Origin of the sequence: Pseudoalteromonas sp. MER144-MNA-CIBAN-0113 (genome assembly GCF_040308965.1) — a bacterium.
GTDB classification, from domain to species: Bacteria; Pseudomonadota; Gammaproteobacteria; order Enterobacterales; family Alteromonadaceae; genus Pseudoalteromonas; species Pseudoalteromonas tetraodonis.
On record NZ_JBEOOG010000011.1, the window covers coordinates 1 to 57,671 of the forward strand.

The window sequence follows — 57,671 nt, forward strand, 5'->3', positions numbered from 1 at the left end:
TCAGAGTTAAGCCTAAATAAGCATTTACCACCGAGGACACAGAGTTCACAGAGAAATGCTTAAAAGATATCAATCCATCTCTGTGCAGCGCAAAGCGCCTCGGGATTCTCTGTGGTGAAAAAACTGTTTTTAGCAGTAAATGTCTTTCGTAGCAGCGACTTTATATCGCGTCAGAGTTAAGCCTAAATAAGCATTTACCACCGAGGACACAGAGTTCACAGAGAAATGCTTAAAAGATATCAATCCACCTCTGTGTAGCGCAAAGCGCCTCGGAATTCTCTGTGGTGCAAAAATTGTTTTTATCAGTAAATGTATTTCGTAGCAGCGATTTCATATCGCGTATTTATGGACATTAGCATTTTACTCGCGCCTCGTAGCTCTCACTTCTCTTTGTTAAATAAGGTCTTTAAGTGATTTATGCACAAAGAGGGCGAAGAGACGCTGCGCTTTCAGAGGAAGGTATAAAACAAGGTTGTTTGGTGGTTTAGGTTACTAATTTGCTGCTCATTCACTTCTCTTTGTAGAATAAGGTTTTTAAGTGATTGATTTACAATGAGGGTGCAGAGACGCTGCGCTTTTTTAGGAGCAAGGTGTTTTTAAATATAAACTTTTTAATAATGGTAAATACGTGCGTTTAATTTACTAAATGCCAACCAACATAATTTTACCTTGTGCCATGCCCTCAAGCTGGCAGCTAAAATCAATGCGCTTTTCAGCAGGTGTTTTATACAGCAAAGTGAGTTTACGAAAAGGCGTGGTAATCACTTTGACCGTTTTGATTTGTAAACTAACGCGTGTTCGTTTGTCTAAAAAGGCAAAAGCCGTTTCCGTTAACGCTTTTTTACATGCGCTTAATGCTGTATTCGTTACAACGCCTGACAATATAGAGTTACTGATATCTTCAGCCGACAAGCTGCTATAGCCACTTGCCATTACGCAGGCAGCATAAATATCAAGTATGGCAATGGCACGTACTTTTTGACTTTTTGGATCCTCATAAACAGCCATGACGCAGGGTACTTTAGACTCATCAAATACCTGAGGTTGAATTGTGTTTACGATTAAGGACTGACTTATATGTTTATGAAACAATCGTTCTAATTGCGACAGTTTTGGTAACGCTAAATCACTGTTTAATTCAATTTCATCAGGGATGATTTCGTTATTTTCAACAAGCTGTACTAAAGGCAATAATTTATCGTGTAGTTGCGCGTCTGTGAAAGGCTTTGATAATACAAAGGATGCACCAAAGCTAATAGCTTCTTCAATTTGAGATTTTTCATCAACGGTGGTCAGCATTGCCACTATTATATTAAGTTGCCTTTGCTTTATTGCACGTAATAACGTAACTCCACACATATCAGGCATATGCCAGTCTGTAAGGACAATATCGGGGTGCCAACTACCAATCAGCGTTAACGCAGATTTAGCATTGTTGGCTTTTTCTATTAATAATTTTCGATAGCCAAACTTTTCCAACCCTCGGCGTACAATTTCAAGTGTTGCATGGCTGTCATCCACGATAAGTATTTTCACACAGGTAACTTTTTTTTAATGTTGTTGTTATTATGGCAGATTTTTTTCACAGCGCTAAACTCTAGTAAATAAACACTTAATTTAAGATAACTAAATAATGCCATATGCCGTTTTTCCGCCAGAGGTTTATCATTATATTGCTATAAATTTTGGGCTACTTATTTTAGCCGCGTGGTTTTATATTCTTTTACTGATACTCAGAGAGTTTAGGGCTTTTGCGTTGAGTATGGTTAAAAGTAACGGCACAATGGATGATGCGACGTTAGCTATGTGCAGAGAGTCTGTTGACAATGCCATGAGCTATGTTAACGATAATCGAAAAACTATCGCTGAGTTAATCAGTGTACAAATGCTGTTACAACAACAATTAACAGAGGTTACTTCATCAACCAAAGATCATGTTACCGAAAAAGAACAACAGCTAATTGATGATCTCAATAAAAAATTAAAACGCTCGCATCAGTTAATTCGCAAACTAAAAGGGGATCTCGATAAAAGTGTTGAAAAATTAAAAGTTACCCGTCAAAAGCTCTATGCACAATATGATGCAGTGACTGTGCTTCAAGAAGAAAAAGACCAGCTACAAGCAGATTATGAAGCGCTTAAAACCGCAAGCGAAAATAGTGATAAAACATCAAGCACAGATACATCCTCAACGCCCGATCAAACAAGACTACTTAACACTTTAAACGAATATAAAAGGCAAATTGCAGAGCAAGACCAACTACTACAGCAATTGCAGTTACAAACAGACGGGCCAGAAAGTAGTGAGGAGTTAGACACACTCAAGCAAGAGCTAGAAAAAACACAGTACGCACTTAAACACCTTACAAAAGAAAAAAAATTCATTGAAGGGCGCTATTTGGAAATGATGAAAAATAGCCAAAAACCAAGCTAGCCAACAATTTTTTTTCAGTCTGAGCCAGTAAACGTTATTACTGTGTTTTGTGCTTATTCACTTCTCTTTGTAGAATAAGACCTTTTAGTGAACGTAAAAAAGCCATATATTGCCCTGTAGCAGCGATCTCACATTGCGCCAGAGTTAAGCTTAAATAAGTATTTACCACCGAGGACACAGAGTTCACAGAGAAATGCTTAAAAGATATCAATCCATCTCTGTGTAGCGCAAAGCGCCTCGGGATTCTCTGTGGTGCAAAAACTGTTTTTATCAGTAAATGTCTTTTGTAGCAGCGATTTCATATCGCGTATTTATGGGCATTAGCATTTTACTCGCGCCTCGTAGCCCGAAGCCTCCCATCCACTTCTCTTTGTAGAATAAGGTCTTTTAGTGATTTATTAACAAAGAGGGCGAAGAGACGCATCGCTTTTAGAGGAAGAGATAAAACAAAGCTGTTTTTAGCTAGTCACTACCATATAGTGCAACGTTATCTTTGCTGAGTATGTAAGGTGACGATTTATAGTAAACAAAGAACCAGCCTAATATGGCTAATATTACGCCTAAACCGTACTCACTGAGAATCTGAATATACATTATCAATCTAAACACGACTGCTGAATACAATAAAAATATAGCCCAGAATAATTTTGAGCTGATAAGTTTCAATCTCAACTGACAATTGGCACATTTAAAGTAAAACGGGAATGCAGATAAAGAAAAGCTGAAAACATCTATTTTATGTTCACAGCGAGGGCATAGACTCATAAATTTCCTTGTACTTTTAACGCCTCGTTAAGAGGCAAAAATTGTTGGCTAAAATTAGCGACGAAGGAGCAAAAGCCAACTGTTTTTTGTCCTTTTAAACGACTTATTAGCCTTTTTTATACAGCTTACCACCAATTACAGAATTACTCTTTTTATGTGCAATATAGCGTTTTGCTCCTTGGTTTATACCGTGACTATCCGCCCAGTCGTCGTTCCAATCATTTACTTTCTTTAATGGATCATCGTAACTTAAAGGAAACTCTAAAAAATCAAAAATGGCAATGACAGATTTGTTAGCTAAACCACCAGATGAAGGGCTAGGTATGTTTTCATGAATATTTACAGATACACATACAGTTTTACTGCCACCTTTGATAGCAGCCTCATCAAGATTTTTTTCTGTTTCCCAATCATCGATTCCATAAAAGAATTGAGGAGGCAATGCTTGTTTATTTTTATCACCGTCTACGGTTATAGAAAAGGTACGATAAAGCTCCGTTCTAAGTCGCTCTTCTGAGACCTCGAAAGCTTGAATGATGTCATTAGTCTCAATTTTATTTTTTAAAGCTATTGCTTGTAACAATAATCGCGAAGCTCTAACCCAAATAATTCGATCATTATTTTTATCTTTTAATAAGTCGTAGACTTCATTGAAAGATTCTCTAGCGATATTAAGATAAATTTCATCGCTCTTTCTTAGACGATCATTTTTTTGATGGTGCCTATCTCTTACGAAAGCTAAAATAGCAATCATTCCTCCACAACCAATAGATATTCCAGGTAATAAAGTTAGATTATTTTGATCAATGAAAGGTAGACAACTAATAAGCCCTAGTACCGCCATAAAAGACAAAGATAATGAAATAAATACAATAATCGCTAATAAGACTAATGATATTGAGATTACTTTTTGGTTCAATTGAACTCCTAAAAGGCTAACAATTTAATAGTGCGCTCACCGCGCATATTTATACCAGCGCTGCGCTCACTTTTCTATTTTATATAGTTTTAACAAATTACCTAACATATTACTATCACTAAGTTTTCTATTGTATTTAAGCAACGCTTAGAGGAGTAATATGCGCGCTTGGCTCATTTTATTGAATATATGAGCAAACGGTAGTTTGAACACTTAGCTAGATATAACATTCAATCAATTTCTTTCAATATTCTTTAGTATATTTCATGTGCACTTTGTAACCATTAAATGCTACGTTAGATGTAACTATATTGAAGGAATAAATTATGAAACTTGAGTCTTTAGCGTTGCACCATGGTTATGAATCTGAAGCCACGACTAAGTCGGCGGCTGTGCCGATTTATAACACCTCTTCGTACACCTTTGATAATACGCAGCATGGTGCTGATTTATTTGATTTAAAAGTGTCGGGTAATATTTATACTCGCATTATGAACCCGACCAATGCGGTGCTTGAGCAGCGTATTGCGGCGATGGAAGGCGGCATTGGTGCGCTGGCGGTGGCTTCGGGTATGGCGGCGATTACCTATGCGATTCAATGTTTATGTGAAGTGGGTACTAATATTGTAAGCACCAGTCAAGTGTATGGCGGTACTTATAACTTATTTGCTCACAGCTTGCCGCGCCAAGGTATAGAAGCGCGAATGATTAAAGCCGATGATTTTGACGGCTTTGAAAACGCCATTGATAAAAACACCCGTGCGGTTTTTTGCGAATCAATTGGTAACCCAGCTGGGAATATTGTCGATATTGCTCGCCTTGCGAAAATTGCCCACAGCAAAGGGGTGCCTTTAATTGTAGATAACACCGTGGCTACACCGTATCTTTGTCGTCCATTTGAGTTAGGTGCCGACATTGTGGTGCACTCACTCACTAAATACATTAACGGCCATGGAACCGCTATTGGCGGCATGATTGTTGATTCGGGCAAGTTTGACTGGAAAGCCAATGCCACCCGTTTTGCTATGATGAATGAGCCTGATCCGTCGTACCATAATGTAGTGTATACCGATGCGTTTGCTGAGGCGGCGTTTATAGGTCGTTGCCGTGTTGTACCCCTTAGAAATACCGGTGCGGCGCTTGCGCCTAAAAACGCCTCTGATATTTTAATTGGCCTTGAAACGTTAGGGCTAAGAATGGATCGCCACTGCGAAAACGCGGAAAAAATTGCTGAATATTTAGAGAGCCATCCAAAGGTGCTTTGGGTTAATTACGCGAGATTAAAATCAAGCCCATATAACGAAATGAGCCAAAAAATTACCAACGGTAAGGCGTCAGGTATTTTAAGTTTTGGTATTGCCGGTGGCTTAGAGGCTGGTACGCGGTTTATTGATGCCCTTAATATGATTTTACGTTTAGTTAATATTGGCGATGCTAAATCGCTGGCGTGTCATCCTGCATCTACCACGCACCGCCAATTAAATGATGAAGAACTGGCCAATGCGGGCGTTAGCCGCGATTTAATTCGTTTATCGGTGGGTATTGAAAACATTGACGATATTATTGCCGATGTAAGCCAAGCGCTTGATAAGGCCTAAATTGTACAGTAAATACCTCAAACTTTTTTGAGGTATTTATTTTTGTAATCAAAAAGGAGTGCAGTTACATGAAGCTATTAATTTTTCTCGGTTCGGTTAGAAAAAGTACCCCACCTAAGCCTGCGCGTTTAGGGGAGAGAGTAGCAAAAGCATGTGAGCGTTGTTTGCTTGAGCACTACTCTGAACACGAAATAGAGCTTATTGATCCGCTCGATTATGATTTAGACCCTGTGTTTAAACCGCACTTTGCCTATACGCAGGCTGAGGTACCTAAACAACTTGATGATTTAGCAGCAAAAATTAAAGCCAGCGATGGCTTTGTTATGGTGAGCCCTGAATATAATCATTCGATGAGTCCGGCACTCGCTAATTTGCTAAACCACTTTGGTAGTTCTTTATTTGGCTATAAACCCAGCGCAATTGTGACCTATTCTGCAGGGCAGTGGGGCGGCGTGCGCGCTGCTGTTGGTATGCGCAGCTTTTTAAGTGAACTGGGCTGTTTGCCGGTATCAGCAATGATCCATGTACCAAAAGCGCAAGACGTGTTTATTGAAAGTGGTGACGCAAATAATGCGGCAGAGCAAATATCGTGGGATAGCTATTTTTCGCGCACGTTTAATCAATTAATTTGGTGGGCAGAAGGTGCTAGCAAACAACGTGAAGCGTTAGACCCTAAGCGATTAAGTAAAGACTTTAAACGTGACCCATCACAACGTAATGCGCCTTAATGGTTATAAATTTAAGCTAGTCTTTTTTGGCATCTTCACGAGGGGAGGCCAATATAGCTTGCTTTTGCTCATCGGTTAAAATAATCCAGTCGAATATTTCGTCACTTGTGCGCCCGCACCCAGTACAGTAGCCATTCATTCTATAACATTCACCGATACAGTCTGTTTTTAAATGAGTGGATTGTTTACTGGGTGTTAGGCGCATACATTATCTCGTAATTATTTAGTGGCGACGGGCTTTCCTACTTCTAACGAGGTAGACCAGGTTTTAATTTTTGATAAGGTTTTGCTGGTATAAACAGAAATAACCGGCGATTTATCATCAAGTACAAAGGTGGTGCGCAGAGAGGTTTCCGACTCTTTTTGTGTTTCTAACCAGTTGCTATTTTTTGTTAGACATTGGCGAGTGAGCTCAACGGCTTGTTGATGCATGGCAACGGCTTGTTGTTGGTCTTTGTAGTTTTCTTGACAGCGATAGGTCACGGTTTGATTGTTAAAGCTGGTTACTTGGCAGTTATTGCCAAATACGTTGTACTTTGCGCTCCACACATCTAAATAAGGTGTTTTTACTTTGGTGTCTTTTAACGCTGCAAAGCGATTGTCATAGGCGGTAATCAGCCCATCCATTTTTTCGCAGGGAGTTAGGTTATCTAGTTTAGCTTTTTATTCAGTGGTTAAACTGCTACAGCCAGATAAAATTAGGCCAGTTAATACCAGCGATATATAGGTTTTCATAATGCGCTATCCTTTTGTAATAGCTATTCCTTGAACATTAGGGTCTATTGACCTTTCAAGGTTGAATTTGCAGCAGTCTGTTTGGTATTTAGGCAAGGCAGAGCCTATGTAGTGTGGTTATTCCCCATAAATAGGTGATAACGCAGCATCAATGCCAAACAGGCGCTGCCCTTCGGGTTCTGCCTAGGGGCGATTTACTCTTTGTTGCTCGGTTTTGACTTAGCCCACTAGGTTGCAAACCTCGCGCCGCGATTAAACCGCCCCTAGTTTGAACAAATTTTAATCCGCAAAGGTCAACAGACCCTAGTTAAAGAATACCTAAGGGAGGAAGTAAATGCTATTCGCAAGGTGTAATTTAAAGTGAATTTATGGTTTTAACATACTGAGTGCGCCACAAAATGGCGCACACAGTAACAGGCGGTTTTACTTATGACGCCCTTGTAGGCAAGCAACTGCATCGGTGAGCTCTAAGCCTTGACGCTGTAGTAACACAATTAAGTGATACAACAAGTCAGCCGATTCGTTAGTAAGCTCATTGTTGTCGTGTTTCATTGCCGCAAGCGCCACTTCAACGCCTTCTTCACCTACTTTTTGGCAGCTGCGGCTTAAGTCTTCAGCAAATAAGGACGCGGTGTAGCTTTTAGCTGGATCGTCGTTTTTACGTGCAACAATCACATCTTCAAGTTGCGCTAAAAAGCTTAAGCTTGGTTTTGCAGCATCGCCAAAACAGCTTTGCGTGCCTAAATGGCACGTTGGCCCTTCTGGGTTTGCCAATACTAAAATTGAATCGTAGTCGCAATCTGTATGCACAGAGACCACGTTTAAGTAGTTTTCTGATGACTCGCCTTTGGTCCATAAACGCGATTTAGAACGCGAATAAAAAGTAACCTTATTACTTTCAAGCGTGACAGCAAGCGCTTCGCTATTCATAAAACCTTGCATTAAAATAACGCCAGAGCGTGCATCTTGAACAATCGCAGGGATCATCTCGCTTTTTGCGAAATCAACTTGAGTTAGGTTTTCTTGCGTTACTAGCATAATCTGGCTGCCACTTGGTTATCTATTAAAAATTGTTTTAGTTCGCCAATGTTAATCACGTTTTTATGAAAAACGCTGGCTGCGAGTGCACCATCTACTTTGCTTTGTTTAAATACATCAACAAAATCTTGCATTGTGCCTGCGCCCCCTGAGGCGATTAAAGGAATGTCGCATAGCTCGCGTATTTTACTCAGCTGCTCATTGTCGTAACCATTACGAACGCCATCTTGGTTCATACAGTTTAAAACAATTTCGCCAGCGCCTAAGTCTTGTACCCGCTGAACCCACTCTTGGGTTTTATAACGAGTACGGCTTGAGGCATTAGGATCGCCTGTAAGCTGATACACTAAGTATTCACCGGTTGTTTCATCGTAAAAGCTATCAATACCGACAACCACACACTGCTTGCCAAACTCATCGTGTAACTCTTTTATAAGCTCAGGACGGGCAATGGCAGGGCTGTTAATGCTGATTTTGTCAGCGCCGCGTTCAAGCACGCGCGCTGCATCGGCTACCGACTTAATGCCACCCGCTACACAAAATGGAATATCGATATGGCGGGCAATATTTTCTACCCAATTTACATCGAGTAATCGTTTTTCAACGCTTGCACTGATCTCGTAAAATACCAGTTCGTCGGCACCGGCTTCACTGTACGCTTTAGCAAGTGTTAAAACATCGCCGACTACCTCATGGCCCTTAAATTTAACGCCTTTAACGACTTGGCCGTCTTTTACGTCTAAACAAGGAATTATGCGTTTTGATAACATGCGCTTACCTCGTTTTTAAAATTCTGGATTGTAATATGGTTATTATTACGTTTGTTATTGGTATAACTCATTAGAAAACACATAGACTGCACTTGATATGTTATATTTTTAATAAAAATGAATAGTTAATTTAATGAATGAATCTAAATGCATTACTATGCAATGAATTCTTGGCTCCACTATATAATAAAACTTGCGCTATGTTAATGGTAAAAGCTAGAACTAAAAGTGATAATTCATTCCGGAAAAACGCGCAATCTTGAAACCGTATACTAAATTCATAAAATACTAAAAATTAGCGTGTTTCTTTAGAAAACCGATAGCAGTTTCGACCGGAATTTTTAGCCTCGTAAAGTGCTTGGTCTGCGTGTGTTTTTACTTCTAAGCTAGTATGAGCTTGTCCGTTTGTGATGGTAATTCCTATACTTATTCCGAGCGTGCGTTTTTGGTCAAATAAAATAAATGGTTTGCTAATATTTGTAATGATTCTTTGTGCTATCTCAGAGATCACGTCTTTATCATTTAACTGTGGCAAAATTGCTGCAAATTCATCTCCACCTATTCGAGCAATAATATCGTGCTTACGTAAACAGCTTTTTATGCGCGTTGCAACTTCTTTAAGTGCTTCATCGCCTGCACCATGGCCTAACTCATCATTTATTGGCTTGAAGTAATCTAAATCTAAATACATGAGGACTAATGGTGACTCATTGAACTGGGCTTTATTTAGTTCTTTATCAAGCTTATCTAAAAATATCCTACGGTTATAAAGTCCTGTTAAGCTATCTACAAACGCATAACTTTCTACTTTGGCCTCGTATTCTCGTCTGGCGATAGTGTGATTAGCAAAGGTGTAAATAACAAATATCATTAATAACATTACACCTAGATAGAGCAAAACAATCAATTTTTTTAAACTACTAAATTCGTTTTCAATCAGTGATAGAGGGACCTTATTTACTAACTTCCATTTGGGCCATTTCCCGTTGCTATTTCTCGGATTATCAAGTGTTGGTACTTGATCTAGTAAGGTCATGTGTTCAAAAATATAAATGTTGTTATCCTTTTCAATGATCCCATTTGTTTTAGTTTCCATCGCTTGCCATATATCTGGATGGATATCTTGAAAACGTTGCTGGGGTTTATTGGCAAACATAAAAGCCCATTGTTTTTGTACATCACCAAATAACCAGTAACTTTCTTCATTAAAGAGCATAATGTCACCTAGTGAGCTTTTAGAAATATTTTCTAATTGACTAAGTAAATGCACACCTCCGAGATTTATTATAAGTAAGCCAATCTTTTCATTGTTTTTGTCAACTAGCACTGAGCCTAAACGGATCATTGGTTTTAATGGCCTTTCAATTTGACCATTTTCAATATTTAAATCTAATGGAGATATAAAAATATCATCAGGGCTGAGCTTTATCCCGCGTTTATAGTAGTATCGATCGCTTTTATCTTGAAGCTTGTCTGGAGGTACGATAACGGTACTGTTATTTTCTCTTTGCACCCTTATTAACTCTTGGCCTTTTAAGCTAAGAATTCTTATTTGGGTGTAATAATTTTTTATGGTGATAAAATTAAAATAGTCCTGTTCTAATAGTGTTTTGTTTTCATTACTAAAAAAACGCTGTTCCTTAAAGTGGTGATTATTTTTAAGAATTAACAGATCACGAGATGCATGATTAAGTTGTTGTAAAAACGAATATTTAGCTTGTTTTAACTCATTTTTCTCTTTTTGAATAACAGAACCTATACGCGTTTGTATTTGGTTTTCGTAAAACATATACAAGGCAATATATAAAATAATTGCAGAGCAAAAATAGGTCAGTAGGCTAGTAAATATGGTTGTGTTTAGCTTTTGCGAATTTTGCTCTTGTAAGGGCAAGAAGGCAGGTTTAATAATGGAAAAGTAAATTATAGGCACACTCAGACTACTGAGTATTAAGCTATCAATTGCTATGACTTGCCATTGCTGTAAAACAAATTCGTCAAAATTAAAGGCAAACATAACTAAAGCCTCAATCGTAAAAACGATCATAGCTATTTTAAATGTTAGGAATTCGGTTCTCGATTGTTGGTTTTTTACAAAGTCACTATCATTAAATAAGTAGTGAATAGTAATAATAGCAATGAATGAGATAAGGCTGGCATCTAATATTACAGAAAACCAGATGCCTGTATATTTCGTAACAAATGATGCCAATAACATCATAATAATGGCTTCACTTAACGCCAGTGATATAAATAGAATAAGTAAGCGTTGTAATGGCATATAAAGTTTCCGAGCCAATTATTATTGAATAACAAAAGCGACTAAATTTAATATAGGGCGGACAGTAGAATTGTTATCGTTAATTTAAAAATACTGCTGTTTGATATTAATATAATAATTAGAAAGTGCGTTTATTGCCATTATGGTTGTGCGTTTATTCTGTAATTTTTGACTAAAGTAGGGTGAATCTTGATCAAAGTGTTCATAACATTTGACCAAGATTCAGTGTGATCAACAATTAACTATGTATATGTTCATCTGTTTTTACGTTCATAAATATCGCGTAGAGTACGGGGATCACAATTAAAGTCAGTAGGGTGGCAAACAGTAACCCAAACACCAGTACCACTGACATCGATTGGAAAAACGCATCAAAATACAGTGGAATAACCCCTAGTACAGTGGTGAGTGTGCCCATCATTACTGGTCTTACCCGACTATTTGCCGAATCGATAATGGCCTCATAGCGTGGTTTTCCTTGGCGTATTTCCATATCCATCTGATCCACTAATACAATGGCATTTTTAATCAATAAACCAGAGAGCGACAGTAATCCTAATATACCCATAAACTCTAATGGGATTTGTGTAGTAACCAGCCCAAAAACAACACCAATTAAGGCTAATGGCACCACAAGCCAAATAATAATAGGTTGTTTTAATGCGTTAAATAACACAATAACAATGAGTACCATGGCTAAAAAACCCAGTGGAATAGTTGAGGCCAGCATTTCGTTAGACTCTTTCGATTGACCATATTCGCCATCCCATTCTAGGCGGTAGCCTTGTGGTAGTTCAATGGCTTCTATTTTTGGTTTTACTCTATTAAATAACTCAGAAGCAAGCTCCCCTGGCAGTGGATCGGCTTGGGCTTTTATGGTCCATTCACGGTCTTCACGTTTTAATATGCCGTCGCGCCATACGGTTTTAAAGCCATTGGTGACTTGAGCAAGAGGCAGTGTTTCACCGGTGATATTGCTTTGCACTTGAATGTTACCAATGTCGTTTATGTCTACGCGTTCTTTTTGTGGCGCTCTGACGATAATAGGAATGAGCTCTTCGCCTTCACGATACTGCCCAACCACTTGCCCTGAAAAGTTTTGTTGCAGTGCTTCAGCAACAGCTTTGCGCGTTACACCTGCGCGCTGTGCATTAATGGCTGAGTACTGTGGTTCAATAACACTAATGCGTTGTCGCCAGGTGTCTTTAATTGATAACGCACCGCCATCATCAATTAATATGGCTTTTGCTTTTGCTGCCAGCTCTCTTAATACACTCGGATCGGGGCCTTTAAATGTGGCTTCTATTTTAGAGCCACCACCTGGGCCCATTACAAAGCGCCATACTTTGCCTTGCGCATCCACAAAGTTATTATCGATGTAGTTTTGTACCCTAGGTAAGAGTTGATCTAGTTTTTTATAGTCATCGACTTTAGCTAAAATTTGCCCGTAAGAACTGTTGGGTGATTCGCTGCCATAAATAAGCATGTAACGTAATCCGCCACCGCCAATAAGCGTTTGTATGCCTTCAACGCCGTTTTGTTGTTTTACAAACGCTTCCAGTTTGAGCATGTCTTTTTTGGTTTTTTCAATATCGGTGCCTTGTGGTAACCAAAAATCAACCACCATTTGCGGCGTGGTGGAAGCTGGGAAAAACCCTGATTTTACAAATTGAAAACCCCACATAGACACACTAAACATGGCAACCACAACAGTAACCGTTAACCAGCGATGATGAAGTGCTGACACTACAACCGATTGATACAGTGCCATGAGCTTATTAGGTTTTGCTGAACCGGAGGTATCGCCATCTTGTTCTTTAAACAAGCAATAACAAAACAGGGGAGTTAGGGTAATGGCAAATAACCAGCTGTATAACAAAGAGATTAAAATAACCCAAAATAAATGGCCGGTAAATTCAGCGGTATCGCCCGGTGCGAGGCCAATAGGTGCAAAGGCAACAATGCCGACTAATGTACCGCCAAGTAGTGGCCATTTAGTTTGTTTTACAACTTCACTGGCAATGTCTAACTTTTTACGCCCTTGTTGTGTGCCTACCAAAATTCCTTCTGTCACCACAATCGCATTATCAACCATCATACCGAGGGCAATAATAAGCGCACCTAAGGAAATACGGTGCATGGGTATACCGCTAAAGTCCATGGTAGCAAGTGTCGCAAAAATAGTTAGCAGTAATACGGCGCCAATAATAATCCCAGAGCGCAACCCCATAAATAGCAGTAGCGTGACCATGACAATCACCAGCGCGACTAATACATTAACCACAAAGTTATCGACTGAGTCTTGTACCACTTTTCCTTGGTGGTAAAACTCATGCACGCTGATGCCAAGCGGTCTGAGGTTTTCAGTTTGCTTTACTTTATCATCAACGCGGTCAAACACTTTTACCACATTAGCGCCTAATACACTGGCAACCCCCAGGGATATGGCAGGCTTAGAGTTGTAGCGCACTAACTTGGTTGCTGGGCTTTGAAAACCGCGGTATACATTGGCAATATCTTTTAGGTAAATTGTTTTACCTTTAGCGCTGGCACTTACCAGTAGGTTTTTAATGGTATCAACGGAGTTTAATTCGCCGGTGGGATCAATAAAAATACGTTGATCGCCAATTTGGGTATTACCTGCACTCAATACGGCGTTTTGTTCATCCAAAATACCGTAAATGTTATTGATAGATACACCTAAAGAGGCTAACTCTTCTCGAGCAATTTCTACAAATATTCCCTCTTGTTGTACGCCCGTCATGGCAACTTTCGCTACACCGTCTACTTGTAAAATGTCACTTTGTAGCGTTTTAGCATAGGCATGCAGTTCATCGGGGGAGTAACCTTCGGCAGTAATTAAATAACTTAAGCCATATACATCGCCATAATCATCAAACACTTTGGGGGTCCCTGTACCAGGAGGAAGTGTTGGGCGAGTATCGTTAATTTTGTTTCTGAGTTTAGTCCAAATAACTTGTAGCTCAGATTTGGTTGGCGAAAATTCTGATTTAATTTCTACTTTAATTTCAGATAAGCCCGTTGATGAGGTCGACGATATAGTATCGACTTCTTGTAACTCTTGAATGGCACGCTCAAGCGGCTCGGTCACTTCTTTAGCAACCTCAAGCGGGCTCGCGCCTGAATAAGAAACAAATACTTGCGCGGTGCGAATTATAAATTCGGGATCTTCAAACCGAGCCATGTTTTTGTATGACGAAAAACCAAAGCCAAGCGTTAAAATGATGAGTATAGTGCTAATTAATTTATTATTTATTGTCCACTTTGCTAAATCCATGACTGCGCTCCTATGCTTTAGTCCAAGGACGTACTTTCATACCCTCAGTCACATAGTTTGCACCTGCACCTACAATCACATCACCTGCTTTTAAGCCCTCAGTAATAATCAGTTGTTCGCCAATACCTTGCTCAATAGCAACGAGTGTTTTTGATACTTGCATTGTTTGTTGGTCAACAGTCCATACGAAATGCTGGCCGTTTTCTTCAAAAATAGCAAAGGTAGGGACAGCCAGTCGTGTTGCGTTTGAACTTGTTTGACGTTCTATTTTTAGGCTGGCATTCATGCCAGGTAATATATTAAGGTTATTGGGTACAGCAAACGAAAAGCGTACTTCATAGGTTTGACTGGCTGAGTCGGCTTCTAAATTCGCACGTCTAAATGTGGCAGGGATAGGCGCAGCCGATACATCTTGTAAAATAACAGTCGCTACATTGTTTTGTTTAGAATCTACCGTGGCCACAATAGACGCGGGAATATTTACAACCGCTTCCATTTCACCTTTACCAAATAGGGTAACTACATGTTGCCCAGCACTGATGTTTTCAAGCTGCTTTACTGGAACTTCTGCAACAATGGCATCGTAAGGCGCTATGATTTTACTGTCAGATAATGCCTTTTGCGCTGAGTCATATTGTGATTCGGCCACTTCTTTTTTAGATTTTAGTTGCTCTATATCTCGCTGTGAAATAACACCGTCTTTTGCAAGCTTTAAACCACGTTGATAATCATTGTTGGCCGTTTCAAACTGTATTTTGCTCGACTTAACCTCATTAACAAAGTTTCGTTGCTCTAATGCGGCTATTACGTCTCCTTTTTTTACGTTTTGCGCAGCAATAACGTTGAGCTTTTCAAGTTTACCACTGACCTGAAAGGCCAGTTTTGAGCTGTTTATTGTATCTATAGTGGCAGGATAGGTGAGTGTTTTTGATTGAGAGCCATCATCAATGGTTATTAACTTAACAGGGCGTGGCTTGTTTTGCTTTTGAGTGCTGACTTCGCTATCTGAACAACCGGCTAACAACAGTAGCGCAATACTAATAAAATTAAATTTAGTAAAACATGGTTTATTGATCATCTTGCTTACCTTAAATAAAAAGTGCGGTGTTAATCGTTGGCATTTTTGTGTGGTTCAAAATTATAAAATGCGTAAATGTGTTTATTTTCGAATTTACCTGTACTGCTGTTTATTAAGCTATAACTACTTACTACTTGAAAAAAGCAGTAGATAACGAGTGAGTAATAAATAATATTTTAATTTCAACAGTTTATTATTGCTGTACGGTTTTGTTTTAATTTGTGTGATTTTGTAGAACGTAATAAATCAGTACCCTAATGCTTGCTTTGTATCAACATTAGTATAATTAACAATCGGCTTTTTTAAAGCGCAGCTCATAAAGATTATATTTTTGGAATTTAAAATACTTAAAGTGCGGTTTTTATTAATTAAATTGAAATATTAATTGCTTGGGGTCGGTCTTGTGAGTGTCGTGTCGGTATAACTAAATAAAAGCTATCCGATCTAAAGCATATCTCAGTAATGGTTAGCCATTAATTTAAAGACGTAATTAAAACTATGAAAAATTCCAAACATAATCATCATGAAAATAATCATACGAGGTCTAATCCTACCATGAGTAAAAAAATCACCTTAATTGCAATAATCACTTTATTTGCACTGACGATTTTATATTTTACCGGCGCTTTTAACAGCGATGCGGTTACTGCGCAGCGTTTTGTTAATTTACAACAAGGTGATCAAGCCCATGCGGGTTTTCGTCGAGCCCATGCAAAAGGTATTTGTTTAGCGGGGTCGTTTGAGTCTACCGGTGAGCTTGCTAAATATTCGCAAGCAAAGGTATTTGATTTAGGGGCCACTCCTTTTGTTGGCCGTTTTTCTATTGCGGGCAATAACCCAACCGCGCCTGATTTAAAAGCACCGGTGCGCAGTTTAGCGTTTTCTATAACTACCGATGATAACCAAGAATGGCGCGTAGCAATGAACACGCCTCCAGTTATGGCTGTAGCGACGCCAGATGCGTTCTTTAAACAGTTACAAGCGCTATCCCCTGATCCGGTAACTAAAAAACGCAGTCCTGAAAAAATTAAAGCCTTTTTTGCCGCACACCCTGAAAGTGCCGCATTTAATAACTGGAAAGCAAGTTATAAACCAACCAGCAGTTTTGCCACTGAGCAATACCACAGTATTAATGCCTTTTATTTGGTTGATGAAAATAATAAAAAGCACGCCGTACGTTGGATAGCTAAACCACAATTAAGTGATGAAAACATTCAACCACTTAATAATGATTCAGCCGATGCATTGCAGCTACAACTTAAAGATCAAGTTGCTCAAGCCCCCGTTAAATTCGACATGCTGTTTAGCTTTGCAACCGAAGAGGATGATGAAAATAACCCAACTGTTTTATGGCCTCAATCACGTAAAACCATAAATGCCGGTACGTTAGTTATCTCAAGGCTTCAGGCGCAAGAAGGAGGCGTGTGTGCTGATATGAACTTTGATCCCTTGGTACTTCCTACAGGGATAGAGCCAAGCGCCGATCCTATATTACGTGCCCGTGGCGCGGCTTATGCTGAGTCATTTCGTCGTCGTGCTAAAGAAGTACTTTTAAATAATTAATAACAGGAAATATCGAATGAAAACAATTAATAAATACTCAGCGTCGAGTATGCTTATTCACTGGGCGATGGCGTTAATCATACTTTCTATGTTATTTCTTGGTTTGTCGATGGTACAAAGTTTAGCGGTTTGGCAAGTAGAGGCCATTGCGCTGCATAAGTCATTTGGTATTTTAGCGTTAGTGTTAGTTGCTATTAGATTAATCAATAAAGTCGTCACCACCAGTCCTGCATTACCACCGAGTGTGCCTAAGGCTCAAGCACTAGCCGCGCATTTAACCCAAGTGGGTTTATATGCATCTATGATTTTAATGCCGATTTCTGGTTGGTTAATGCAAAGCGCTGATGGCCGTCATGTGAGCTTTTTTGGTTTATTTACTTTGCCCAGCTTAGTTAGTAAAGATATTGAAACGTATGCTTTTTTCCGTGAAGCACATGGTTTAATTGCTTATGCATTTTTATTGTTTATCTTTATGCATGTTAGTGCCGCGCTTTATCATGGTTTAATAAAGCAAGATGGCGTATTAGGCTCTATGTTACCTGGTAAGCATAAATAAACTAATAGTTTTATACAAAAAAGGCACAGATGCGCTCGCACCTGTGCCTTTTTTAGAGCTATATTTTTAGCTTAATTTAAGCGCGTCTTCTACGCTAAAAGCACCATCTAATAAAGACTTGCCTAAAATTACGCCGCCAACACCAAGTTCATTTAGCTTTTTAATATCATCTAATGAACTCACACCACCCGACGCTTGTACTTTAATATCTGCATTATGATTAATTAAATCTTCATAAAGCGCAAAAGAGGGGCCGGTCATGGTGCCGTCCTTACTGATGTCCGTGCATAAAAAATCAATAATGCCCAGCTCTACATAAAAATCAATAAGTTCAAATAGCCCAAACTCAGATTCATTTAACCAACCATGGGTTGCTGGCGCCCAGCCGGACTCTGTTTTATTAACATCAAGGGCAATTACAAAGTGCTCAGCGCCAAATTGCTCAATCCAAGCTTTAACCTGTTCACGCTTTTCAACTGCCATTGAACCAATAACCACTTGGTTTGCACCGGCTTTTAACCAATCGCTCACATCTTGCTCTGAACGAATACCCCCACCCACTTGATAGGGCACATTCAGTGCTTTTGTGGCTGCTTGAATATGTTGCCATTGTTTTTTACTGGGATCGCGTGCCCCTTCTAAATCAACAAGGTGCAGTTTACCCGCGCCGCTGTCAGCGTATTCTTTCAGGCGAGCGCCAAGTTCAAAGGGGTAAAACTGTGCGGTATCATATTTACCTTGATACAAACGTACAATTTGATTTTGTAATACGTCTAATGCTGGAATAATCACTGTGTATCTCTTTTATTATTTATTAACAGTCGCTTATAACTGCCAATCTAGAAAGTTTTGTAATAAACGAGTGCCTACTTTAGCACTTCGCTCTGGGTGAAATTGCATACCGGCATAATTATCTTTAGCAACAATGGCTGAAAAAGTTTGCCCGTATTCACTACTGACTAAAGTGGCATCGTTAACGGTATGCGCAAAGCTGTGCACATAATAAACCTGATCGTCTTTATGCAGCCCTTTGGTTAGTGGGTGCGCTTGTTGTATAGATAAGTTATTCCACCCCATATGCGGTGACGTTAAACTACCTACATCCAGTGCTTTTACTTGGCCGGGTATTTTACCTAAGCATTGCACGTTACCTTCTTCGGTGCTTTCGCACAGCAGTTGCATCCCCAGGCAAATTCCCATTAGCGGGCGCTGATATTCGTTAATGGCTTGCTGCCAACCATTATCGACTAGGCGCTTCATAGCCACAGATGCATGGCCAACACCAGGCAAAATAGCGCGCTCATAGCCTGCTAATTGTTCTGGCGAGGTAATAACGGTAGGGGTTTTACCTAAACGCTCAAATGCAAAGCGTACCGAGTTGATATTGGCACAACCGGTATTAATTATCGCTATCATAAACACCCCTTAGAGCTGGCTGTTTGTTGACTAGTATCTTGTGCAATTGCCATACGCAGAGCACGAGAAAATGCTTTAAACAAGCCCTCTACTTGGTGATGACAGTTACCGTCACTTACCGACAAAATAAGGCTAATTGCAGCGTTATCACTTAAGCTTTTGAAAAAATGCTCTACCATTTGTACGTCTAAATCACCGGCTTTTTCGCGGCTAAAGTTTGCGTTTAACACAAATGAAGCACGTCCAGATAAGTCAATTTGAGCTTCGGCTTTACATTCATCCATAGGCAATGCAAAACCATAACGCGCAATTTGAGATTTTGTGCCAAGTGCTTGTTTAAGAGCAACCCCTAAGGCAATACCAATGTCTTCAACAAGGTGATGCTCGTCTATGTGTAAATCGCCTTTGGCTTTAATGTTTAAGCCAATGTTTGCGTGGGTGCGTATTTGATCCAGCATGTGATCAAAAAAGCCAAGGCCGGTGTCTATGCTACCGTTTTTAGTTTGATCAAGATTAACCGCTACATCAATTTGTGTTTCTTTGGTATTGCGTGTAACACGGCCTTCACGGTTTGCCGTTGTAAGCTTAGTAACAATAGCAGGCCAGCTACCATCGTATAAAATACCTTCACAACATAAGTTTTGCGCAAGACCAATATCTGTTTGGCGGTCGCCAATTACAAAAGAGCGCGCTAAATCTACGTTGCCAGAGCGCATAAGCTCGGTCAGTAAGCCTGTTTTTGGCTTACGGCAATCGCAGTTTTGTTCATCAAAGTGTGGGCAAATGAGTACATCTTCAAAGTTAATCCCTTGGCTGTTGAGTATGTCCATCATTTTGTCTTGGGCTATGTCAAAATCCGCAGTAGGGAAACTGTCAGTGCCTAAACCATCTTGATTAGATACCATCACTAAGCGATAGCCTGCTGCTTGCAGTTGCAATAATGCCGGAATAACACCAGGTAAAAAAGCCAACTTTTCAAGGCTATCTACCTGTTTGTCGGTGATTGGCTCTTCAATAATGGTGCCGTCACGGTCTATAAATAAATAGGGATTACTCATGATACTTCCTGTTGTGATAGGGCTGTTGGGGTGGTTAAACCATCGAGCCAAATTTTTACTTGTTCTAATTCTTGTTCGCTACCAATTGAAATGCGTAGCCAGTCGTCTTCACCGTATAAGGTAAATGCTCGCATGACTAAGCCTTGTTCAAGGGCAACTTTAAAGCTGTTTTTATCGGCCAATTTTAAGGTAACAAAGTTGCCTTCACCAGTGAGAATTTTTAATACAGCAGGGGAGGCGTTTAACCACTCTATTAGCTTTAATTTTAAGCTGTTTAAAATGCTCACTTGGCGACGCATAGAGGTAATGGCATCAGGGGCAATGGCTTGCGCTGCAATACTCGCTACCACGCTCGATACCGGATACGGTGCAATGACTTTACGAATGGGCGCAAGTACACTGGCTTGAGCGAGGGTAAACCCGGTTCGCAGGCCTGCCAACGCAAACGCTTTTGACAGTGTACGTAGCACTACAATATTACTAAACTCGTTTATAAGTTGTGTTGCACTTTGCTCTGGGCAAAACTCAATATAGGCTTCATCAACAATCACCAATGCTTTACCTGCAAGCGCAGTGGCAATGGCTTTTACTTTATCTAGCGGCGTTAAACTACCTGTTGGGTTATTTGGATTACAAATAAACACCAGTTTTGAGCTACCGACCGCAGTGACAATATCATCAACATTGGCTGTTAATAATAACTCTTGAGTAAGCGCGTTAATAGCCACATTGTGCGTATCAGCAGTGACTTTATACATACCGTAGGTAGGCAAAAACAGCGCAATACTGTCCTTAGCTGGCTGGCAATACGTGCGTACTAAAAGCTCAATGCCTTCATCTGCACCTCGCGTCATAAGGACATTGTCGCTTTTAAGCTCGGTATAAGCTGCATAGCGATCAATAACCAATTGTGGCTGAGGGTCGGGGTAGCGATTTAAATCTTCAATACTCAACTCAAGGTTTTTAGCATATGGGCTTTCGTTGGCATTGAGCCACGTTGTGCCTGTTAACTTTTCACTTTTAGCCGAGCTGTAAGCAGCAAGCGCTTTAATATTCTCGGGTAATAAGCTGGTTGCTTGGGCGCTCTCATTGCTCATTGTTTATTGCCTCTAAACGAATTGAAACCGCATTAGCGTGGGCATCAAGGCCTTCTGCGTCTGCCAGTGGTAAAATAGCTTTTGAAAGCTCTGTTAAGCCACTTTTACTAATAGTTTGTACTGTGTATGTGCGGAAAAAATCAAGCAAGTTTAAGCTTGAGTATGTCGCGCTATAACCGTAAGTAGGTAATACGTGGTTAGTACCCGATGCATAATCGCCAGCCGATTCTGGTGTGTAGTCGCCAACAAATACTGAACCTGCATTTTTAACCGCATCAAGGTACGGGCTTGCATCTGCCAGCTGTAAAATTAAGTGCTCTGGCCCATATTGCGCTGATACATCAAATGCTTGCGCTATTGAATCCACTAAAATAAGTGACGAATTGGCCAACGCTTGTTCAGCGGTGTCTTTTCGGCTTAAGTTAGCTAATTGACGAGTAAGCGCGTCTTGTGTTTGTTTAATAATAGTTTCGCTGTTACACAATAAAATAACTTGCGAGTCGGCGCCATGCTCTGCTTGTGAGAGTAAATCGGCCGCAATAAACTCTGGATTTGCTCGTTCATCTGCTATCACTAATACTTCAGATGGACCTGCTGGCATATCAATCGCCATTCCTGGAATTGTTTGTGCAACTAACTGCTTTGCCATAGTCACAAAGCTATTACCTGGGCCAAAAATTTTATTCACTTTAGGTACTGATTCAGTGCCGTAGGCCATTGCAGCAATCGCGCCTGCACCACCGCTTTCAATAATAGTGGTGATACCACATAATTTAGCAGCATATAAAATAGCAGGATTTATTGCTTTATCGCCTTGTACTGGGGTAGTGAGTACCACGGTTTTTGCACCGCTTAACTGCGCCAATACACCTTGCATTATAACTGACGATGGCAATGGGGCACTGCCCCCAGGGACATAAATACCGACCGCTTCGATGGCTTGATATTTCAGTTCACATTCAACGCCCGGTTGAGTCGATAACTTAATATCTTTAGGCAGTTGCGCTTGGTGAAAACATTTTACATTTGCATAAGCGGTATCAATTGCATACTTAAGCTCAGGGCTTAGCATTTTCTCAGCGGCATTAATTTCATCAAGTGGAACACGTAAACGCGGCTCAGCTCGGTTATCAAACTCTTTTGCTAACGCCAGTAATGCAGCATCGCCTTGCGCATTTACTTTTGCCAAAATAGTTTGGCAAATACTTTCTACTTTTTCACTCGCTGATACAGCAGGGCGCATCAGCGCCGCTGCTTGAACCTGTGATGATTCTTCATTCCAACGAAGCATGGCTGTTACTCCATCATTTTTTCAATTGGCATAACTAAAATAGAATTCGCGCCGAGTGCTTTAAGTTGCTCCATGGTTTCCCAAAATAACGTTTCGCTACTTACCATGTGCAATGCTACATATTCGTCAGATCCTGCTAGTGCAAGTAATGTAGGTTGACCAGAACCAGGCAGGATTTCACAAATTTCATCCAGCTTGTCTTTTGGTGCGTGTAGCATGATGTATTTGCTTTCTTTGGCTTGCTTAACACCACGCAAACGCGGCATCAATTTATTGATAAGCGCGAGTTTGTCAGCATCTTGCAGTTGGGTGTTTTGAATTAAACAAGCGTTTGACTCTAAAATTGTATCACCCTGCATTAAGCCATTAGCTTCAAGGGTTGCACCTGTTGAGACCAAATCACAAATGGCATCAGCAAGACCAGCACGCGGCGCCACTTCAACAGAGCCTGTGAGCATAACAGTGCTGGCGTTGATGCCTTCACGTTTTAAATATTGGCTTAAAATTTCAGGGTAGGTGGTTGCAATACGTTTGCCTTCAAACCAGCTTTTGTCTTGCTTACCTAGTTCTTGTGGCCATGCAAGTGCAAGACGACAGTAACCAAAATCTAATTTTGATAATTTAGTTACTTCGCTTGGAACGCCTTGGCGCTCTCTTTCTGCTTGTACTTCAACTAAAACGTTTTCGCCAACAATACCTAAGTCACATACACCGTCCATAACTAAACCTGGAATATCGTCATCGCGTACACGTAAAACGTCAATTGGCATGTTGGTTGAGTGTGCTATAAGGCGCTGCTCGCGAAGGTTGAGTTTTACACCCAGTTGCTTAAGCAGATCTTGACAATCTTTAGATAGGCGGCCGCCTTTTTGGATGGCGATACGAAGACGATTACTATTATTCATTACTCATTTTCCTTTAATTTTAAAACTAAAACCCCGAGGGAAACCTCAGGGCGAAAATGAATCTTGGTATGTTGATTCGCCAGAGGTTTCCTTTTAGGAACAACCTCTCAGCGAAAGACCTGACAGGTTATTCCGATGAATGATGGTGGTGATGTACTGCTGTCAGAGTGTTGCGCATTTTTTATCCTGTTTAGCTATTCGTTATTATGTTAACGCTTAGCTGTTGCTTGTTTAATAAATTTCGCATTTATAAAAACACATAAACCAATAGCATGGCAAGAAAAATTTTCTTAAATTAAAGAATACCTTATAACTGTCGATAATAACTAAAGGTTTGCTTTATTTATCAACAGTTTTATAGTGATTAAATTACATTCAATTCAATGGAGGCACGCATGGATATAATGATCCCTTATTTAGGGCCTATTACGCGTTTAACGCTTGAATCTAAAGGAGCTTTTCATATTGCTGGGGTTCAACAAAGTGCCAGTGCCAAAAAAGTCGAGTTAGAAGAGCGTAAAAAAAGAGAAGTAGAAAAGCAACATAAGCTGACGTTTGACGAAAATAAATCGCGCAATAAAACCGCTGAAGAAGATGACGACAAACCCCATTTAGATACATGGGCTTAGTACAAGTGATTGGCGATACCGTTATTGCCTCAAGTTAAAATCGCCCTCAATAAAAGCAAATTTTTTTAAACATAGCAAATAGTGGTGCATGGCTATGAACTGCGTGTTTTTAAAACTACTCCCTACCCATTTAAAATAGATTACCCCTCTTTTAAAGCTCAACAGGTAAAGTATTTTCCTTTGCAACTACATGCTCATTGAGCAGTCGATTAGTGATTAACAATAAAGCGTGTGATTTTAAAATCTAATGCTTTTTGCCGGCTGTTTTATGTAAATATATGTATACGAAATGTTATTTCTGGCCTTCATTAGTTAAAACAGTAGTTTTTAAATCATTGTAAAATAATAGATTAATTTTCGAGCTAATACTTTAATTGTAAATTAAATGTTTAATTTTCGTTATTTAAGTTTGTGACCTACTCTGATCCTTAATCGGGTACAAGGTGTGCCGATTAATACAAATATATTAAAAACTTAAACTTTAACGGAGCGTAAACGTGAATTTATCTAAAATCACAATAGCAACTTTTGCTGCTTTAACTTTGGTTCAAGCAACAAATGCAGTAGCTGCGAATAAGAAATACCTAAATCAACAACCGACAATTAATAATATGGTGCAATCAAACTCTGCTTCCTTGTTATCAGTAAGTCCAAATCAGTTGATTGGGTTGAGTGTAGGGAACGAATTAGTTGTATTAAAAGAATTTACTAGCAATAACGGAGAAGTAACCCGCCGCTATCAACAAACGTATCAGGGCATTCCTGTCATTGGTGATACGGTCAGCTTAACATTTAATAATGGGATGCTTAAAAAAGCCCATGGTGCAGCTGTTTATAATATTGATGAAGATTTATCTGATGTATCGGCTAAATTGACAAAAAAAGATGCGATTTTAAAAGGGTCTAAAACGGGTATAGCTGCAAAATCAGTAGGCTTAAAAAAACATAATGAGCAATCCAGACTTGCTATCTGGGTTGACGATCAAAATAAGGCGCATTTAGTTTATGAAGTGTCTTATGTTACTTATGGCAAGTCACCATCAAGGCCATACCTGATCATTGATGCTAATACCGGTGAGGTCTTGCTTAGTTACGATAACCTGCAACATGCCAATGCAACAGGCCCTGGCGGTAATCTAAAAACAGGCAAGTATTTATATGGAACTGATTTTGACAGCCTAGATGTTAGTCAATCAGGTAATACTTGTAGCATGAATAACGCAAATGTTCGCACTATTAATTTAAATGGCGGAACAAGTGGCTCTTCTGCGTATTCATTTACATGTCCTGAAAATACATTCAAAGAAATAAACGGTGCTTATTCACCGCTAAACGATGCTCATTTTTTTGGTAACGTTATTTTTAATATGTATAACGATTGGTTAGGGACTGCGCCTTTGAGTTTTCAGTTACAAATGCGGGTTCATTACTCAAGTAACTATGAAAATGCGTTTTGGGATGGCAGCGCAATGACCTTTGGTGATGGGCAAAATACGTTTTATCCATTGGTGAGTTTAGATGTATCTGCACATGAAGTCAGCCATGGCTTTACTGAGCAAAATTCAGGCTTGATTTACAATGGTAAACCAGGCGGATTAAACGAAGCCTTTTCGGATATGGCTGGTGAAGCCGCTGAATTTTATATGAAAGGCAGCAACGATTGGCTAGTTGGAAAGGATATTTTTAAAGGTAATGGTGCACTGCGTTACATGAATAACCCTACCCAAGATGGCCGTTCCATAGATAACCAAAGTAACTATTATTCAGGTATGGACGTGCATTATAGTTCAGGTGTTTATAACAAGGCATTTTATAATTTAGCAACCACGCCGGGTTGGGATACGCAAAAAGCCTTTATCGTAATGGCACGTGCTAACCAACTATATTGGAGTGCGGGTGTAGGCTGGGATTTAGCCGGTAACGGTGTGATGGATGCTGCGTGTGATTTAAATTATGACCCTAATGATGTAAAAGCCGCTTTGGCTGCGGTAGGTGTTAATTCAAATCTTAGTTCAGGTAGTGATTGTGCTACACCACCACCGACTGACGATGAAGTGTTAACCAATGGGGTAACCCGTACGGGTATTAGCGGCGCAGAAAAAGAGCAACTATTCTTTACTTTGGAAGTCCCTGACGGTGCAACAAATCTTCAATTTAATACAATGGGTGGCTCAGGTGATGCAGACCTATATGTTAAATTTGCTAGTAGACCAAGCTTAAATAACTATGATTGCAATAGCACAACATCTACCAGTACAGAAAGCTGCAACATAAGTAATGCACAAGCAGGAACTTACTATGTAATGGTTGAAGCATGGAGTGCGATATCTGGTGTATCGCTAACGGGAAGCTACTCTGATGGGAATGGTGGTGTGACGCCAATTAATAGAACTGAGTCTAATATTAATGTGACTACTAATAACTGGAGCCGCTTTACTCAAGATTTATCAGCAGGGTATAGCACTTTAAATATTAGTATTGCCGGTGGTAATGGTGATGCTGATCTTTATGTAAACTTTGGCTCGCCTTCAAGTACGTCTTCATACTTATGTAGACCCTACAAAAATGGTAATAATGAAGAATGTACATTTGATAACCCACAAGCAGGTACTTGGTACATTGATTTAAGAGGTTACAGCTTAGCAAGTGGCGTAACACTCAACGTAACGGCTAATTAGGCATACATATAAAAAGGGGCTTTGCCCCTTTTTTAATGCTTAAAATAAAAGTAACAAGATAAGGAATATTTATGAACTACTTTAAACAGTTAGCAGTTATTACTACTTTAACCTTAAGTTTTAATTGCTTAGCAAATGAAAATCCAGACAATATTTGGGTCACCATTGACTCAACTTCAGCCCAGCATTATCAACATGAACAAGGTACATTTTTGCAAAAAATGCAATTTGCGCATAGAAAATCAAGTATTTTACCTGACGTTGATTTACTCAGTGTACCGCGTGACGCAGTGAACAATTTAAGTGAGTTTATGCACCAGAACTATAACCGTTGTGGTGGGTTTGTTGCGCATAGTTCGTTCGAAGAAGCGATTGATTACGCAAAAAAATTAGCTGTTGTTCAAAATAGCCAAGCTACATCAGCCTTTAATTATTCAATTGATAATGCGCAAACAGTACAAAGTTTAATTAGTGCACAAAGCCCAATTAATTTACAAAGCACTGTAAATTCACTCACTAGTTTTAATAATCGTTATTATACTTCGCAAACCGGCGTTGATGCCTCACAGTGGCTGCAAAGTTATTGGCAACAAATTGCCAGCGTTCGAAGTGATATAACCATTGAGAGTTATCAGCATAGCTGGGCGCAATCATCAGTGATTGTAACCATTGCAGGTGCTGAAAATGCAGATGAAATTGTTATTATTGGGGGGCATTTAGACTCGATTAATCAAGCAAATCCAGCACAAGGGCGCTCTCCTGGCGCGGATGATAATGCATCGGGTATTGCAGTGTTAACGGAAGCGTTAAGAGCAATTGTTGATACAAATTATAAACCGCAAAAAACTATTCAAATAATGGCGTTTGCAGCAGAGGAGGTGGGGTTAAAAGGGTCTAAAGCTATAGCCAGTAGCTATCGTTCGCAGGGTAAGAATGTAGTTGGCATGGTGCAATTTGACATGACTGGTAATAACGGCAGTATCGAAGATATTATTATGATGACGGATTACACCACCAATGCTCAAAACCAATTTTTAGCCCAGCTGATAGACACCTATTTACCACAAATTAGTTATGGCTTTGATCAATGTGGTTATGGTTGCTCCGATCATGCTTCGTGGTATCAACAAGGGTTTGCGGCCTCTATGCCATTCGAATCAAAAATGAATGACATTAACCCACTGATACATACACAAAACGACAGTAATTTTGACGCTGATCATGCAATTAAATTTGCTAACTTAGCCGTTAGCTTTGTTGCAGAATTGGCAAAAAATGCCGGTGATGTTACTCCGCCAAATAATAATGAGTTAGTCAATGGTGAACCAATTTCTGGTATCAATGCCACTGCTAAAGAGCAGCTTATCTATACATTGAATGTACCAAAAGGAGCGCAAAACTTAAGCTTTGAAACCTCAGGTGATAATGGCGATGCCGATTTATACGTTAAATATAATCAGGCGCCCACGTTAACTGATTACGACTGTAAAAGTACCTCTGCCACAAGTAATGAGCGTTGCGACATTCCAACCAGTAATGAAGGCACTTACTATGTCATGGTTGAGGCATACAGCGCAATTAATAATGTCTCTTTGACAGGCATTTTTGAGCCAGCAGGCGCTTTAGAGCCCATTAATCGCGTAGAAGATAACATTAGCGTAAATACAGGCGCTTGGCAGCGTTTTGAACAACGTTTAGCCGCGGGTTATGCCTCCCTGAACGTTGCTATTTCAGGCGGAAGCGGCGATGCTGATTTGTATTTAAATTTCGGTGCGCCATCTTCAAATACACAATTTGTGTGTAGGCCATATAAAAACGGCAACACAGAAAGTTGCACTATTTCTGCACCCCAGGCAGGCGTATGGCACATAGATGTTAAAGGCTATCGTAATGCAAGTGGCATTATGTTAACTATAATTGCACAGTAATTAACAGGGGCATAAGCCCCTTTAAAGGCCAAATTCTCACGCTATTTGGCTTGCCCTTCATCAATAGCTTACGTAGAATCCCGCTATTATTTTTTATAAAGTGATTGGTATTATCAAACAGCTGTTTAGTGCAACCGGGCCTTTGGCTTTATCAATAGATGGATACTCACCACGCCAACCTCAAATTGATATGGCCGTGGCTGTTGAGGATGCATTAAAAACAAGTTCCCAGCTTGTTGTTGAGGCCGGTACTGGCACAGGTAAAACCTTTGCTTATTTAGCGCCAGCCCTTAAATCTAAAGGCAAAACAATAATTTCAACCGGTTCTAAAGCACTGCAAGAACAGCTGTATCATCGTGATTTACCGGTGTTAGTAAAAGCCTTAGGCGCGGCTAAAAAAACGGCATTGTTAAAAGGGCGTGCCAATTATTTATGCACTTATCGGCTTACCCAACATGTTGCACACGTACCCACAGACGACCCTGATGTAATGCATCAGCTCGCTATGGTTGCTAAATTTGCCAGTGAAACGCATACGGGCGATTTAGCCGACTGTATTGGTATTGAAGAAGATGCCAAAGTGTTGCCGTATGTCAGCTCGACTGCAGATAACTGTTTAGGTAAAGAGTGCCCTGACTTTCAAGAGTGCTACATTCGTAAAGCGCGTTTAAAAGCAGGGGATGCCGACGTTGTCGTAATTAACCATCATCTATTTTTTGCCGATATGGCGGTTAAAGAGTCTGGCTTTGCAGAGCTAATGCCCAACGCAGATGCTTATATTTTTGATGAAGCCCACCAGTTAAGTGAAATTGCCAGCGACTATTTTGGCGAAACCATGAGTACTAAAAAGCTGGTGGATTTAATTAATGATTTACGCGCTATTTACCGCGCTGAAATTCCTGACATGCTGCAATTAGGAAAAAGTTTGAATAAATTGGAAACCAGTGTCGCCGATTTAAGATTGCAGTTTGGTGTGGACGGTAGCCGCGGGGATTGGCGTGAAAAGCTCAGTAATAAGCTTATTTGCTCTGCATTACATCGTGTTATTAGTGATTTAGAATTTGTGTATCAGGTTTTAAAACATTGCTTAGAACGAAGTGATAAAATTGAACACCCATTTGAGCGGGTGTTGGCATTTAAAGGCCAGTTAGAGCGCGTATTTGATACCGCCCAAACAGGCTTTAGTTATTGGTACGAAACCACGCGGCGCTATTTAACCATTAATATAACGCCACTGAATGTATCGGCTAAATTTGCTTTGATGATGAAAGAGTCTGGCGCAGGGTTTGTGTTTACCTCGGCCACGTTATCGGTCGACAACGAACTCACTCACTTTAATGCCAGCCTTGGGTTAAAACCAAAGCAAAGTATGATGGTAGATAGCCCGTTTGATTATGAAAATCAGGCGCTATTGTGCTTACCGCGCTATTTACCTGAAACCCACGCAGATAATATGCCGCATGCGATTGTAAAGTTAACTCTCGAACTCATAAAATCAGCAAAAGGGCGTTGTTTTGTGCTATTTACTAGTTACCGGATGATGCATTTGGTGGCTGAGGGCTTAACCACACAAATGGACTATCCGGTTTACATGCAAGGGCAAATGTCTAAACGCATTATATTAGAAAAATTTACCCGTCATGGTAATGCCGTGTTGCTCGGTACAGCGTCCTTTTGGGAAGGGGTTGATGTAAGAGGCAGTACTTTAAGCTGTGTTATTATCGACAAACTGCCGTTTGCAGCGCCCGATGATCCGCTTTTGCAGGCTAGAATGCAAGATTGCCAAATGCAAGGAAAAGATCCCTTTGCGCATATTCAGTTACCACAAGCGGTTATTGCCTTAAAGCAGGGGGTAGGTCGCTTAATTCGTGATAACAAAGATAAAGGTGTGTTAGTAATTTGCGATAATCGTTTAGTTACACGCCAATATGGACAAGTATTTTTAAAGAGTTTACCGCCAATGCGCCGTACACGTAGCTTAGAAGATGCAAATACATTTTTAAAACATATTAATTGAGTACAAAAATGATCAAAAGTAACATTCTCGCCCTAGACGCTTCTACTGAGGCTTTATCGCTTGTTTTGCATTATCAGGGTAAAACATTTCATCATTTTGAAGAGTGTCCGCAGCAGCATAGCCAAAAAATTCTGCCACTTATTGATGAGCTGCTTAATAAAGCCAATTGTAAATTAAAAGATTTAGATGTTATTGGCTTTGGCCAAGGTCCAGGCAGCTTTACGGGTGTGCGTATTAGTGTGGCCATTGCACAAGGGCTTGGGTATTCAACGAATTTACCGCTAGTGGGGGTTTCTACCTTAGCGGTTATGGCGCAACAAGCGTTTGAACAATTTGGCGATGAAGTGGTTTATTCAAGCATTGATGCGCGTATGGGGGAAATATACTTTGCTCAATACCAAGTTAATAATAATTTGATGACACTTCAAGGTGAAGAACGTGTTTTTAAGCCAGAACTGCTTGATGCTTCATTGATAGACACAAACAAAACAGCAACCGGCGTGGGGACTGGATTTAAAAGCTACCCCGATGCATTAACTACATTTACAAATGTGAGTGTACACCCTGAAATTACGCTACCCGATGCACAATACATGTTAGCGTTAGTGGATGCACAGTACCTTGCAGGTAATGGCGTAAAAGCAAGTGATGCTCAGCCTAAGTATGTGCGTGACACAGTGACATGGAAAAAATTACCAGGCCGCGAGTAACGCTAAGTTGTATTGTTTGCATATTGAGCTATTTTAAATCATAATTTAAGCATGTTGTTGGTTGGAGAAGCGTAATGTCGCTGCCTATAAGCTCTGGTTTTTTTACTGGTGATATCCCTGCTAAGGTGCGTTCTACTGCTGTTGTTACGGCAAAGCCTGAACGACTATCAGAGCAGCCAATATCACAGAAAACCAATACAGATTATGTTAAGAGCAGTCCTGAAGGGCTTGAACTCGCAAAAGAGTTTGTAAAAGCGAACACCAAAGAGGCCCAATATAGCCAAACTATTTACGATCAACCGAGTGCGCAAGTCAGTAAGGCAATTTCTACTTACACTGAGTTTGCTAATTTAGAGCGAAGAGCTGAAGTTCAAAGCTTAATTGGTGTTGATATATACGCTTAATTATAAAATTAATAGCCAAATAAAAAGCCCGAATAAATTATTCGGGCTTTTTATTTTCATAACAGCGATTACTGTTCTATGTAACTAATCAGTTTTTTAGCTATGTCAGTATTGTTTTGTGAACCAATAAAGTCATCGCTATTTTTACCATAGGCAAATACTTGCACATCAGAAGCGGTATGTCCGCCCGTTGTCCAACCAGTGAAACTTAAATCATTGATAATGCTTTTAACCGCTAAATTAAGGGTTTTTTCACCCATGGCTTTAGCTTGCTTAAGTTTAATTTCGTTTTCAGTTGTAAACTCAATACGGGTATTGGCCTGCCATACCGTTTTAAGGTTATCTGATCCCATTAATAATTTGGTTAATGTACCCGCAGTGGCTTTAACACCTTTGATGATGTCGGTTTCCCATTTATATTGGCCATGCGCGCCAATGGTTAAACCGCCTGTAGAGTGATCAGCCGTGATCACTAAAATAGTGTCTGGGTTGTTATCTACATACGCTTTTGCCGTTTCGATTGATTTTGCAAAGTCGTCCATTTCAGCCATTGCGCAAGCAATGTCATTTGCGTGACCACACCAGTCAATTTGGCTGCCTTCAATCATCACAAAAAAGCCTTTATCGTTTTGCCCATCAAGCAAATCAAACGCTTTAGAGGTTAACTGTTTTAATCTCGTTGGGTTTTCATCTAGCGCAAAAGGTAATCCCTTAGGTGCGTATAGACCAATGGCAGGGATTTGTGTGATTTGACCTAGGTTTTTAATATTGTCGCCGTATTGATAACCTGCTTTTTTAAATTCGTCGACTAAGTTTCTGTCATCACGAATAAAATATTGAGTACCACCGCCTAACATTAAATCAACCGGTAATTTACCAGCAATTTTATTGTCAATGTAGTCGTTTGCGATGTCATCATAATTTCTTCTTGATTCATTATGTGCGGCAAAGCTTGCAGGTGTTGCATGATTAATTTGTGAGGTAGCCACTAACGCTGTTGTCATTCCTTGCTCTTTTGCAATTTCTAGCATGGTTTTAACCGGTTTTTTGGCCGTATCGACAGCGATTGCGCCATTATAACTTTTATGGCCGCTGCTAAGTGCAGTTGCACCTGCGGCACTGTCTGTTACATAAGTATGGTCATCAGGATAAGTGTGCGCCATGCCTTTTAACATAGTGTCGAAAACGGTTGTTTCTATTTCTTTTGTTGTAGGGTCATCTTTGTAATATCGATAAGCGGTAGTGAAAGCGGGACCCATGCCATCACCAATCATATAAATAACATTTTTAGGCGCTGTTTGAGCGAATGCTCCTGTTGTACATAAAAGCGCTAATAAGCCGAACTGTTTTTTCATTGTGTGTACCCTTTAAGTGTACTTATTTTAATAGCGACTATTATTGTATACCGATAGCAAGATAAATAAATGAATATGTTATGAAATCTCGAAATTTAAGTGTGTGTTCTGTGAGTTCAGTTCTATTAATTGTGTATTAACTCTTGTATGTTATAGCCATAACCAAATAAAAAAGTTGAGGTTTGCGTTGCAACCATTTTCGGTAAAAGCTAATGACCTAGATATACGCGGTATTAAATTTGGAGACGGTGAAGACGTCGTTATCGCTCTGCATGGCTGGCTAGATAATAGTGCTAGCTTTGTGCCTATGCTGAGTCGAGCTGCACCTTCGCAAACATGGTATTGCATTGATTTTCCAGGGCATGGGCTGTCATCTTGGCGAAGCCCTCAGGCACATTACTACTTTATTGACTATGTGGATGATGTGTATGCATTAATCACAGCGCTTAAGTTAAAGAAGGTACACTTAGTTGGTCATTCTATGGGGGCTATGGTTGCAGGACTATTTGCTAGTTGTTTTAGTGAGTATGTAAAATCTGTTTCTTTTATTGAAGGTATAGGTTGTGTCACTACCGATAGCGATGAAGTGTGTTCTCAGCTAAGAAATGCCATACTAAACCGAGCAAGGCTTAGTACAAAAAAATCACGGGTATACACATCAAAACAACAAATTTATCAAGCACGTGCAAAAACAACTGATTTAAATAATGAACAAATTGCATTGCTGATGGACAGAAACATAAAACAAATGCACAGTGGTTTTGAGCTAACTTGCGATCCTAAGCTTAAAAATCACTCAGGTTTTCGATTTGATGAAGCGCAATGTATTGGTGCAATAAAAGAATTAATTGCACCATGCCAATTAATATTAGGTGATAAAGGTTATCCATTTGTAAAACAAAATCTAGACAAGTATAGTAAATATTACAATAACTTGAGTGTAATAGATGTGCCTGGTGGGCATCATTGCCATATGCAAAGTAGTGGACTATGTTTTGAACACATTCACGCATTTATGGTGCAAAGTAGTGCATGTTAATTGTATATTACCGATAAATGTGGGATTATCTCTAGATTAGAGTATTTGCTCAATTGTGAAAGTGCCTTACTTAGATTAAGGTTAATAAAAATATAATTATAAACAGGGGCTAAGAGTGGAAAAAATCTGGCTTAAGCGCTACCCAGAAGGTATGCCTGAAACAATCGATCCTGAGCACTACAACTCGTTACTCGAAGTGTTTGAAAAAAGTTTTAATGATTACAAAGATTTACCTGCATTTACTAATATGGGTAAAACATTGTCATATAACGAAATTGACGCGGCAACAAAACGTGTTGCGGCTTATATTCAAAACGATTTAGGATTAAAAAAGGGCGATAAAGTCGCTGTTATGATGCCTAACTTGTTGCAAACCCCAATTGCTATATTAGGTATTTTACGCGCAGGGTGTGTGGTGGTTAACGTTAATCCGCTATATACCGTTCGTGAGCTAGAGCACCAATTAAAAGATTCTGAAACATCAGCAATATTTATTCTTGCTAACTTCGCTGTCACGCTTGAAAAAGCACTGCCTAATACTGACGTTAAACACATTGTGGTTACGCAGGTTGGTGACATGATGGGTGGTCTTAAAAAGCATTTAGTCAATTTTGTTGTTAAGCATTTCAAAAAAATGGTACCAAGCTATACGTTGCCTAACACGATTAACTTTTGTGATTTATTAAAAGCTGATCTGAATGGCTATAAGCGCCCAGAGGTTAACTTAAGCGATTTAGCATTTTTACAATACACCGGTGGTACAACCGGTGTGTCTAAAGGGGCAATGTTGAGCCACGGTAATTTGGTGGGTAACCTTGAGCAAGTATCTGGTTGTTTAGATAACGTGCTTGAGCGTGGTAGAGAAGTGGTTATTACCGCGCTACCGCTCTATCATATATTTGCATTAACAGCGAACTGTTTAGCATTTATGAAATACGGCGGCTTAAACGTTTTAATTACAAATCCACGTGATATGCCTGGATTTGTAAAAGAGCTTAGTCAGCATAAATTTACTGCTATTACAGGGGTGAACACTTTATTTAATGGCTTATTAAATACCCCTGGTTTCTCTGAGCTTGATTTTAGTCACCTTAAAATGTCATTAGGCGGCGGCATGGCAGTACAACGCCCTGTTGCAGAAAAATGGCAAAAGGTCACTAACAGCAAACTAATGGAAGGCTATGGCCTGACAGAATGTTCTCCTTTAGTCACAATTAGCCCGTATGATTTAGAAGCTTATAATGGTTCTATCGGTCTACCTGCGCCAAGTACTGACATTAAATTAATGCTCGATAACGGTGAAGAAGCTGCTAAAGGTGAGCCGGGTGAACTGTGGGTAAAAGGTCCGCAAGTAATGCTTGGTTACTATAATCGCCCTGATGCAACGGCTGAATGTTTAAAAGATGGCTGGTTTGCAACTGGTGATATTGCCACTTACGATGACGAAGGTTTTTTCTACATTGTTGATCGTAAAAAAGACATGATTATTGTTTCAGGCTTTAATGTTTTCCCAAATGAAATAGAAGAAGTGGTTGCCATGCATGAAGGCGTGCTAGAAGTGGCCGCGGTTGGTATCCCTCATGACATTAGTGGTGAACAAGTTAAAGTTTTTGTTGTGAAAAAAGACCCTTCTTTAACTGAAAAAGATATAATAAAACATTGTCGTGATAATTTAACTAATTACAAGGTTCCTAAACTCGTTGAGTTTAAGGATGAGTTACCCAAAACTAACGTGGGTAAAATTCTCAGAAGAGCCTTAAAAGATTAGCAACTATAAAAAAGCCGACATCAGTCGGCTTTTTTATTGTAGGAGACTCAGTGCACTACCAATTGATCCAAACCCAAAATGAGCTTAATACGTTTGTAGAACAAATTAAAAACAAACCCATTCTTGCTATTGATACCGAGTTTATGCGCCGCCGTACTTTGTATCCAGAAGTTGCACTTATTCAAGTTTATGATGGCGAACATTTAGCGCTTATTGACCCGCTTGCCGAGCTTTCCTTGTTTGATTTTTGGCAAATACTTAAAGATCCTAAAGTGCTAAAAGTACTCCATTCACCCTCAGAAGATATTGAAGTTTTTCAAAAGTACGCAGGATTTGTTCCTTATCCTTTATTCGATACCCAGTTTGCACTTCAGCTATTAGGTGAGGGAAACTGTATGGGCTTTGCCTTAATGGTGAAAACATTATTGAATATTGAGATTGATAAAAGCGAATCGCGCACTAATTGGTTACAACGCCCCCTTACCCAAAAGCAACTTGAATACGCTGCTGCTGATACGTATCACCTGCTGCCTTGTTTTGAGTTAATTATAGATAGCATTAAAGCCGCTGATTTATTTGATATTGTGATCAATGAAAGTGAATTAGTTGCCAATAAACGTGCTTTTCAAATCCCGGATGAGCTACTTTACAAAGAAATTAAAAATGCATGGCAACTTAAGCCGCATGAACTAGCGGTACTTAAAGAGTTAGCAGTATGGCGTCGAAATAAAGCTATTCGTAAAAATCTAGCGCTTAATTTTGTGCTTAAAGAGCACAATATGACCGAAATTGCCAAACGAGGCCCTTCAAGTTTAAATGCTCTGAGACAAATTCCTGGGGTAGAACCCATTGAAGTGAATCGTTCTGGGGTTGAAATTTTAAAGTGTATTGAGCAGGCCAAAGCCATTCCAGCTGAGCAACACCCACAAGTATTAAAGCGGTTAATTGATTTTCCTACCTATAAAAAAGTAGCGAAGGAGATCAAACAAAAAATTACTAAAGTTGCTAAAGAGCATAACATTCCAGAAGACGTTATGGCCTCTAAAAAGCAAATAAATCAGCTAATTAGTTGGAACTGGAAGTTAACTGCTCAGCAAAAAGAAAAACACATAAAACCAGATTTACTCAGCTCATGGCGATATGATTTTGTTAAAGATGCGCTAAAAGAGTGGGATAATTAGAGTATTAAATAGCTTGATGTAAAAAATAAAAAGGGCGCTTAGCGCCCTTTTTTATTATTTCTTTTCTTCGTCAGGTAATGTGACATTGAGCTCGAGTACCGCTAAATCGTCTTCATTTTGATCAAACTGAACTTGAACCGCATCGGCGCCTACATTAACGTACTTACGAATGACATCAAGAATATCTTGCTTTAATTGTGGCAAGTAATCTGGTGTTCCACGCTGAGAACGCTCGTGCGCGACAATGATCTGCAATCGCTCTTTTGCTAATGACGCACTGTTTTTCTTTTCTGAGCGGAAGTAGTCAAGTAAAGACACATTAACCTCCAAATATCCGTTTGAATAAACCCTTTTTCTCTACATCTAAAAATCTAAATTCAACCGTTTCGCCTAATAAACGACTGATCGCATCAGCATAAGCTTGACCTGCGTCTGATTCGCTATCAAGAATTACCGGTTGTCCAGAGTTTGATGCACTAAGCACTGCTTGAGATTCAGGAATGACACCTAGTAAGTCTATGGCTAGGATGTCCTGGATATCTTCAACAGATAGCATTTCACCTTTTGATACACGATCTGGATTATAGCGTGTTATTAGCAAATGCTCTTTAATGTTTTCTAATCCTTCTTCGGCACGTTTCGATTTACTGTGTAAAATGCCTAGAATACGATCCGAATCTCGTACTGACGAGACTTCAGGGTTGGTTGTAACTATTGCTTCATCAGCGAAGTACATCGCCATCATAGCTCCGGCTTCAATACCTGCAGGAGAATCACAAACAATATAGTCAAAGTCTTCTTTTAACTCGTTCAATACGCGTTCAACACCATCACGGGTGAGTGCGTCTTTATCGCGAGTTTGTGAAGCAGGAAGTAAAAATAACTTTTCTACACGTTTGTCTTTTATGAGTGCTTGATTAAGGTTAGCTTCGCCATTGATCACATTAACAAAGTCATACACTACGCGACGTTCACAACCCATGATGAGGTCTAAATTACGTAAACCGATATCAAAATCGATGATAACAGTTTTGTAGCCTTTTAATGCTAAGCCTGTACCAATTGCTGCGCTTGATGTTGTTTTACCAACACCCCCTTTACCCGAGGTAACGACAATTATTTTTGCCATGAGATTTATCCTTTAACCAAAGCTGAAATTTCTAAAGATTCATTTTTTTGTTGTATTTGAACTGCGTTACCCCAGTGTTCACCTTGCAGTGAGTCACTGATCCAGTAATTACCATTGATTGAAACGAGTTCTGCTTCTAATTTATTACAAAATATGTATGCGTTTTCGAGCCCTTTTGCGCCGGCAATTGCACGCCCTCGTAGGGTTCCGTAAATATGTACATTGCCATCGGCAATTACTTCTGCACCATGGCTTACCGCGCCTAACACCACCAAGTCGCGGTCTTTGGCGTAAACTTGTTGGCCTGAGCGCACCGCACCATTAATAATTTGCGCTGGTAAATACACGGTTTTTTCTACAACCGAAGTATTTGACTCTACTCTTGCGGGTTCACTCTTAACGTCTTGTGAATAGTTTAAAACAGATAACCCTGCGGCTTTTGCCTGTTTATGCTGTTCATCCGAACCATTACATACACCTACAGCATTAAAGCTCATGCGTTCAATAAGCGATTTTAAGTGAACAAAGTCGATTGCGCTGTTTTTTACTTCAATTAAATTGACGACAATGGGGGCACCCTCAAAGAACTTTGGGGCTTGGGCAATTTTTACATACAGTTGTTCTGCTAAAAGGTTAATATCAGTACTATAAAGATGTAAAACTGATAACGTAAAAAGGTTGCCTTTTAGCTCAAAAATTTGGTCCGACATAGATGCTCAACTGGATTGTCTAGTTAGCATGTAACTTTATATAAACCTAGGCTGAACAAGGCTTTTATTACAGTTTCCACACTAATTTTTATAACTTATTATTATTGCCATGTTATAGTGTGTAGCACTGTTAAGCAAGATTTTATAGGGCCATAATGCTAACTGCGGTATATAAAAGTAAGAAAAAAGCAGATACTTTCTTATTTATTGAAAAAAGAGACGATTTTAGTAAAGTTCCGGAACCTTTAATGGCCATGTTTGGTCAACCTCAGTACGTGATGATCATTAACTTAGCGAAGCGGACTCAATTAGGCGTAGCGGATTTAGACACTTTAAAACAGTCGCTTAGCGACCAAGGCTATTATTTACAAATTCCGCCACCAGAGGAAAACTTGCTAAGTCAATTAAGAAAACAAAATGGAGCAGATAGTGATTAAAAAATTAGCGGTTGTATTGTGTGGTGTGTGTTTAAGCTCATCGGTGATGGCAAAAACACAAGCTGAGTTTCAACAATATCTTACTAATTTAAAGCAAGAGGCAATAGCAAAAGGCTACGATACTCAGTTAATTGAGCAAGCATTTGCCACTGCATCTTATAAAGAAAAAGTCATTTCAGCAGACAAAAACCAGCCAGAAGTAAAAGAAACGCTGGAAACGTATTTACCAAAACGAGTACCGCAATGGAAAATAGATCGTGCGCGTAAATTGTATAAAGAAAACCAAGAAGTCTTAGAAAAAGTAGCAAAAGACTTTGGTGTTCAAGCGCGTTTTATTGTGGCTATTTGGGGTTTAGAAAGTAATTTTGGCGCTATTCAAGGCGGCCACAATGTTATTTCATCCTTAGTAACTTTAGCATTTGATGGACGTCGTGAAGCGTTATACAAACGCCAATTGTGGGCAGCACTGGATATATTAAAGTCGGGACATATCACGCTTGATAAATTTAAAGGCTCGTGGGCGGGTGCAATGGGGCAAACCCAGTTTATGCCAACCTCATTTAATGCTTACGCCGTTGATTACAATAACGATGGCCGCAAAGATATTTGGACAACCAAAGAAGACGCGTTTGCTTCAATTGCAAATTACTTAAAGCAAGAGGGTTGGAATGATAATTTAACCTGGGGTCGCCAGGTACAATTGCCCGCTGATTTTGATAAGCAGTATATATTAAAGCGCGGTACTAAAACCCGAAAGCAATGGCTAGAGTACTGGGATAAATCAGAGCGCTCTTTAGCAGATTGGCAAGCATTAGGTGTTCGTCGTGTTGATGGCAGTGATTTACCTACGGTTGCTGTAGATGCAGCACTGGTGATGCCGGATGATATAAATGGACGCATGTATTTAGCATACGATAACTACAAAGTATTTATGCACTGGAATCGTTCATATTACTTTGCAACCAGCGTAGGTTATTTGTCAGATAGAATTGCTTACCCAAAAATTTAAGCTTAAGCGAATAACTAAAAAGCCGCTCATTGCGGCTTTTTAATGGTTTACTGCTCTTTTTTGAATATTTTATCTTTAAGGTCAATGACTTTGCCAATGCCTGAACCTAGCTTCATTAGTTTGTTTAGCTGCTCAGGGGTTAAGCGTTGTAACTCTGACGACCATTTAGTCACTGTTTCAAGTAAGTTATGAATTTCGCCCATTTGTTTTTGTGCATAAATTTCATCGTCGTTACTTGCTTCATCTAATAAGTTATCTCTGAGTAAGCTAAGTGTAGGTTCTACTTCACGCTTTTTACGTTCTTCAAACACGCGATTAGCCATATCCCAAATGTCACCCGCAGGTGCATAGTATTCTTTTCTATCTCCTGGGATATGCATTACCTTGATCAGCTGCCAAGATTGTAATTCTTTAATTCCCATACTCACGTTACCGCGTGAAATACTCAGCGCATCTGCGATTTGGTTTGCCGTCATTGGATCTTTGGTAATAATAAGTAACCCGCACATTTGGCCGATTGTACGATTAAATCCCCAGCGGCTGCCCATCTCGCCACAATGCATTACAAAGGCAAAGTTTTTTTCTGATAATGTCATTGTTACAAGTTTCAAAAATAAATGAAATCTATGCTAGCACGCTGGTTAAGTATGGCAAGCGTTTAGCTTGGATAAAAAACCACGTTTTACGACTAATGATTGATATAGATTAATATTTAAGCATTTATAGTGGGTTATGTTGCGGGTATGCAACATAACATTGTTGTTTAACGCCTTTGTTAAATAGCATAATTTTTTATAAACGATGGAATGACTATGAAAGCAGCAATAAATACAGAATATAAAGGCAAGTTAGAAATCACCGATTTACCAATCCCAGAGGTAGGTCCTAACGATGTGCTGGTAAAAATAGCCGCTTGTGGTGTATGTCACACCGATTTACATGCGTGTCATGGTGATTGGCCGGTAAAACCAAAAATGCCATTGGTACCAGGTCACGAAGGCGTGGGTGTAATAGAAAAACTAGGCAGTAATATTAAACATTTAGAAGTGGGCGACCGAGTGGGTGTACCTTGGTTGTATAGCGCCTGTGGCCATTGTGAATTTTGTTTAGATGGACGTGAAACCCTGTGTTTATCGCAACATAATACCGGTTACTCAATTGACGGTGGTTATGCAGAATATTGTTTAGCACATGGTGATTACATCATCAAAATACCGGAAGGATTAGGCTTTGCTGAAGCTGCCCCGTTATTCTGTGCCGGCGTAACAACGTATAAAGCATTAAAAGTATCAGATGCAAAGCCGGGTCAATGGGTTGCTATTGTTGGTGTGGGCGGTTTAGGTCACTTAGCGGTGCAATATGCAAAAGCAATGGGCTTTAATGTTATTGCTGTAGATACAGGCAAAGAAAAAATGGCCCTAGCTAAAGAGTTAGGCGCTGATATTACGCTTGATTTTAAAGACGTGGTGCCAAGTGAGGCTATTTTTGAGCAAGTAGGTGGGGCGCACGCTGTTGTTTGTACCGCAGTATCAAAACCTGGGTTTGAACAAGCGTATAAAAGTGTTCGCCGTGGGGGCAAATGCGTATTAGTTGGCTTACCACCAGAAGATATGCCATTGCCAATTTTTGATACTGTGCTAAATGGTGTTTCAGTAGTAGGTTCTATTGTAGGTACACGTAAAGACCTTCAAGAATGCCTTGAATTTGCCGCACAAGGTAAAGTAAAAGCTATCATTGAAGAGAAAAAACTCGAAGATATTAATGAAATTTTCGATGACATGCTCAAAGGTGAAATTAACGGCCGTATAGTTGTTACAATCTAACTATACCAAAATATAGTGCGCACAAACCAACCTGGCTTGTGCGCATTGTATGCTATAGCGTATAACTAAAGCTTAACTTTGCATTTCTTTCCTCACCTGGCATACCGCCTAAAAACATGGCTTTAGAATAGTATTTTTTATTAAACAGGTTATTAATGTTTAATTGCATTTGCCAGTTGTCTGCTTTATAGCTAACTGCAGCATCATACACGGTATAAGCAGGGACGTAGCCGTTATCAATACCGAACGAGCTTGAGTTAGTACTGCGCTTATCAACAAACGTTAAGCCTGCGCTTAAATCTACTGCGTGAGGTAATTCAAATAACGCAGCAGAGTAAGTTACCCATGAGCTAGCAGTTACATAAGGCACGCCTTTTTGGCGAGTATCAAAGCTTGTGCTGTTTGGGTTAGTTTTATCTCTAGCATCTTGATAAACACCGTTGATGTTAACTTTCCATTGATCGTTCAAATACGCATTTAAGTCAATTTCTACACCTTTGGTTTGTTCTTCACCATCAAAGAAGCTCTCCACTACGTTTGGTGCAGACACGCCTGCTTCATAAAGTGGGTTGGCGTACTCTAGGTTTGTACGTGCACTTTCAAATACTACAATTGAAGCCAGTAATTGGTCATCAAACGCTTTAAAACGAAATCCTAAATCGTTACTAACAGATTCTGAGTCTTCTCTATCGGCTTCATTACCAGCAACAGAGCCAAGTACACTGTAGGCAGTACGACCTTTTGAGTGATTTAAAAATAAAGCCATGTCAGCGCTTAATTGATAAGTAGCCCCTAAATTGTACGTTAAACCGCTATCTGAGGTGTTTGCCTCTGGCGTTGGATTTGCGCGGCTTTGACTATAACGTGGGTCAACACCAAAATGCTCGTAACTTTGTTTTATACGATTATGAGCAATCCCAATACGGGTGGTGATTTTATCGTTAATGTAGGCAACATGCTGAAGGCCTAAACCCCATGCCTGTACTTTTTTATTATAATCGCTGGTTTTAAGCGGATCGTAATCATTAAATTCACCCGTAGGCCAATTTGGCTGACGCATATCAAAAATATACGGTAGTGCGCCTTGGTAAATAACTTCACCGGCTTTGTTTTTAATGACCTTATCGGCATCGTAAATAGAATATTGTTTAAAACGAATATCACGATCTTCATAGTTGGCGTTAACCAGTAATTCGTTTTCTATGTTACCGAGCATAAAGTCATAACGTAAATCTAAAAAGTATTGCCATGATTTTTCATCCGCTTCTACTTGGCGGTACTCTTGGCGTCTGGCTGCAAAAGGGTATAACACGTCATCAACAACTAGCGGTGCGCGTGGGTCTTGATTGATCACGCCGTTACGTTTCCAGTAAACGTAGTTGTAAGCACCTGTTTGGCGGGCAAAACTTGAGGTGTTATTACGGTACTGTAGTTGTTGATTAACAAATAAATCATCACTAATGTAATAATTATGGGCTAATTTAAAACGCAGCTCTTCACCTTCGTTATCCTTTGCCATCGGTGATATTATGCCATTGGTGCCAAAGTTAAAGGGTGTTAAACCATCATTGCTTGCCAAAGAGTTAGCTAGTTCATTTCGTTGTGCTTCACTCAATTGTAAGCCACTTGCTGTAGGGTCATTCACTAAATCGGCGCCTGATACTTCACCTGCAGTTAAACCGTTGACCGATTCACTGTTAAAAATACGAATAGGATGGCCGATAGAATCCACAGCAATGGCGTCCTTGATATAGGCTCCCGATAACACAAACGCATGTTGATCATTTAGTACATATTTTAAAGACGAATAAATTTCATCACGTTGTTCTTTTAAATCACGAAAGCCATCGCTAGAGGCGGTTTTTGCCATGACTCGATAAGCTAAGTCGTCTGTTATTGCATTGGTGCTATCGAGTGCCAGAGAATAACTATCCCACTGACCAATATCCATTTCTAAGGTATGTTGTTCGTTAAACTGTGGCTTTTTTTCAATCAGGTTAATCACACCACCAGCACTGCCCATGCCGTATAAACCAGTTGCTGGGCCTTTTAATACTTCAATTGATTCAACATTGGTTAAAGAACGCGTTGGATTAAAGGTATTGCCTAATCCTGCACCACCGTACATGCCATCATAGGTATAATTAGCACCTAAACCACGAATTACTAAATTATCACCAATGCCATAGTTGTTACCGGCTTGCGTTAAACCACTTACATTTCGGATCACATCTTGTAAACTATCAATACCTTGCGATGCAATTAGCGCTTTATCAACAATGACCACGGGTGCAGGGGTTTCCATTAGTGACATATCAGATTTAGTGGCCAAACCTGAGCTCATTACCACTCGGTTTTGTTGCTCGTAAACACTAATACGTTCAATATCGGAATTAACTTGTGACTCGTTTGCCAATGCCAAGTGCGCGTTTAAGCACGCGAGTGTGAGTAGTGAGTATTGAAACCTTTTCATAGAGTGATAACCATTCGCATTTGTTAATTTTCGTGAATGATAATGGTTATCATTTTAAAATAAAATAAAAAGTTCAAACTTTTTTACTTTAATGGGTGTGTTTGCTTGATAGTTATACAATGTGATTTAAAAACAATCACATTTAAAAATATTAACGGGGTATTGCAGTCGCTAGTTGGCTTTACCAAGAGAGAATTTAAATAAAGTATTGATGATTAAATGGGCAGTTTAGCTACATTAGCTAAAAAATTGTTAAGGTTGAGCTAAGCTCAACCTTATAAAGATGTATTGGGTTTACTGCTTGTAAACGACACCGGCTTTCATTACAAAAGGAATACGCTCTAGTGTAGAAATATTTTTAAGTGGGTTAGCACTCACCGCTATAATATCAGCAGCAAAACCAGTTTTAATTTGCCCCAGTTGTGAATCTGCCTTTAGTAATTTAGCACTATTAATGGTCGCGGCTTGAATAGCTTGTAATTCACTCATACCAAATTCAACCATTCGCGAGAACTGTTTCGCATTATCACCATGTGGATAAATAGCCGCATCTGTACCAAATACCATGTTAACCCCAGCTTCAACGGCGCGTTTAAAGCTGTCTCTTTGCTTTTTAGAAACAAGGCGTTCTTTATTTAGGTTCTCTTCATCTACCCCATTTTGCTCACCAAAGCTCAGTGTATATTCAGTATTGTAAATATCCATAGAGAGCCAAGTACCGTGCTTTATAGCAAGCTCAATCGCTTCATCGTCTAAAAAGCTAGCATGCTCTACGCTGTCTACACCGGCTTTAATGGCTGTTTTAATGCCGTTAGTGCCGTGTGCGTGAGCCGCAACAGGTAATTCTCGCATGTGCGCTTCATCCACAATGGCTTTCATTTCTTCAAATGCGTATTGTTGTATGCCCACCTTTGTGCCTTTAGAAAATACCCCACCAGTTGCACATAATTTAATTGCATTAGCGCCATATTTAATATTTTCACGTACTTTAATGCGAACAGCCCATGGGCCATCAGCAACCCCCGAGGCGGTATATTTCATTTCTGGAGGCAAACGATTATTGTCACAGTGTCCGCCAGTAATCCCCAAAGAAGGGCCTGCAGCCCAGATGCGAGGGCCAATAATATCACCTGCATTAATGCCGTCGCGAACCGCAATAACACTAAAGCCTTCTGCACCTAGGTTACGCACTGTGGTAAAGCCGGCTTCTAATGTTTTTTTAGCAAAGTAACTGGCTTTAATAGCCATACGCGGTACTGATTGGCCTATACGTTCACTGCGCGAAACGGTTGGATCGCTGGTTAAATGCACATGCATATCCATCAACCCCGGCATTACGGTGAGTTCAGGTAGGTTAATCAGTTCATCATTACTGGTAAGCGTTGGCTGTTTATTAAATTGGATTTGGCTTATTACACCCTCGTCAATCGCGATTAACGGATTAGCTTTTAGATCTCCAGTTTTTACATCAAGCAAAGCTTTGGCCGATATATAGGTGGTTGCCAGTGTACTTGCGCTGGTTAAGCTCAGTAATGCGATTGATGTAGTTAGTAAATGTTTTTTTATTTTGATCATTTTTATTATTTAATTATTTAAATTTACCTGAATGTAGCAATCATTAGGTATTGAGTAAATTATTTAGCGACAAATCCCACTCACCGTAATTGCTTTATTTAAGGCATTTAAAACCGCATAATTGGCGGGTAAAAACTAACAAGGATCTTTATGAAAGTTATTAAAATAGCACTGGTTGCCAGTAGCGTTATGTTTGCCTTAAGTGGTTGTATGAGCACCAGCTCACAATTAAACACAAATCAGCCAGTCGCGCCTGTAATAAGCGAATTATCAGCACAGCAGCAATTAGATGTGCTCGTTGCCCAGTACTACGATGAGTCATTAACCTTTAATCCCTTAAGCGCCACTTATAACGGTCGCCATGAATTCGATGATCAATTCTTGCCGGTGATATCGCAGGCTAATCGTGATAAAAAAACTGCTTTTTATAAAAAATATCAACAACGTTTAACGCTAATCGATGAATCACAATTAACAGGGCAGGCGCTACTTAACTTTGAAGTGTTATCGCGAGATTTAGCCCTGAAGCTTGAGGGCATGCAATATAAAGATTATTTGTTACCGATTAACCAAATGTCGGGAGCACATAATACCTTTGCTGGATTTGGTTCAGGGCAAAGTGCACAGCCCTTTAATACTGTTGCCGACTATGAGCAATTTATTAAACGTGCTGATGGTTTTGTGAAATGGTTAGCCAGTGTTGAACAATCAATGGCGCAAGGTGTTAAACAAGGCGTGGTATTGCCTATGCCATTGGCTAAAAAATTATTGCCTCAGTTTAAAGTGCACGTAGTAACTAACGCAGAAGATTCATTATTTTATTCACCAATAAAGGCCATGCCCGACTCATTTTCTAATGCACAAAAACAGCAACTCACTGAGCAGTATAAAACGCTTATTTTAGATAAATTAGTGCCCGCTTATCAGCGTATGAGTGAGTTTTTACTCAACGACTATATTCCTCATGCTCGTGATTCTGTTGGTTATGCTGATTTACCTAATGGTAAAGCGTGGTACGAATATCAAATCAAGAAAAACACCACGTTGAGTTTATCAGCAGATGAAATTCATGACATTGGCTTAAGTGAAGTGGCTCGAATTTTAAGTGAAATGAAAACGGTTAAAAATACCGTGGGATTTAAAGGTGATTTAGCATCGTTTTTTGATCATTTACGTGACTCAGATGAGTTTTATTATAAAACAGCTGATGAGTTAATTGCCGCCTATGAAGATATTAAACTAAAAATAGATGCGCGCTTACCGCGATTATTTAATATTGAGCCTAAAGCCCCTTACATTGTTAAAGCAGTAGAAGCGTATCGTGCGCAATCGGCAGCGGGGGCATCTTATGCAGGGCCTGCACCAGATGGTTCTCGTCCGGGTATCTTTTACATTAATGCTTACAACTTAAAAGCGCAGCCTAAATTTTTACTTGAAACGCTATCTATTCATGAAGCAGCACCTGGTCATCACTTTCAAATTGCACTGCAACAAGAAGTAGAAAGCCTGCCCGATTTTCGTAAATTTGGCGGCTACACGGTGTTTGCTGAGGGCTGGGCATTATACGCGGAGAGTCTTGGCAAAGAGCTTGGCTTATTTACCGACCCGTATATGTGGTATGGGCGTCTTAACGATGAGCAGCTAAGAGCTATGCGTTTAGTGCTTGATACAGGCTTTCATGCCAAAGGGTGGACACGTCAACAAGGCATTGACTACATGTTAGCTAACTCTTCAATGGCAAAAAGCGATGTAATTGCTGAAGTGGAACGTTATATTGCATGGCCTGGGCAAGCATTATCGTACAAATTGGGTGAGTTTAAAATTAAAGAGCTTAGAGATTACGCCCACCAGCAGTTAGGCGAGCAATTTGATATTAAAGCCTTTCATACGCAAATATTAATAGATGGCGCATTGCCTATGCCTATCTTAGAGCAAAAAATTAAACGTTGGGTTAAATCTCAGCAGTAACATAATCGCGCAAAGTCATTATTTGAACAGGGATTGGCTTTGCGCGCTTTGCTGCAATACGTTAGAATGCGCGCTCTTAAAAGGCGCGAGAACACCATGTTTGATCAACAATTAGCAAAAACCCAATTTTGGCTTAGCAAAAGTCTCAATGAAATGAACCAGCAAGAATGGGAAGCCATTTGTGACGGATGCGGAAAGTGTTGTTTAAACACCTTTATTGACAGCGAAGACGAAGATGACTTTACCGCCACTGATCAGCTAAGAGAAGGTGAGCAACTTATATTTACCAATATTGTTTGCCAATACCTTGATAACGCAACCTGTGGCTGTAGTGAATACGAAAACCGCCAAACCTTAGTGCCTTCTTGCGTTAAGCTTACCAAAGAAAACCTCAAAGACATTTTCTTTATGCCGCAAAGCTGCAGTTATCGCCGACTTCACGAAGGACGTGGATTAGCAACGTGGCATCCGTTACTTAATAACGGCGATAAAACTAAAATGCACGAGCTAAACATTTCTGTTAAAGATAAAACCGTAAAAGACTGTGACGTAAAGCTAGAAGATTTTGATTTGTATATAGCCGAGTGGCCAACCAAGGATTGCAATTAATGAGTAAATTACAAGCAAGTATTGGCTTAATTAATCCTAAAAGCCCGACCAACGTGGGGGGCGTATTACGCGCCGCAGGTTGTTATGACGCACAGCAGGTTTTTTTTACTGGCAACCGTTATTTAAACGCACAGAAATTTCATACCGATACTAAAAATGTAGTGCAACGTATTCCATTAACCGCTACCGATAATTTAGCATCAAGTAAACCACAAGGCGCTAAAGTGGTGGTGATAGAGCTAATAGAAGGGGCCACTCCCTTGCCTGAGTTTACCCACCCTGAGAACGCATTTTATGTGTTCGGCCCAGAGGATGGTTCAGTGCCAAAAGACGTTTTAAAATGGTGCGATGAAGTTGTTTATATTCCAACCATAGGGTGTATGAATTTAGCAGCAACCTGTAATGTTGTTCTTTATGACCGGCTCGCCAAGCTTGGCGGTATTCAAAGTAGTGATGAAACCATTATCACTTCACGCGATACCAATAATAAAATGAAATGGCAAAAACAACCTTAAATATATTAGCTGTTTAAGGTTTATCCCTTGCTAAATGTAAAATAAAGTAACTAGTTAACTTAAAAAATAAGCAATTCGTCTTTTTTAAACACTATAAATGTAAAACTATGTAATTATATTAAAAAATTATAATTATAAGAGCTTATTATTTATGTTGTTCTTGCACCATGTGATTAGGTGTTACTTGGTTGTTACATTGATATATATACTCAGTGCCTGCACCAGCAAACCTGCAAAATTAGATCCCCTCGTTGCTAATACTGGTCAACCATTATCTAGCGTGGCTCAATCAACCGATGTTATTTTCTATGATCTTAAGTTAGCCGTTTTTCCAGAAGAAAAGCAGATAGCCGGCACAGGGAAAACAGTATTTCGGGTCGTTAAAGAAACTCAGCAAATTGAACTAAAACTCGATAGTCGCTTTAGTATAAACACAGTAACAGTGGCTGATAAGAAAGCCGAATTTCTCCATTCTCATGGTGTGATCACGATTAACTTATATGAAAAAAAGTACCCTGGAGAAGTGGTTGAAGTTGCCATTAACTATTCAGGCAAGCCACATATTGCGCTTAACCCTCCATGGAGTGGTGGTTTTGTATTTAGTGAAACAAACGATGGTAAACCTTGGATAGCAACAGCGGTGCAAGGTGAGGGCTGTGATTTATTTTGGCCTTGTAAAGATCACTTTAGTGACAAAGCCGATAGTATGCGTATACGTGTAACGGTACCCACTGGATTGTATGTTGCCAGTAACGGGGTACTAAAAAATATAACTGTATTACAAAACAAGACTACCGAGTTTGATTGGTTTTTATCTGAGCCTGCGAGTGATTACAACATTGCGCTGAATATTGGCCCATTTGAGCGTGTTCAACAGCAATATACCAGTATAAATGGTACTGACATTCCTGTGGAATTTTGGGTGTTACCTGAAAATAGGCAAAAAGCCAGTAATTTGCTCACCAACGATGTTTATCAACAAATGGCATTTTTTGAATCTGTGTTAGGTCCATATCCATGGGGGCAACAAAAACTTGGCTTTGTAGAAACGCCTCATTTAGGCATGGAACATCAAACGATAAATGCTTATGGCAAAGGGTACACTCGCGACCCTAGTGGTTATGATTGGCTTATTCAGCATGAATTAGCGCATGAGTGGTTTGGTAATTTAATGACACACGAGCAATTGAATGATGCGTGGTTACATGAAGGTTTTGGCTTTTACATGCAACCGTCTTACAGTTTATATACCTTTGGTGAGGCCGCTTATAACCATGCAATGTATAAAGCCTATTTAGGGATAAAAAACTGCCAACCTATTGTTAAAGAGGGTGAGTTAAGCTCAAAAGAAGCTTTTAACTCAGATATTTATGGTAAAGGAGGCTGGACATTACACACTTTGCGTTGGTTAATTGGTGATGAGTTATTTTGGCAAGCAACACGCGAGTTAATCTACGGGAGTAGCGACACGCAAAGTCTCAGTTACCCAATTCAATCGCGATATCGCAACACGCAACAGTTTATTGATATTGTTAATCGCATTACAAAAAAAGACTATAACTGGCTATTTGATGTGTATTTAAAACAAGCTGCATTGCCAACACTAACCATGAAACGTCAAAATAACGTGGCCAATTTATATTGGAGCAAAAGTGAAAAAGATGCGACGCCTTTTAAAATGCCAGTACCCATTTCAATCAATGGCCAGCTTCAAGTCTATACACCAATTGAAGGAGTCATTACCATCAAAGCTAAACCTGTTGATCATATTATTGTTGATCCACAGATGAAGGTACTTCGGCAATTACCGATCACAAGCCAGTGCCAACAAGAAGAATAATTTAGATAAAGCGTTACTATGGGGATAAAATTTATCCCCATAGTGCTTTTAAACACTTATTTATCTAGCTCTGCTAGTCTAAAAATTAAACGCACTGTGGCAAAGTCATCCTTGAAAGAACTAGTTATTTATTATTATTTTTGTTCTTTAATTTCATTGAAATCATATTTGCTAAGACATTCAGTTAAAAATTTGTTAAAAAGACACTGATAATAATGATTAATACTTAAGGTACTTATGTTTAGCTCGCTTAAATTCACCTCCAAAATCACCATTGCTGCATCATTAGTGTTGGTTTTAGTGTTAGGTGTTTTCACCATAAATAATTATTTTTCAATGCGGCATCAAACTCAAGAGCAGTTATCGCTGGTACTAGAGCAAAACTCTGAGTCTGTCTCTAAAAATATTGCAAGCTGGCTAAATAATAAATTAGCGATTGTGATCTCTATCGCAAAAACATACCAAGATGACGATGCCAAGTCTTTAACGCTTTCGCAATTAAATACCGCTGAGCTTGCGGGGGATTTTAAAAATACCTACATAGGTAAATCATCGGGTACATTTATTTTAAATGATCAAAGTGTTGTACTCCCCAGCGATTTTGATGCGACAAGTCGCCCTTGGTATAAATTAGTAGAAAATAAAACAACAACGGCTTTTACAACGCCTTATATCGATGTAACGACCAACGAACTGACAATTTCAGCCGTTGCCCCTATTAATAGTAATGGTCAATTTAAAGGGGTAGCGGGGGCAGATATTGATATGCAAACCATCGCTGAAATTATTGGAGATATTGATTTTTTAGGACTCGGTTATGGTTTTTTGCTTGATAATAAAGGGCAAATATTGAGTCACCCTGATAGCAAATTAAATTCAAAAACAGTCGCTGACTTAATTGGTAAAAATGCACCGTTAGCAAGAGAATTCACCGAGTATCAAGTAGCAGGTGAAACCTCGCTGGTATCCTTTACTAAAATTCGTGGTATTGAAAACGTTGATTGGTATTTAGGTGTAGTAGTTAATAAAGATAAAGCGTATTCAAGTGTTTCTTCGTTTGGGCAAAAGGCAATTGTATTTTTAATTATTGGTATTTTAGTGATTGTTGCGTCACTGGAATTTTTACTGCGTTATTTGATGCGCCCTATGTATCGTCTCAATGATGCCATTAGAGATATAGCGCAGGGTGAGGGCGATTTAACCTGTCGGTTAAGCGTAGAAAACGATGACGAATTTGGTCAATTGAGCAATTCGTTTAATATTTTTATAGAAAAAATCCAAAATTCAATAATTCAGGTTAAATCTTCAACGCAGTTACTGGAAACGGCAGTTGCTAAATTGGTTACGCAGACAGACTCAACATTAACTATGTATGATGACCAAAGTGAGCGCACCAACAGTGTGGCGTCGGCAATTAATCAGTTTTCAGCTACCTCAACAGAAATTTCAACCAGCGCCAGTAATGCCTCGACGCTTGCCAAAGATGCAGATCAATACTGTGCTAAAAATCAACAGACCCTCACAAACAACGTTTCAAGTATTCATCAACTGTCACAAAATATAGAGCAAGCGCAAGAAACCATAAATAGTTTAGACTCGCATACCGCTAATATAGGAAATGTATTGGCAGTAATAAAAGGGGTGAGTGAGCAAACCAATTTGCTGGCTTTAAATGCGGCGATAGAAGCGGCTCGTGCTGGCGAAGCAGGAAGAGGATTTGCGGTTGTTGCCGATGAAGTAAGGCAACTAGCACAGCGTACTCAGCAATCAACCCAAGAAATAGAAAACACCGTCATTGAATTACAAAAAGGTTCAAGCTCTGCCGTTGAACTTATGAAAACCAGTTTAGAAGAAAGTGAAAAAAGTGTTCAGCAAGCGGATGCGGTTGGCGATGTAATGAAACAAATAATTAGTGCGATTAAGCAAATAACCGACGCCAATCATAGTGTCGCTAATGCTACGGATGAGCAAAACCAAGTGGTTAAGTCATTACATAGCGATATTCACGTTATCAGCGACTTATCGATTCAAGGCCAATCAAACCTGAATCTTACTTTGGAAGAGTGTACCAAACTTAAGCATCAATTTAGTGACTTAGAGCGCATGGTTAAAAAATTCAAAGTATGATCAGTAAAACAAAAATAAATAAGCCAAGCTGGCTCAATTTAATCAATATTGACAGCGTTTATAGCTTTGATAAACAACGCCAAGTATTTTCGTTATTTACCATGATAGCGATTGCCTTGGTGTTAATTACCTATTTAGTAATTGCCAATCATCACGTGTATGCACCAATCCTTACTATTGCGTTAATTGTGGTTAACGTAACGATTGTTGGGTGTATTATTTATTTTATGAAAACAAAGCAGATTGATGCAATCGCCCTCATCACATTAGTGATTGTATTTGTGATGTGCTTAGCTTTGGTATACACCGGTGGTAAAGAAAACACTGCTTTATATTGGCTAATGTTTTATCCCGTTGCTGTATTTGCCATACTGGGTGTGAAGTTTGGCGCCTGGTTGAGCAGTGCCATGTTATTGAGCTGTATTGTTATGTTGTATGGCCCTGATATGGGGCAAGTTATTTATGGCGCGGTAGAAAAGACCCGTTTTGTTGCTGCATTTTCGCTGGTGTTAGTGTTTTCGTTTATAGGTGAATACTTTCGTCACCGCAGTCATTTAGCAATTGCTGATATCACCTTAGAGCAAAAACAGCATGCTCATACCGATCAGCTTACCGGGGCGCCTAATCGTCGCTTTATTACCTCACATTTTTTAAAGCTCGCTGCTTCAAGGCCAGAACATTATTTGCCGCTGTCTATTTTACTCATTGATTTAGATAAGTTTAAACAATTAAACGACACCTACGGACATGATTTTGGTGATACGGTTTTAATTGAATTTACTAAGTTATTAGAGTCTCAGTTTCCTGCAACAGCGCTTAAAGCACGTTATGGCGGCGAAGAGTTTGTGGTTATTTTACCGCAACAAACAACCCTTGAGGCCAGCATTTTGGCCAACCGTTTTAGAGAATGTGTGCAAAACCATGTGATGCTAACCGACAAACATCAGCGAGTATCATTAACGTGTAGTATGGGTATTGCTCAGGCTAACAGTGTAGATGATTATAATAATGCGTTAAAGCAAGCGGATCAGTATTTATACAGCGCTAAGGCGCAAGGTAGAAATAAGGTGGTATCTGTACATGATCAGCACGCCTCAGAGTAAATTAATATATGTACACGACCCTATGTGTAGCTGGTGCTGGGGTTATAAACCTACATGGCATGCGCTTGAGGCTGCCTTGGTAAACAAACTTCCCATTGAATACAGAGTGGGTGGCTTAGCTGTAGATACTGACTTGCCAATGAGTCAGGATATGCAGTTGCAACTACAAGCCATATGGCAAAAAATTAGTAGCCAGTTAGGCACAGAGTTTAACTTTGATTTTTGGCGAGACTGCCAACCTCGCCGTTCTACCTATCCCTCTTGCAGGGCCGCTTTAATTGCCCGCAGCTTCAACAAAGAACCACAGATGATAGCGGCAATACAGCAGGCATATTATTTACAGGCACAAAACCCATCGGATGAAGCGGTTTTAATTAAACTGAGCGAAAAAATTGGTTTAGATCCCCGTTTATTTGCTCAACAGTTACACTCTAATGAGCTTAAGCGTCGCTTTGATGATGAGCTTAACTATGTTCGCAGTTTACCTATTCAAGGTTTTCCGTCGTTAGTATTAATACATAACAATCGCGCTTACCCTATAGCTATTAACTACACAGATTGGCGACAAACCCTGATTGAAATACAATCTTACTTGTAAACTTAATCCCACTATTTTCATCCCTGAATTGTAAAATAGGCCAATAAGGCTAATTTATTACCATTGTCATAAAAGCGACTTTTTTACGCAACACGCTTGTCATTTTTAATCTATACACTTTCGCTCATTGAAACTATCTCGCTTTAAATTGTTTTTTTATAAACGAGCTAAAGCGATTAATAAACACTAGCAAATCCGCTAATTAACGAGCAAAGGTGTATACGATGAAAGGCGTTAAACCATTAATTTTAGCTGGTATTGTAGCCGCAAGTGCAGCAGTCCACGCCAATGATTTAAACACGGTAATTGATAAAAGCAGCGAAATTAATAATTTAGCTGCGCAATCACAAACAAAAATAGACAAGATTGCAGATTCAATGCAAGGGCGTTTACAGCAATTTAAAACCCTAAATAAAGAAATAGATGGCCTAGCCGTTTATAACGCACAGCTTACCAAACAGTTAAATAATCAAATAGAAGAGATGGAGTCGATTAATTTATCGATGGATCAAGTATCGATAATTGAACGCCAAATAACCCCTTTAATGCTTCGTATGATCACCGGGCTTGAACAGTTTGTTGCCTTAGATGTGCCGTTTTTAAAGCAAGAGCGTAAGCAGCGCCTTGAATCATTAAATGCAATGATGGCGCGTGCTGATATTTCATCAAGTGAAAAATTTCGTCGTGTTTTAGAAGCTTACCAAGTTGAGGTTGACTACGGACGCACTATTGAGGCGTATACCGCATTACTTGATGTGGATAATAAAGAACGCGAAGTCGACTTTCTACGCATTGGTCGTTTAGAGCTAATTTACCTCACCCGCGATGGTAAACAAGCAGGTAGTTGGGATCAGCAGTCACAGTCGTTTGTTGCGCTACCAGATTCAACCATAAGCCAAATTAATAAAGGGCTTCGCATTGCTCGCAAACAACTTGCCCCCGATATGTTAACACTGCCAATTCACGCTGCAGAATAAGAGGTTTACCATGAAATTATTAACGAAAATGACAAAAATGGCCGTGTTTGCAGCCAGCTTAAGCTTTGTGGGCACCAGTATTGCCGCTGAGCCGATGAATTTAGATGCCTTATTAAAAACCTTAGAGCAGGGTAAATCAGCGCAATCAGAGCAAAATAAACAACGTGAACAAGAATTTGCAGCACGCCAAAATGAACAAGTGCAAATGCTTAAAAACACCCAAGCTAAACGTAACCAAATGCTTAGCGAGTCAGAGCGTTTAGAGACGCAATTTGAAGAAAACGAAATTAAATTGGCTAATCTAACTGATACCTTATCAAAGCGTATGGGTTCATTAAAAGAGCTATTTGGTGTACTACAACAAGTTGCTGGCGATTCAAGTAACAAGTTTGCTACCTCTGTGGTATCGGCACAGTTACCTGGGCGTAGTACTTTTATGGACGAATTGGCGCAAAAAATGGGTTCAACTTCAAAGCTTGCGTCTATTGAAGATATAGAAAAGGTTTGGTTTGAGCTACAACGCGAAATGACCGAACAAGGAAAAGTAAGCCGCTTCAATACTGATGTAATTGTTGACGGTGGCAATAAAGTACAAAAAGAAGTGGTACGTGTGGGTGCATTTAACCTTATTAGTGACGGTCAGTACCTAGAGTATACACCGGCCACCAATACCATTAGCCAACTTACTCGCCAACCAAGCAGCCGCTTTACTGCGACCGCGGCTGATTTGCAGCAAGCAAACACGGGTGTTGTACCGTTTGCGCTTGACCCAACAGGCGGCTCAATTTTAGGTTTGTTAGTACAAGCCCCTGATACCAGCGAGCAAGTTCATCAAGGTGGTGCGGTCGGTTACGTTATTTTAGGCGTTGGTTTATTAGCGTTATTAATTGCGCTAGAGCGTTTTGTATCGCTCATGCTGATGGGTGGAAAAATCCGTCGTCAATTAAAAGACGATACAGCCCGTGATGACAACCCGTTAGGGCGCGTCATGAAAGTGAAAGATCAATACCCAAATGTGGCCTACGACACACTTGAACTTAAGTTAAGCGAAGCCATTTTACGCGAAATGCCAAAAATCACCCGTAATTTAACGCTTATTAAAATTATCTCTGTGGTAGCGCCATTACTTGGCTTGCTCGGTACGGTAACCGGGATGATTAATACCTTCCAAGCAATTACTTTATTTGGTACTGGCGACCCTAAACTAATGGCGGGCGGTATTTCGCAAGCCCTGGTTACTACGGTATTAGGCCTTGTGGTTGCCATTCCAACGGTGTTTTTATACACCTTATTGAATACTCGCTCAAAAGGTTTACTGCTTATTTTGCAAGAACAAAGTGCAGGTATTATTGCCGAGCGAAGCGAGAAAGGAGCCTAAACCATGGTGCTATTGATTGATTCAATCAATGCTATCCGTGATTTTCTCGACACGGGTGGCCAAGTGCTCTTGGTCATTGCCGTGTTAATTTTCGCGATGTGGTTATTGATACTCGAGCGATTTATGTACTTTTTTAATGGCTATCGGCACTACAAAAAAGACGT

49 protein-coding genes (1 of these 49 running past the window's edge) are annotated in these 57,671 nt (G+C 39.7%); 27 read left to right on the forward strand and 22 right to left on the reverse strand.

Going from position 1 to position 57,671, the window contains the following annotated elements; all coding sequences use genetic code 11:
• Positions 1-642: 642 nt before the first annotated feature.
• Positions 643-1,536 carry a response regulator gene (locus AAEY57_RS04425; RefSeq protein ID WP_024601604.1) on the reverse strand — a complete coding sequence of 298 codons (894 nt, stop codon included), beginning with the start codon at positions 1,534-1,536 and terminating at the stop codon, positions 643-645.
• Between the two features lie 97 nt (positions 1,537-1,633).
• Between AAEY57_RS04425 and AAEY57_RS04430 the strand changes: the two genes are divergently transcribed.
• On the forward strand, positions 1,634-2,434 hold the full coding sequence (locus AAEY57_RS04430; RefSeq protein WP_036954800.1) for a hypothetical protein: 801 nt from the start codon (positions 1,634-1,636) through the stop codon (positions 2,432-2,434).
• Between the two features lie 871 nt (positions 2,435-3,305).
• On the opposite strand, the gene AAEY57_RS04435 is transcribed toward AAEY57_RS04430, so the two are convergent.
• Positions 3,306-4,118: a hypothetical protein gene (locus AAEY57_RS04435; protein WP_152554833.1), complete on the reverse strand. Its 813-nt coding sequence runs from the start codon at positions 4,116-4,118 to the stop codon at positions 3,306-3,308.
• Positions 4,119-4,444: 326 nt separating this feature from the next.
• Between AAEY57_RS04435 and AAEY57_RS04440 the strand changes: the two genes are divergently transcribed.
• Both AAEY57_RS04440 and AAEY57_RS04445 read left to right on the forward strand, forming a co-directional pair.
• On the forward strand, positions 4,445-5,716 hold the full coding sequence (locus tag AAEY57_RS04440) for an O-acetylhomoserine aminocarboxypropyltransferase/cysteine synthase family protein (protein WP_036954795.1): 1,272 nt from the start codon (positions 4,445-4,447) through the stop codon (positions 5,714-5,716).
• 68 nt (positions 5,717-5,784) lie between these two features.
• Positions 5,785-6,444 carry an NADPH-dependent FMN reductase gene (locus AAEY57_RS04445; RefSeq protein WP_036954793.1) on the forward strand — a complete coding sequence of 220 codons (660 nt, stop codon included), beginning with the start codon at positions 5,785-5,787 and terminating at the stop codon, positions 6,442-6,444.
• A 16-nt stretch (positions 6,445-6,460) separates the two neighbouring features.
• Here the strand turns inward: AAEY57_RS04445 and AAEY57_RS04450 are convergent, their stop codons facing one another.
• The 7 genes from AAEY57_RS04450 to AAEY57_RS04480 all read right to left on the reverse strand — a co-directional run bounded on the left by AAEY57_RS04450 (position 6,461) and on the right by AAEY57_RS04480 (position 15,641).
• The gene (locus tag AAEY57_RS04450; RefSeq protein WP_016900157.1) at positions 6,461-6,649 is read right to left on the reverse strand and encodes a DUF1289 domain-containing protein; all 189 of its coding nucleotides are present in this window, start codon (positions 6,647-6,649) and stop codon (positions 6,461-6,463) included.
• Between the two features lie 14 nt (positions 6,650-6,663).
• The gene (locus AAEY57_RS04455; protein ID WP_350606602.1) at positions 6,664-7,071 is read right to left on the reverse strand and encodes a hypothetical protein; all 408 of its coding nucleotides are present in this window, start codon (positions 7,069-7,071) and stop codon (positions 6,664-6,666) included.
• 531 nt (positions 7,072-7,602) lie between these two features.
• Entirely contained in the window at positions 7,603-8,217 is a 615-nt protein-coding gene (hisIE, locus tag AAEY57_RS04460; RefSeq protein WP_013463284.1) for a bifunctional phosphoribosyl-AMP cyclohydrolase/phosphoribosyl-ATP diphosphatase HisIE, read from the reverse strand.
• The gene (gene hisF, locus AAEY57_RS04465; protein ID WP_033103129.1) at positions 8,211-8,987 is read right to left on the reverse strand and encodes an imidazole glycerol phosphate synthase subunit HisF; all 777 of its coding nucleotides are present in this window, start codon (positions 8,985-8,987) and stop codon (positions 8,211-8,213) included. The genes hisIE and hisF overlap by 7 nt, the downstream gene beginning before the upstream one ends.
• Before the next feature lie 295 nt (positions 8,988-9,282).
• A complete protein-coding gene (locus AAEY57_RS04470) occupies positions 9,283-11,205 on the reverse strand; it encodes a GGDEF domain-containing protein (RefSeq protein ID WP_273002663.1) in 1,923 nt (640 codons plus the stop codon).
• A 298-nt stretch (positions 11,206-11,503) separates the two neighbouring features.
• Positions 11,504-14,563: an efflux RND transporter permease subunit gene (locus AAEY57_RS04475; protein ID WP_013463288.1), complete on the reverse strand. Its 3,060-nt coding sequence runs from the start codon at positions 14,561-14,563 to the stop codon at positions 11,504-11,506.
• A 10-nt stretch (positions 14,564-14,573) separates the two neighbouring features.
• Positions 14,574-15,641 carry an efflux RND transporter periplasmic adaptor subunit gene (locus AAEY57_RS04480; RefSeq protein WP_016900158.1) on the reverse strand — a complete coding sequence of 356 codons (1,068 nt, stop codon included), beginning with the start codon at positions 15,639-15,641 and terminating at the stop codon, positions 14,574-14,576.
• Between the two features lie 555 nt (positions 15,642-16,196).
• Between AAEY57_RS04480 and AAEY57_RS04485 the strand changes: the two genes are divergently transcribed.
• Together AAEY57_RS04485 and AAEY57_RS04490 are read left to right on the forward strand one after the other, a co-directional pair.
• Entirely contained in the window at positions 16,197-17,204 is a 1,008-nt protein-coding gene (locus tag AAEY57_RS04485) for a catalase family peroxidase (protein WP_013463290.1), read from the forward strand.
• 16 nt (positions 17,205-17,220) lie between these two features.
• Complete coding sequence (locus AAEY57_RS04490) at positions 17,221-17,760, forward strand: cytochrome b (RefSeq protein ID WP_024601330.1); 540 nt, start codon at positions 17,221-17,223, stop codon at positions 17,758-17,760.
• A gap of 66 nt (positions 17,761-17,826) precedes the next feature.
• On the opposite strand, the gene AAEY57_RS04495 is transcribed toward AAEY57_RS04490, so the two are convergent.
• The 6 genes from AAEY57_RS04495 to hisG are packed head-to-tail and all read right to left on the reverse strand — an operon-like array spanning position 17,827 to position 23,527.
• Positions 17,827-18,552, reverse strand: coding sequence for a 1-(5-phosphoribosyl)-5-[(5-phosphoribosylamino)methylideneamino] imidazole-4-carboxamide isomerase (locus tag AAEY57_RS04495; protein ID WP_024601329.1), 726 nt, complete (start codon positions 18,550-18,552; stop codon positions 17,827-17,829).
• Between the two features lie 33 nt (positions 18,553-18,585).
• Positions 18,586-19,176 carry an imidazole glycerol phosphate synthase subunit HisH gene (hisH, locus tag AAEY57_RS04500; protein ID WP_013463293.1) on the reverse strand — a complete coding sequence of 197 codons (591 nt, stop codon included), beginning with the start codon at positions 19,174-19,176 and terminating at the stop codon, positions 18,586-18,588.
• On the reverse strand, positions 19,173-20,234 hold the full coding sequence (gene hisB / locus AAEY57_RS04505; RefSeq protein WP_013463294.1) for a bifunctional histidinol-phosphatase/imidazoleglycerol-phosphate dehydratase HisB: 1,062 nt from the start codon (positions 20,232-20,234) through the stop codon (positions 19,173-19,175). The genes hisH and hisB overlap by 4 nt, the downstream gene beginning before the upstream one ends.
• On the reverse strand, positions 20,231-21,331 hold the full coding sequence (gene hisC, locus AAEY57_RS04510) for a histidinol-phosphate transaminase (protein ID WP_013463295.1): 1,101 nt from the start codon (positions 21,329-21,331) through the stop codon (positions 20,231-20,233). The genes hisB and hisC overlap by 4 nt, the downstream gene beginning before the upstream one ends.
• Positions 21,321-22,622, reverse strand: coding sequence for a histidinol dehydrogenase (gene hisD, locus AAEY57_RS04515; RefSeq protein WP_013463296.1), 1,302 nt, complete (start codon positions 22,620-22,622; stop codon positions 21,321-21,323). Before hisD ends, hisC begins: the two co-directional genes overlap by 11 nt.
• 5 nt (positions 22,623-22,627) lie before the next feature.
• The gene (gene hisG / locus AAEY57_RS04520; RefSeq protein ID WP_013463297.1) at positions 22,628-23,527 is read right to left on the reverse strand and encodes an ATP phosphoribosyltransferase; all 900 of its coding nucleotides are present in this window, start codon (positions 23,525-23,527) and stop codon (positions 22,628-22,630) included.
• A gap of 395 nt (positions 23,528-23,922) precedes the next feature.
• On the opposite strand from hisG, the gene AAEY57_RS04525 reads away from it, so the two are divergent.
• The 6 genes from AAEY57_RS04525 (at position 23,923) to AAEY57_RS04550 (ending at position 31,893) form a co-directional block, all read left to right on the forward strand.
• Positions 23,923-24,156, forward strand: coding sequence for a hypothetical protein (locus tag AAEY57_RS04525; RefSeq protein WP_016900160.1), 234 nt, complete (start codon positions 23,923-23,925; stop codon positions 24,154-24,156).
• Between the two features lie 497 nt (positions 24,157-24,653).
• On the forward strand, positions 24,654-26,834 hold the full coding sequence (locus AAEY57_RS04530; RefSeq protein ID WP_016900161.1) for a M4 family metallopeptidase: 2,181 nt from the start codon (positions 24,654-24,656) through the stop codon (positions 26,832-26,834).
• A 71-nt stretch (positions 26,835-26,905) separates the two neighbouring features.
• A complete protein-coding gene (locus AAEY57_RS04535; RefSeq protein ID WP_016900162.1) occupies positions 26,906-28,762 on the forward strand; it encodes a M28 family metallopeptidase in 1,857 nt (618 codons plus the stop codon).
• A gap of 100 nt (positions 28,763-28,862) precedes the next feature.
• A complete protein-coding gene (gene yoaA / locus AAEY57_RS04540; RefSeq protein ID WP_013463302.1) occupies positions 28,863-30,779 on the forward strand; it encodes a DNA repair helicase YoaA in 1,917 nt (638 codons plus the stop codon).
• Between the two features lie 8 nt (positions 30,780-30,787).
• On the forward strand, positions 30,788-31,489 hold the full coding sequence (gene tsaB / locus AAEY57_RS04545; RefSeq protein WP_016900163.1) for a tRNA (adenosine(37)-N6)-threonylcarbamoyltransferase complex dimerization subunit type 1 TsaB: 702 nt from the start codon (positions 30,788-30,790) through the stop codon (positions 31,487-31,489).
• Between the two features lie 74 nt (positions 31,490-31,563).
• Complete coding sequence (locus AAEY57_RS04550; protein ID WP_016900164.1) at positions 31,564-31,893, forward strand: hypothetical protein; 330 nt, start codon at positions 31,564-31,566, stop codon at positions 31,891-31,893.
• Positions 31,894-31,961: 68 nt separating this feature from the next.
• Here AAEY57_RS04550 and AAEY57_RS04555 read toward each other — a convergent pair whose 3' ends face one another.
• The gene (locus AAEY57_RS04555; protein ID WP_016900165.1) at positions 31,962-33,248 is read right to left on the reverse strand and encodes an alkaline phosphatase; all 1,287 of its coding nucleotides are present in this window, start codon (positions 33,246-33,248) and stop codon (positions 31,962-31,964) included.
• Between the two features lie 187 nt (positions 33,249-33,435).
• On the opposite strand from AAEY57_RS04555, the gene AAEY57_RS04560 reads away from it, so the two are divergent.
• The 3 genes from AAEY57_RS04560 to rnd all read left to right on the forward strand — a co-directional run bounded on the left by AAEY57_RS04560 (position 33,436) and on the right by rnd (position 37,236).
• The gene (locus AAEY57_RS04560; RefSeq protein WP_016900166.1) at positions 33,436-34,287 is read left to right on the forward strand and encodes an alpha/beta fold hydrolase; all 852 of its coding nucleotides are present in this window, start codon (positions 33,436-33,438) and stop codon (positions 34,285-34,287) included.
• A 115-nt stretch (positions 34,288-34,402) separates the two neighbouring features.
• Entirely contained in the window at positions 34,403-36,055 is a 1,653-nt protein-coding gene (gene fadD, locus AAEY57_RS04565) for a long-chain-fatty-acid--CoA ligase FadD (protein WP_016900167.1), read from the forward strand.
• A 50-nt stretch (positions 36,056-36,105) separates the two neighbouring features.
• Positions 36,106-37,236: a ribonuclease D gene (gene rnd, locus AAEY57_RS04570; protein WP_013463308.1), complete on the forward strand. Its 1,131-nt coding sequence runs from the start codon at positions 36,106-36,108 to the stop codon at positions 37,234-37,236.
• Between the two features lie 54 nt (positions 37,237-37,290).
• On the opposite strand, the gene minE is transcribed toward rnd, so the two are convergent.
• Genes minE through minC form a run of 3 tightly spaced genes read right to left on the reverse strand, consistent with a single transcriptional unit; the run spans position 37,291 to position 39,075 of the window.
• On the reverse strand, positions 37,291-37,554 hold the full coding sequence (gene minE / locus AAEY57_RS04575; protein WP_008111532.1) for a cell division topological specificity factor MinE: 264 nt from the start codon (positions 37,552-37,554) through the stop codon (positions 37,291-37,293).
• Position 37,555: 1 nt separating this feature from the next.
• Positions 37,556-38,365, reverse strand: coding sequence for a septum site-determining protein MinD (gene minD / locus AAEY57_RS04580; protein WP_013463309.1), 810 nt, complete (start codon positions 38,363-38,365; stop codon positions 37,556-37,558).
• A 5-nt stretch (positions 38,366-38,370) separates the two neighbouring features.
• A complete protein-coding gene (gene minC / locus AAEY57_RS04585; RefSeq protein WP_013463310.1) occupies positions 38,371-39,075 on the reverse strand; it encodes a septum site-determining protein MinC in 705 nt (234 codons plus the stop codon).
• Positions 39,076-39,230: 155 nt separating this feature from the next.
• Between minC and AAEY57_RS04590 the strand changes: the two genes are divergently transcribed.
• Entirely contained in the window at positions 39,231-39,512 is a 282-nt protein-coding gene (locus AAEY57_RS04590) for a YcgL domain-containing protein (protein ID WP_013463311.1), read from the forward strand.
• On the forward strand, positions 39,505-40,521 hold the full coding sequence (locus AAEY57_RS04595) for a lytic murein transglycosylase (protein ID WP_016900168.1): 1,017 nt from the start codon (positions 39,505-39,507) through the stop codon (positions 40,519-40,521). The genes AAEY57_RS04590 and AAEY57_RS04595 overlap by 8 nt, the downstream gene beginning before the upstream one ends.
• Before the next feature lie 47 nt (positions 40,522-40,568).
• On the opposite strand, the gene AAEY57_RS04600 is transcribed toward AAEY57_RS04595, so the two are convergent.
• Positions 40,569-41,117, reverse strand: a complete 549-nt coding sequence (locus tag AAEY57_RS04600; RefSeq protein ID WP_013463314.1) for a GbsR/MarR family transcriptional regulator — start codon at positions 41,115-41,117, stop codon at positions 40,569-40,571.
• A gap of 216 nt (positions 41,118-41,333) precedes the next feature.
• Here AAEY57_RS04600 and adhP point away from each other — a divergent pair, with 216 nt between their 5' ends.
• Complete coding sequence (gene adhP, locus AAEY57_RS04605; RefSeq protein WP_016900169.1) at positions 41,334-42,344, forward strand: alcohol dehydrogenase AdhP; 1,011 nt, start codon at positions 41,334-41,336, stop codon at positions 42,342-42,344.
• A gap of 52 nt (positions 42,345-42,396) precedes the next feature.
• On the opposite strand, the gene AAEY57_RS04610 is transcribed toward adhP, so the two are convergent.
• Both AAEY57_RS04610 and AAEY57_RS04615 read right to left on the reverse strand, forming a co-directional pair.
• Positions 42,397-44,817 (reverse strand): TonB-dependent receptor, encoded by a 2,421-nt coding sequence (locus AAEY57_RS04610; protein ID WP_350606617.1) that lies wholly within the window; start codon positions 44,815-44,817, stop codon positions 42,397-42,399.
• Between the two features lie 294 nt (positions 44,818-45,111).
• On the reverse strand, positions 45,112-46,383 hold the full coding sequence (locus AAEY57_RS04615) for a Xaa-Pro dipeptidase (RefSeq protein WP_024601324.1): 1,272 nt from the start codon (positions 46,381-46,383) through the stop codon (positions 45,112-45,114).
• A 159-nt stretch (positions 46,384-46,542) separates the two neighbouring features.
• On the opposite strand from AAEY57_RS04615, the gene AAEY57_RS04620 reads away from it, so the two are divergent.
• The 10 genes from AAEY57_RS04620 to AAEY57_RS04665 form a co-directional block, all read left to right on the forward strand.
• On the forward strand, positions 46,543-48,360 hold the full coding sequence (locus tag AAEY57_RS04620) for a DUF885 domain-containing protein (protein ID WP_024601323.1): 1,818 nt from the start codon (positions 46,543-46,545) through the stop codon (positions 48,358-48,360).
• A 96-nt stretch (positions 48,361-48,456) separates the two neighbouring features.
• Positions 48,457-48,969 carry a YcgN family cysteine cluster protein gene (locus tag AAEY57_RS04625; RefSeq protein WP_016900173.1) on the forward strand — a complete coding sequence of 171 codons (513 nt, stop codon included), beginning with the start codon at positions 48,457-48,459 and terminating at the stop codon, positions 48,967-48,969.
• The gene (locus AAEY57_RS04630) at positions 48,969-49,484 is read left to right on the forward strand and encodes an RNA methyltransferase (protein ID WP_013463320.1); all 516 of its coding nucleotides are present in this window, start codon (positions 48,969-48,971) and stop codon (positions 49,482-49,484) included. The genes AAEY57_RS04625 and AAEY57_RS04630 overlap by 1 nt, the downstream gene beginning before the upstream one ends.
• A gap of 184 nt (positions 49,485-49,668) precedes the next feature.
• On the forward strand, positions 49,669-51,324 hold the full coding sequence (locus AAEY57_RS04635) for a M1 family metallopeptidase (RefSeq protein ID WP_016900174.1): 1,656 nt from the start codon (positions 49,669-49,671) through the stop codon (positions 51,322-51,324).
• A gap of 237 nt (positions 51,325-51,561) precedes the next feature.
• Positions 51,562-53,451, forward strand: coding sequence for a methyl-accepting chemotaxis protein (locus AAEY57_RS04640; protein WP_016900175.1), 1,890 nt, complete (start codon positions 51,562-51,564; stop codon positions 53,449-53,451).
• The gene (locus AAEY57_RS04645; protein ID WP_016900176.1) at positions 53,448-54,554 is read left to right on the forward strand and encodes a GGDEF domain-containing protein; all 1,107 of its coding nucleotides are present in this window, start codon (positions 53,448-53,450) and stop codon (positions 54,552-54,554) included. Before AAEY57_RS04640 ends, AAEY57_RS04645 begins: the two co-directional genes overlap by 4 nt.
• A complete protein-coding gene (locus AAEY57_RS04650) occupies positions 54,532-55,152 on the forward strand; it encodes a DsbA family protein (RefSeq protein ID WP_016900177.1) in 621 nt (206 codons plus the stop codon). Before AAEY57_RS04645 ends, AAEY57_RS04650 begins: the two co-directional genes overlap by 23 nt.
• Positions 55,153-55,376: 224 nt before the next feature.
• On the forward strand, positions 55,377-56,129 hold the full coding sequence (locus tag AAEY57_RS04655) for a DUF3450 domain-containing protein (RefSeq protein ID WP_016900178.1): 753 nt from the start codon (positions 55,377-55,379) through the stop codon (positions 56,127-56,129).
• A gap of 10 nt (positions 56,130-56,139) precedes the next feature.
• Positions 56,140-57,507, forward strand: coding sequence for a MotA/TolQ/ExbB proton channel family protein (locus AAEY57_RS04660; protein ID WP_016900179.1), 1,368 nt, complete (start codon positions 56,140-56,142; stop codon positions 57,505-57,507).
• 3 nt (positions 57,508-57,510) lie between these two features.
• A protein-coding gene (locus tag AAEY57_RS04665; protein ID WP_008111501.1) for a MotA/TolQ/ExbB proton channel family protein crosses the window boundary here: on the forward strand, positions 57,511-57,671 show its beginning. The gene runs 367 nt beyond the window's last position; the window shows 161 of its 528 coding nt (coding positions 1-161); its start codon is at positions 57,511-57,513; the stop codon falls past the right edge of the window.

What these genes read in the sequence shown, in the direction of transcription:
- AAEY57_RS04470 (WP_273002663.1), bottom strand. Translation starts at nt 11,205, where the DNA reads ATGATGTTATTGGCATCATTTGTTACGAAATATACAGGCATCTGGTTT.
- tsaB (WP_016900163.1), top strand. Translation starts at nt 30,788, where the DNA reads ATGATCAAAAGTAACATTCTCGCCCTAGACGCTTCTACTGAGGCTTTA.
- minD (WP_013463309.1), bottom strand. Translation starts at nt 38,365, where the DNA reads ATGGCAAAAATAATTGTCGTTACCTCGGGTAAAGGGGGTGTTGGTAAA.
- AAEY57_RS04660 (WP_016900179.1), top strand. Translation starts at nt 56,140, where the DNA reads ATGAAATTATTAACGAAAATGACAAAAATGGCCGTGTTTGCAGCCAGC.
- AAEY57_RS04550 (WP_016900164.1), top strand. Translation starts at nt 31,564, where the DNA reads ATGTCGCTGCCTATAAGCTCTGGTTTTTTTACTGGTGATATCCCTGCT.
- hisH (WP_013463293.1), bottom strand. Translation starts at nt 19,176, where the DNA reads ATGATAGCGATAATTAATACCGGTTGTGCCAATATCAACTCGGTACGC.
- AAEY57_RS04455 (WP_350606602.1), bottom strand. Translation starts at nt 7,071, where the DNA reads ATGGATGGGCTGATTACCGCCTATGACAATCGCTTTGCAGCGTTAAAA.
- AAEY57_RS04480 (WP_016900158.1), bottom strand. Translation starts at nt 15,641, where the DNA reads ATGATCAATAAACCATGTTTTACTAAATTTAATTTTATTAGTATTGCG.
- AAEY57_RS04445 (WP_036954793.1), top strand. Translation starts at nt 5,785, where the DNA reads ATGAAGCTATTAATTTTTCTCGGTTCGGTTAGAAAAAGTACCCCACCT.
- AAEY57_RS04590 (WP_013463311.1), top strand. Translation starts at nt 39,231, where the DNA reads ATGCTAACTGCGGTATATAAAAGTAAGAAAAAAGCAGATACTTTCTTA.
- AAEY57_RS04430 (WP_036954800.1), top strand. Translation starts at nt 1,634, where the DNA reads ATGCCATATGCCGTTTTTCCGCCAGAGGTTTATCATTATATTGCTATA.
- AAEY57_RS04490 (WP_024601330.1), top strand. Translation starts at nt 17,221, where the DNA reads ATGAAAACAATTAATAAATACTCAGCGTCGAGTATGCTTATTCACTGG.
- hisIE (WP_013463284.1), bottom strand. Translation starts at nt 8,217, where the DNA reads ATGCTAGTAACGCAAGAAAACCTAACTCAAGTTGATTTCGCAAAAAGC.
- AAEY57_RS04645 (WP_016900176.1), top strand. Translation starts at nt 53,448, where the DNA reads ATGATCAGTAAAACAAAAATAAATAAGCCAAGCTGGCTCAATTTAATC.
- AAEY57_RS04555 (WP_016900165.1), bottom strand. Translation starts at nt 33,248, where the DNA reads ATGAAAAAACAGTTCGGCTTATTAGCGCTTTTATGTACAACAGGAGCA.
- hisB (WP_013463294.1), bottom strand. Translation starts at nt 20,234, where the DNA reads ATGAGTAATCCCTATTTATTTATAGACCGTGACGGCACCATTATTGAA.
- AAEY57_RS04655 (WP_016900178.1), top strand. Translation starts at nt 55,377, where the DNA reads ATGAAAGGCGTTAAACCATTAATTTTAGCTGGTATTGTAGCCGCAAGT.
- hisG (WP_013463297.1), bottom strand. Translation starts at nt 23,527, where the DNA reads ATGAATAATAGTAATCGTCTTCGTATCGCCATCCAAAAAGGCGGCCGC.
- AAEY57_RS04450 (WP_016900157.1), bottom strand. Translation starts at nt 6,649, where the DNA reads ATGCGCCTAACACCCAGTAAACAATCCACTCATTTAAAAACAGACTGT.
- hisF (WP_033103129.1), bottom strand. Translation starts at nt 8,987, where the DNA reads ATGTTATCAAAACGCATAATTCCTTGTTTAGACGTAAAAGACGGCCAA.
- adhP (WP_016900169.1), top strand. Translation starts at nt 41,334, where the DNA reads ATGAAAGCAGCAATAAATACAGAATATAAAGGCAAGTTAGAAATCACC.
- AAEY57_RS04620 (WP_024601323.1), top strand. Translation starts at nt 46,543, where the DNA reads ATGAAAGTTATTAAAATAGCACTGGTTGCCAGTAGCGTTATGTTTGCC.
- AAEY57_RS04610 (WP_350606617.1), bottom strand. Translation starts at nt 44,817, where the DNA reads ATGAAAAGGTTTCAATACTCACTACTCACACTCGCGTGCTTAAACGCG.
- AAEY57_RS04440 (WP_036954795.1), top strand. Translation starts at nt 4,445, where the DNA reads ATGAAACTTGAGTCTTTAGCGTTGCACCATGGTTATGAATCTGAAGCC.
- AAEY57_RS04475 (WP_013463288.1), bottom strand. Translation starts at nt 14,563, where the DNA reads ATGGATTTAGCAAAGTGGACAATAAATAATAAATTAATTAGCACTATA.
- AAEY57_RS04525 (WP_016900160.1), top strand. Translation starts at nt 23,923, where the DNA reads ATGGATATAATGATCCCTTATTTAGGGCCTATTACGCGTTTAACGCTT.
- minC (WP_013463310.1), bottom strand. Translation starts at nt 39,075, where the DNA reads ATGTCGGACCAAATTTTTGAGCTAAAAGGCAACCTTTTTACGTTATCA.
- AAEY57_RS04535 (WP_016900162.1), top strand. Translation starts at nt 26,906, where the DNA reads ATGAACTACTTTAAACAGTTAGCAGTTATTACTACTTTAACCTTAAGT.
- AAEY57_RS04640 (WP_016900175.1), top strand. Translation starts at nt 51,562, where the DNA reads ATGTTTAGCTCGCTTAAATTCACCTCCAAAATCACCATTGCTGCATCA.
- hisC (WP_013463295.1), bottom strand. Translation starts at nt 21,331, where the DNA reads ATGAGCAATGAGAGCGCCCAAGCAACCAGCTTATTACCCGAGAATATT.
- AAEY57_RS04650 (WP_016900177.1), top strand. Translation starts at nt 54,532, where the DNA reads ATGATCAGCACGCCTCAGAGTAAATTAATATATGTACACGACCCTATG.
- AAEY57_RS04600 (WP_013463314.1), bottom strand. Translation starts at nt 41,117, where the DNA reads ATGACATTATCAGAAAAAAACTTTGCCTTTGTAATGCATTGTGGCGAG.
- AAEY57_RS04625 (WP_016900173.1), top strand. Translation starts at nt 48,457, where the DNA reads ATGTTTGATCAACAATTAGCAAAAACCCAATTTTGGCTTAGCAAAAGT.
- AAEY57_RS04630 (WP_013463320.1), top strand. Translation starts at nt 48,969, where the DNA reads ATGAGTAAATTACAAGCAAGTATTGGCTTAATTAATCCTAAAAGCCCG.
- AAEY57_RS04485 (WP_013463290.1), top strand. Translation starts at nt 16,197, where the DNA reads ATGAGTAAAAAAATCACCTTAATTGCAATAATCACTTTATTTGCACTG.
- hisD (WP_013463296.1), bottom strand. Translation starts at nt 22,622, where the DNA reads ATGCTTCGTTGGAATGAAGAATCATCACAGGTTCAAGCAGCGGCGCTG.